39 protein-coding genes and 1 tRNA gene (1 of these 40 running past the window's edge) are annotated in these 45348 nt (G+C 50.7%); 17 read left to right on the top strand and 23 right to left on the bottom strand.

Annotation, left to right across the window (positions count from 1 at the left end; translation table 11 throughout):
• Positions 1 to 850, top strand: partial view of an aminotransferase class V-fold PLP-dependent enzyme gene (locus tag NEV57_RS08990; RefSeq protein ID WP_307876412.1) — the 3' portion only. The gene continues 395 nt to the left of window position 1, outside the view; 850 of the gene's 1245 nt are visible here — the last part of the coding sequence; the start codon falls outside the window, past its left edge; it ends in the stop codon at positions 848 to 850.
• 71 nt (positions 851 to 921) lie between these two features.
• A complete protein-coding gene (locus tag NEV57_RS08995) occupies positions 922 to 1344 on the top strand; it encodes a SufE family protein (RefSeq protein WP_257657981.1) in 423 nt (140 codons plus the stop codon).
• A 20-nt stretch (positions 1345 to 1364) separates the two neighbouring features.
• On the opposite strand, the gene lysS is transcribed toward NEV57_RS08995, so the two are convergent.
• Positions 1365 to 3083, bottom strand: coding sequence for a lysine--tRNA ligase (lysS, locus tag NEV57_RS09000; RefSeq protein WP_257657982.1), 1719 nt, complete (start codon positions 3081 to 3083; stop codon positions 1365 to 1367).
• A gap of 305 nt (positions 3084 to 3388) precedes the next feature.
• Here lysS and NEV57_RS09005 point away from each other — a divergent pair, with 305 nt between their 5' ends.
• A complete protein-coding gene (locus NEV57_RS09005; RefSeq protein ID WP_257657983.1) occupies positions 3389 to 3994 on the top strand; it encodes an RNA polymerase sigma factor in 606 nt (201 codons plus the stop codon).
• Positions 3994 to 5316 carry a hypothetical protein gene (locus NEV57_RS09010; protein WP_257657984.1) on the top strand — a complete coding sequence of 441 codons (1323 nt, stop codon included), beginning with the start codon at positions 3994 to 3996 and terminating at the stop codon, positions 5314 to 5316. Before NEV57_RS09005 ends, NEV57_RS09010 begins: the two co-directional genes overlap by 1 nt.
• 5 nt (positions 5317 to 5321) lie before the next feature.
• Here NEV57_RS09010 and NEV57_RS09015 read toward each other — a convergent pair whose 3' ends face one another.
• Positions 5322 to 5933 (bottom strand): HAD family hydrolase, encoded by a 612-nt coding sequence (locus tag NEV57_RS09015; protein WP_257657985.1) that lies wholly within the window; start codon positions 5931 to 5933, stop codon positions 5322 to 5324.
• A 17-nt stretch (positions 5934 to 5950) separates the two neighbouring features.
• On the bottom strand, positions 5951 to 7141 hold the full coding sequence (locus tag NEV57_RS09020) for a proline dehydrogenase family protein (RefSeq protein ID WP_257657986.1): 1191 nt from the start codon (positions 7139 to 7141) through the stop codon (positions 5951 to 5953).
• Between the two features lie 205 nt (positions 7142 to 7346).
• On the opposite strand from NEV57_RS09020, the gene NEV57_RS09025 reads away from it, so the two are divergent.
• The gene (locus tag NEV57_RS09025; protein WP_257657987.1) at positions 7347 to 7802 is read left to right on the top strand and encodes a PepSY-like domain-containing protein; all 456 of its coding nucleotides are present in this window, start codon (positions 7347 to 7349) and stop codon (positions 7800 to 7802) included.
• A gap of 33 nt (positions 7803 to 7835) precedes the next feature.
• On the opposite strand, the gene trpA is transcribed toward NEV57_RS09025, so the two are convergent.
• From trpA to NEV57_RS09065, 8 genes are all read right to left on the bottom strand, one after another.
• On the bottom strand, positions 7836 to 8609 hold the full coding sequence (trpA, locus tag NEV57_RS09030) for a tryptophan synthase subunit alpha (protein ID WP_257657988.1): 774 nt from the start codon (positions 8607 to 8609) through the stop codon (positions 7836 to 7838).
• 2 nt (positions 8610 to 8611) lie between these two features.
• Positions 8612 to 9796 (bottom strand): tryptophan synthase subunit beta, encoded by a 1185-nt coding sequence (trpB, locus tag NEV57_RS09035; RefSeq protein WP_257657989.1) that lies wholly within the window; start codon positions 9794 to 9796, stop codon positions 8612 to 8614.
• Positions 9793 to 10416 carry a phosphoribosylanthranilate isomerase gene (locus tag NEV57_RS09040; RefSeq protein WP_257657990.1) on the bottom strand — a complete coding sequence of 208 codons (624 nt, stop codon included), beginning with the start codon at positions 10414 to 10416 and terminating at the stop codon, positions 9793 to 9795. The genes trpB and NEV57_RS09040 overlap by 4 nt, the downstream gene beginning before the upstream one ends.
• A gap of 116 nt (positions 10417 to 10532) precedes the next feature.
• Positions 10533 to 11525, bottom strand: a complete 993-nt coding sequence (gene trpD / locus NEV57_RS09045; RefSeq protein ID WP_257657991.1) for an anthranilate phosphoribosyltransferase — start codon at positions 11523 to 11525, stop codon at positions 10533 to 10535.
• 260 nt (positions 11526 to 11785) lie between these two features.
• Entirely contained in the window at positions 11786 to 12007 is a 222-nt protein-coding gene (locus NEV57_RS09050; RefSeq protein ID WP_002996718.1) for a DUF2795 domain-containing protein, read from the bottom strand.
• A gap of 150 nt (positions 12008 to 12157) precedes the next feature.
• Positions 12158 to 12916 carry an ABC transporter ATP-binding protein gene (locus NEV57_RS09055; protein WP_257657992.1) on the bottom strand — a complete coding sequence of 253 codons (759 nt, stop codon included), beginning with the start codon at positions 12914 to 12916 and terminating at the stop codon, positions 12158 to 12160.
• A gap of 42 nt (positions 12917 to 12958) precedes the next feature.
• Positions 12959 to 13702, bottom strand: a complete 744-nt coding sequence (locus tag NEV57_RS09060; RefSeq protein ID WP_257657993.1) for a lysophospholipid acyltransferase family protein — start codon at positions 13700 to 13702, stop codon at positions 12959 to 12961.
• An 18-nt stretch (positions 13703 to 13720) separates the two neighbouring features.
• Positions 13721 to 15088 (bottom strand): dipeptidase, encoded by a 1368-nt coding sequence (locus tag NEV57_RS09065; protein ID WP_257657994.1) that lies wholly within the window; start codon positions 15086 to 15088, stop codon positions 13721 to 13723.
• 196 nt (positions 15089 to 15284) lie between these two features.
• On the opposite strand from NEV57_RS09065, the gene NEV57_RS09070 reads away from it, so the two are divergent.
• Both NEV57_RS09070 and NEV57_RS09075 read left to right on the top strand, forming a co-directional pair.
• Positions 15285 to 18080 (top strand): outer membrane beta-barrel family protein, encoded by a 2796-nt coding sequence (locus tag NEV57_RS09070; protein ID WP_257657995.1) that lies wholly within the window; start codon positions 15285 to 15287, stop codon positions 18078 to 18080.
• Between the two features lie 5 nt (positions 18081 to 18085).
• Positions 18086 to 18868, top strand: a complete 783-nt coding sequence (locus tag NEV57_RS09075) for a GLPGLI family protein (RefSeq protein ID WP_257657996.1) — start codon at positions 18086 to 18088, stop codon at positions 18866 to 18868.
• A 3-nt stretch (positions 18869 to 18871) separates the two neighbouring features.
• Here the strand turns inward: NEV57_RS09075 and NEV57_RS09080 are convergent, their stop codons facing one another.
• From NEV57_RS09080 to NEV57_RS09110, 7 genes are all read right to left on the bottom strand, one after another.
• On the bottom strand, positions 18872 to 20371 hold the full coding sequence (locus NEV57_RS09080) for an NADH-quinone oxidoreductase subunit N (protein ID WP_257657997.1): 1500 nt from the start codon (positions 20369 to 20371) through the stop codon (positions 18872 to 18874).
• A 6-nt stretch (positions 20372 to 20377) separates the two neighbouring features.
• On the bottom strand, positions 20378 to 21982 hold the full coding sequence (locus NEV57_RS09085; protein ID WP_257657998.1) for a complex I subunit 4 family protein: 1605 nt from the start codon (positions 21980 to 21982) through the stop codon (positions 20378 to 20380).
• A complete protein-coding gene (nuoL, locus tag NEV57_RS09090) occupies positions 21979 to 24000 on the bottom strand; it encodes an NADH-quinone oxidoreductase subunit L (protein ID WP_257657999.1) in 2022 nt (673 codons plus the stop codon). Before nuoL ends, NEV57_RS09085 begins: the two co-directional genes overlap by 4 nt.
• Before the next feature lie 19 nt (positions 24001 to 24019).
• Positions 24020 to 24328, bottom strand: a complete 309-nt coding sequence (gene nuoK / locus NEV57_RS09095) for an NADH-quinone oxidoreductase subunit NuoK (RefSeq protein ID WP_257658000.1) — start codon at positions 24326 to 24328, stop codon at positions 24020 to 24022.
• Complete coding sequence (locus tag NEV57_RS09100) at positions 24325 to 24870, bottom strand: NADH-quinone oxidoreductase subunit J family protein (RefSeq protein WP_257658001.1); 546 nt, start codon at positions 24868 to 24870, stop codon at positions 24325 to 24327. Before NEV57_RS09100 ends, nuoK begins: the two co-directional genes overlap by 4 nt.
• Positions 24867 to 25427, bottom strand: coding sequence for a 4Fe-4S binding protein (locus NEV57_RS09105; protein WP_257658002.1), 561 nt, complete (start codon positions 25425 to 25427; stop codon positions 24867 to 24869). The genes NEV57_RS09100 and NEV57_RS09105 overlap by 4 nt, the downstream gene beginning before the upstream one ends.
• 61 nt (positions 25428 to 25488) lie before the next feature.
• Positions 25489 to 26562, bottom strand: a complete 1074-nt coding sequence (locus NEV57_RS09110; RefSeq protein ID WP_257658003.1) for a complex I subunit 1/NuoH family protein — start codon at positions 26560 to 26562, stop codon at positions 25489 to 25491.
• 309 nt (positions 26563 to 26871) lie between these two features.
• Between NEV57_RS09110 and NEV57_RS09115 the strand changes: the two genes are divergently transcribed.
• Positions 26872 to 27888 carry a metallophosphoesterase family protein gene (locus NEV57_RS09115; RefSeq protein ID WP_257658004.1) on the top strand — a complete coding sequence of 339 codons (1017 nt, stop codon included), beginning with the start codon at positions 26872 to 26874 and terminating at the stop codon, positions 27886 to 27888.
• 128 nt (positions 27889 to 28016) lie between these two features.
• On the opposite strand, the gene NEV57_RS09120 is transcribed toward NEV57_RS09115, so the two are convergent.
• Complete coding sequence (locus NEV57_RS09120; protein WP_257658005.1) at positions 28017 to 29303, bottom strand: citrate synthase; 1287 nt, start codon at positions 29301 to 29303, stop codon at positions 28017 to 28019.
• A 234-nt stretch (positions 29304 to 29537) separates the two neighbouring features.
• Here NEV57_RS09120 and NEV57_RS09125 point away from each other — a divergent pair, with 234 nt between their 5' ends.
• Both NEV57_RS09125 and NEV57_RS09130 read left to right on the top strand, forming a co-directional pair.
• On the top strand, positions 29538 to 29903 hold the full coding sequence (locus tag NEV57_RS09125) for a BlaI/MecI/CopY family transcriptional regulator (protein ID WP_257658006.1): 366 nt from the start codon (positions 29538 to 29540) through the stop codon (positions 29901 to 29903).
• 2 nt (positions 29904 to 29905) lie between these two features.
• Positions 29906 to 31480 (top strand): M56 family metallopeptidase, encoded by a 1575-nt coding sequence (locus NEV57_RS09130; protein WP_257658007.1) that lies wholly within the window; start codon positions 29906 to 29908, stop codon positions 31478 to 31480.
• A 21-nt stretch (positions 31481 to 31501) separates the two neighbouring features.
• On the opposite strand, the gene pth is transcribed toward NEV57_RS09130, so the two are convergent.
• The 4 genes from pth to NEV57_RS09150 all read right to left on the bottom strand — a co-directional run bounded on the left by pth (position 31502) and on the right by NEV57_RS09150 (position 33945).
• Positions 31502 to 32068: an aminoacyl-tRNA hydrolase gene (pth, locus tag NEV57_RS09135; RefSeq protein ID WP_257658008.1), complete on the bottom strand. Its 567-nt coding sequence runs from the start codon at positions 32066 to 32068 to the stop codon at positions 31502 to 31504.
• Between the two features lie 102 nt (positions 32069 to 32170).
• Positions 32171 to 32755, bottom strand: a complete 585-nt coding sequence (locus NEV57_RS09140; protein ID WP_257658009.1) for a 50S ribosomal protein L25/general stress protein Ctc — start codon at positions 32753 to 32755, stop codon at positions 32171 to 32173.
• A gap of 61 nt (positions 32756 to 32816) precedes the next feature.
• The gene (locus NEV57_RS09145) at positions 32817 to 33761 is read right to left on the bottom strand and encodes a ribose-phosphate pyrophosphokinase (RefSeq protein ID WP_257658010.1); all 945 of its coding nucleotides are present in this window, start codon (positions 33759 to 33761) and stop codon (positions 32817 to 32819) included.
• Between the two features lie 113 nt (positions 33762 to 33874).
• Positions 33875 to 33945: transfer RNA gene (locus tag NEV57_RS09150), tRNA-Gln, on the bottom strand.
• Positions 33946 to 34271: 326 nt separating this feature from the next.
• Between NEV57_RS09150 and NEV57_RS09155 the strand changes: the two genes are divergently transcribed.
• The 7 genes from NEV57_RS09155 to NEV57_RS09185 form a co-directional block, all read left to right on the top strand.
• A complete protein-coding gene (locus NEV57_RS09155) occupies positions 34272 to 37292 on the top strand; it encodes a glycosyltransferase family 117 protein (protein ID WP_257658011.1) in 3021 nt (1006 codons plus the stop codon).
• 23 nt (positions 37293 to 37315) lie between these two features.
• Positions 37316 to 38008: a helix-turn-helix transcriptional regulator gene (locus NEV57_RS09160; protein WP_257658012.1), complete on the top strand. Its 693-nt coding sequence runs from the start codon at positions 37316 to 37318 to the stop codon at positions 38006 to 38008.
• 572 nt (positions 38009 to 38580) lie between these two features.
• Positions 38581 to 39132, top strand: coding sequence for a bifunctional pyr operon transcriptional regulator/uracil phosphoribosyltransferase PyrR (pyrR, locus tag NEV57_RS09165; protein ID WP_257658013.1), 552 nt, complete (start codon positions 38581 to 38583; stop codon positions 39130 to 39132).
• A gap of 36 nt (positions 39133 to 39168) precedes the next feature.
• Complete coding sequence (locus NEV57_RS09170) at positions 39169 to 40107, top strand: aspartate carbamoyltransferase catalytic subunit (protein WP_257658014.1); 939 nt, start codon at positions 39169 to 39171, stop codon at positions 40105 to 40107.
• A gap of 293 nt (positions 40108 to 40400) precedes the next feature.
• A complete protein-coding gene (locus NEV57_RS09175) occupies positions 40401 to 43433 on the top strand; it encodes a tetratricopeptide repeat protein (protein ID WP_257658015.1) in 3033 nt (1010 codons plus the stop codon).
• 1209 nt (positions 43434 to 44642) lie between these two features.
• Positions 44643 to 45071 carry a tetratricopeptide repeat protein gene (locus tag NEV57_RS15850; protein ID WP_443686084.1) on the top strand — a complete coding sequence of 143 codons (429 nt, stop codon included), beginning with the start codon at positions 44643 to 44645 and terminating at the stop codon, positions 45069 to 45071.
• The coding region (locus NEV57_RS09185) for a tetratricopeptide repeat protein (protein ID WP_257658017.1) at positions 45034 to 45348 on the top strand (315 nt) is incomplete at its 3' end. The genes NEV57_RS15850 and NEV57_RS09185, both read left to right, overlap by 38 nt.

A 45348-nucleotide genomic window follows, 5' to 3' on the forward strand; every position in this document is an offset into this window, starting at 1 on the left:
TTCCAATATTGTGCCCTGGCAGTTGCTGTGTGAGGACCGGGGCGCGGTGTTGCGGGTTGTTCCCATCAATGCGGCAGGTGAACTGGATATGGATGCTTACCGGGCATTGCTTACTGACCGGACAAAGCTGGTAGCGATTACGTATGTATCCAATTCATTGGGCACCGTTAATCCCGTACGGGAGATTATTGAAGCAGCGCATGCCAATGGTACGCCCGTACTCCTGGATGCGGCACAGGCTATACAGCACATTGCAATAGATGTGCAGGCATTGGATGTTGATTTTCTGGCGTTTTCAGGTCACAAAATGTACGGCCCGACGGGGGTAGGTGTACTGTATGGTAAGGAAAAATGGCTCGATGCAATGCCACCTTATCAGGGCGGCGGCGAAATGATCAAAGAGGTTACTTTTGAGAAAACCACTTACAACGAACTGCCCTTTAAGTTTGAAGCGGGAACCCCGAACATTGAAGCAGGCATCAGCCTGGCTGCGGCGATCGGTTACATACAGGACATTGGGATGGATCGCATCGCGGCATACGAGCATGGGTTACTGGAATATGCAACAGCGCGGCTGCTTGAAATACCCGGTATCCGACTCATCGGGACAGCAGCAAATAAGTCAAGCGTGCTTTCTTTTTTGGTGGATGGCGCACATCCCTACGATGTGGGGGTCATACTGGATAAATTAGGTGTGGCAGTACGTACGGGACATCACTGTACACAGCCATTAATGGACTGGTATGGCATCCCCGGCACGGTCCGGGCTTCCATCGCGATGTATAATACCAGGGAAGATATCGACACCCTGGCTGCCGGTGTACAAAAAGCGGCCTCCATGTTGGTTTAACATGGGCGACTGGTTTTTCAGGCATATCATTTAGGCACGACTACGGATCTCCGACCATAGACCAAACAAAAATGACCATAAACGAAATACAGGACGAACTTATAGCGGATTTTGCTTTTTTTGACGATTGGATGGCGAAATATGAATACATCATTCAATTGGGCAAGGAACTGCCGCTCATCGATGCGCAATACAAGAAGGATGAATACCTGATAAAGGGCTGCCAGTCCAAAGTATGGCTGCATGCCGATTACCGGGATGGACGGGTGATTTTTACGGCTGACAGCGATGCCATTATCACCAAGGGACTGGTTGGCCTGATGGTTCGCGTACTTTCGAACCATTCGCCGCAGGAAATTGCAAATAGCGAATTATACTTTGTCGATCAGATCGGTCTTAAGGAACACCTTTCTCCGACACGGGCGAACGGACTGCTGTCGATGATCAAGCAGATGAAACTGTATGCCATCACGCTCCAGGCAAAAACGACCTGATTCAACTCATTCCCGTTCCCTTATTCGAACCATTTCAGCACGTCTTCCTTTGCGGGCATAGCAACGTCCAGTTTCATTTTTTTCCGCAGTCCACCCATATCATTGAATACTTTGTTCGGGTTGGCTGCCTGGAGTGCTTCTATGGTGTTCAGTCCCATTTTCTGCAGTACCGGGACCCACACGGCCGGTATACCGCGTGCCTCGTAATCCGCTACGGACACCTGTTTAACGGTTTTTTCGGGACGCATCTGGGGGAAAAACAAGACATCCTGAATGCTTTGCTGGTTAGTCATCAGCATAGCCAGCCGGTCGATGCCAATGCCGATACCGGCAGTGGGAGGCATGCCGTATTCCAGGGCCCGCAGGAAATCATAGTCGATGAACATGGCCTCATCATCACCCCGTTCCATTAGTTTAAGCTGTTCCTCGAAGCGCGTACGCTGGTCGATCGGGTCATTCAGTTCGCTATAGGCATTTGCCAGTTCTTTGCCATTGACCATCAGTTCGAAGCGCTCCACCAGCCCGGCCTTGCTGCGGTGTTTCTTGGTAAGCGGGCTCATCTCCACGGGGTAATCAATGATGAAGGTGGGTTGTATATAGTGATGTTCGCATTTTTCGCCGAAAATCTCGTCGATGAGCTTGCCTTTGCCCATGCTGTCGTCGGTAGCAATACCCAATTGCCTGCATACATCGCGCAACCCCGATTCATCCATTTCGGAAACGTCAAATCCGGTATGTTCCCTGATTGCATCGTAGATACTCACACGCGGGTATGGTGCTTCAAAATTAATTTCATTGTTGCCGACCTGTAGCGTAGTGGTGCCGTTGGTGGCCATGGCGACCTGCTCAAAAAGCTGCTCGGTGGTTTCCATCATCCACAGGTAATCCTTATACGACACGTAAAATTCCAGTACCGTGAATTCGGGATTATGGGTACGGTCCATGCCCTCGTTCCGGAAATTCCGGCTGAATTCATAGACCCAGTCGTAACCGCCGACAATTAGGCGTTTGAGGTAAAGTTCGTTTGCAATACGAAGATAGAGCGGAATATCCAACGCGTTGTGATGCGTAATAAATGGACGTGCCGCCGCACCACCTGGAATGCTCTGTAATACAGGCGTATCCACTTCCAATGCGCCCCGCTCATTGAGGAAGTCCCTTATGGCGGTTTTTACTTTCGATACTTTTACAAACGTATCGCGCACCTGTGGGTTTACCACGAGGTCGACATACCGCTGGCGGTAGCGGAATTCCGGATCGGTAACCGCATCAAATGTCTTGCCGTCCGCAGATTTTACCACGGGAAGCGGCTTCAATGATTTGGCCAGCAGGGTAAATCGCTGTACGTGAATGGAAATCTCACCCGTTTGGGTCGTGAACACAAATCCCTCAATGCCAACAAAGTCACCGATATCCAGCAATTTCTTGAATACGGTATTGTACAAGGTCTTATCATCATCGGGGCAGAGGTCGTCGCGCTTAAGGTATACCTGTATTCTTCCCGTGGCGTCCTGAAGTTCGATAAATGAAACGCTGCCCATCACCCGCCGGCTCATCATGCGCCCCGCAATGCGGATGTTTTTATAGCTGGTTTTATCGCGTTCGTAATTCGCCAGGATATCTGCCGCATTTGCGTTGACTTCAAATGCTTCGGCCGGGTACGGATCGATACCCAATGCGATTAACGCCGTCAATGCCTGCCGGCGTTGCTGTTCCTGTTCGGATAATGCTGTATTCATGCGGGTGCTGATTTCTTTGGCGCAAAAATAGCATTTTATGCGAAATTAAATGAAACGCATGTAGCGTTGGCCGGTGCGGTTTCGTTTGTTTTAATAAAACAGGAATTGCTTATCGAAACATGGTGCATGGACTAATTTTTAACTAGGCAGGCTACATACGGTGGATGTTTGATCCACCGCCCGGTTTCGGACCGGGGAGGTGGACGGTGAATGAACCGGTGATATAATCATTTGAATATAAAGCCAGTTTATCTAAGTTTGTAACGTTTAAAGAGTGAGCCGATTAATCGTATTGTAGCTGCATAGTGAGTATTCACATTCGATATTTTAAGAGAAAGCATGCGCTGTCTTTGGAAAGTGCGGTGAAAGACTGTGCCCAGCATGGAGGGGAGGGGAGCCAGGCATTTATTTACAGGAGCTGCTACGGATATGTGCTTTCCATTACGTTACGCTATGTGAAAAATGAATTTGATGCCGAGGAGCTTACCAATGAAAGTTTTATGCGGGCATTTAATAAAATAGCCACATTCAGCAGCAAAGAGGAGGGGCCACGTTTTGAGAAGTCGTTCCGCTCCTGGCTGGCCCGGATTGCCGCTAATATTTCCATTGATTTTCTCCGGGCCAAAAAGCAGCTTGTTGCGCTGGATGACATTAGTGAACAGGAACTTGGTCCGAACCAGGTCAATGTATCCGGTGATCTTGAAGTTGCGGATATTCTGAAGCTGCTGGAACGGTTGCCGGAAATGCAGCGGGCGATATTCAATCTGTATGAAGTGGAAGGTTACTCGCACGAGGAGGTTGCTACCATGCTGGAGATTCCCGAAAGCACTTCGCGTACGTATTTAACACGGGCGAAGAAAAAATTAAGGAAACTGTACTTGGAGTCAATAGATATTACAGCGAAGTTTTAATGGACGAAACGGGAAAAAATAGAGAATTAATCGAGCATATCGCGGATAAGCTGCGTAATCATGCCGAACCGTATAGGGAAGGTGCCTGGGAGCGGTTTTCTGCGCGTTCCGCTGGCCGGCCGCGGAAGCAGGTTGCCTGGCTGGGCTGGGCTGCAGCTGCAGTGGTGCTGTTGGCTGCCGGCCTGTTTTGGTTTACCGGGCCGCAACGTGATATGCGTATCGCCCGGCAGGCCCCGGCAGCGTCACCGGTGGTTTCCGGCGTACAGGCCCCGGAAGTTAATACGCCCGAACCCCAGGCAATACCGCCGTCCGTGGTTGCTGAGCAAAACCGTACGGATGTGCGGGGAGATAGCGAGGCGGGTACGGTGCCACTTCCGTTGACCGCCCGGAAACGGCAGGCACCGGTTGAACCGGAGAGGGGAAATACATCGGCATTGCAGCCGGTACTTGCACGTGTTGCCGCGACAGCAGATACGCAACAGATGGCTGCTGTACCGGAGATGCAGCAACGCGTTGCAGAAACAGCAACGGATACATCCGCGGAGACCCTGGTGACAGCGCCCACGGAAACGAAGCCGGAACCACCAGCGGAATCGGAGCACCGTTCGTCCGTTGAACAGCTGCTGGCGCTGGAACCCGGACGATCCGACTATATCAGTACGGTACGTAACGACGATCGAGAAGCAGCTGATAAATGGGATCTCGGCATCGTCGTCGCTCCATCAATGACCAGTGAACGGTTGAATATGGGAGGCGGTTTCGCTGTGGCCTACCGGGTGTCCAATAAAATTTCGCTGGCCTCGGGAGTTTCCCTCAACGACCTGGGAGTTGCCCAGCAACAGGTCGGCCGGCCGCATGTTCCCCAGATGAGCCTGGATTCACCTATGCCAGGGCATGAACCGGGTATTCAGGAACCTTACAGGAGCAGGGAAGTCACCTCGGTAACCAGTACATTACTTGCCATTGATGTTCCGTTAAACCTGCGATATCATGTTACCGAAGGGTTTTATACGGCTGTAGGTGTGTCTTTTCTGGGTATCCTGAATGAAAGGAGAACCAATCATTTTGTCGACCACATGAATCAGCCGACGGATCAATCCGGAAACCTGAAGGCTGTCCATTCGGCCGAGCGGTCCAACGAACAACCGTTACAGGGCAAGGGGTACGCCGGATTTGTTAATTTTTCGATCGGCCGGAGCATTCCCATTTCATCGAAGCTCTCCATTTCCCTGGAACCTTACTTTAAACTTCCCGTTGGGCGGCTATCCCGTGAGGATATGGACCTGACCAACGGCGGGATCCGGATTGTAACCGGATTCTAATGCCATTATAACTGATCGATACGTACCCAGTCCATGCCGGCTGCAATGGCGCCCTGTACACCCGGATCACCGTCCTCGAATACCAGGCAATCCTGGGGATCGACACCCAGCTGTTCCGCAGCCAGTAAAAAGGGATCAGGATGAGGTTTTCCGTGTGCAGTGTCACCGGCGCAGACCAGTGTTTCAATCGTGTCCAGCAATCCGATTACCGTCAGTGTTTTCGTAACGGTATTGCGGCTGCCCCCGGATACTACGCCAACACGTACTTTGCCAACATGGCTTTTCAGGTGTTCCACTACAAATGCGATGGGTAACGTATCGGTAATGTATTTTTCGATAAATATAGCCGACTTTTCCGCGGCGAATTCCCGCGCAATTAACCGGCTTCCATACCGGCGGTTGATCTCTTCGACCACGAGTACCGTTGGCCATCCGGCCAATTCATCAATGATGACGGTATCCAGCGTTACACCATGCCGCGCCGCGGCTTCGGCATATGCTGCTTTATGTGCGTCCATGTTATCGGCAAGCGTGCCATCACAATCGTAAAGGAAAGCACGGTAGTTTTTCCGGTTGCTGATACGGGTTAATGCATCCAGTTGCTGTTGTATTGTCATATGTTGCTGTATCTCCATCATCTATGTTTCCTTCGCTTTATTTCTTTGGTGATGAGTGCAAGTTCCCGGCTTACCTGTCCGACAACGGCGGTATTCTCCGCCGCCCTGCGGAAGAGATAAGGCATGACGGCCTTTACCGGTCCGTACGGCATGTACTTAGCCACCCGGTAGCCCGCTTCCGCCAGGTTAAATGTCAGGTTGTCGCTCATGCCCAGGAGCTGGGCAAAATAAATATGCGGATGGTCACGCGGTAGGTTCCGGCGATCAATTTCGGTGGCCAGTAACAGGCTGCTGGCCTCGTTATGCGTGCCGGCCATCATACCCAGGCGATCGATGTGATCCAGGCAGAACCGTACTGCATTGTCGTAATCACGGTCGGTTGCAGCTTTGTCTGGCTGGATGGGATCGGGATAGCCGAGTTCAGCTGCCCGTTCGCGTTCCGTTTCCATATAAGCACCGCGCACCAGCTTGGCGCCGAGAAAGAAGCCGGCTGTTTCCGCCAGGTAATAATCGGCTTTAAGGGAAGCCAGCTTGTCGTTTCGGTAGAGCTGATAGGTATTGTATACGATCGGGGTCTGTTTATTGTATTGCTGCATCATTTCCCGAGCAATGTCGTCGATTGCCTGCTGGATCCACGAATGTTCGGCATCAATCAGCACACTTACGCCTGCATCATGACAGGCCCTGCAGATCCGGTCCACCCGGTGCTTTAGTCGGTCGTATGCCGCGGCCTCCTCCATATCCAGGGTTTCCCCGCGGTTTATTTTTTCCAGTACGCTGAATAGACCCAGTCCCGAAGGTTTAAATACCGAGAATGGAATATGTGTATGGGCCTGGGCATAAGCTACCGTCCGCAGAATCTCTTCACAGGTATGGTCAAAGTCTGTTTCCGAGTCTTCTCCTTCCACTGAATAGTCCAGGATGGTGCCTGTATGCTGGCCCGCCAGGTTTTGGATAGCTGCTTCACATCCCGAGATAGTTTCACCGCCACAGAAATGCCGGTAGATTGTCCGACGGATCAGCCCGGATACCGGCAGACCGATACGTAAGGCGAATCGGGTAAACGGAGTTCCTATTTTTACGAGCAGCTGACTGCCGAGCAGCTTGAATAGCCAATACGCCCGTTTAAGGTCATTGTCGCTTCTGCCGCGGAAGGCTATTTCCGTATTATCAAAGGAGAGGGGGTGATCCTGTGTTTCCTGCACCATTCAGTCAAAGAAGTTTAGCCGCAGCAAAAATAGGAATAAAAGGGCGCAGTTCAAATGACCGCACAAGGGGTGTGTTAGGGGACCTGCGGGCGGTCCTGCGTGAATCACTTTACAACCCTATTTGTAAAACGGATGTAATTTAAGCGGAATTCCAAAATTTTTCCTGTTTCCATATGTTACTTTGACAAAAAATAATAGAAAAGCAATGAAATTAAAACAGGTAACATTGGGATTGCTGGTTATGGGGTTAGCCACTTCCCCGGCTTTGGCACAACATATTGTTCAGCGGAATCTGCCCGCGGTGGTTTTGAATACCTTTCAGCAACAGTTTTCGAAAGCCCGGAATGTCGAGTGGGAGAAAACAGCCTCCGGCTCATTTGAGGCTGAATTTGAAATGGGATTGATGCAGCGCGATCACACGGTGTATATCAGTCCGGATGGTAAACTGGAACGGCATATTGAAGAAATTTCCACCGCATCTCTGCCTGATGCTGTTAAAAAACAGTTAGCCGCCGAATATGGCAATTACCGGGTGAACGACGCGAAAAAAATCGAGTCGGGTCAGCAGGTCACCTATCGCGTTGAACTGGAGAACCGTATGGAAGAACTGGAACTTACCTTTGATACTGCAGGAAAAGTGCTTCAGGAGCGGGCGGATTAGGCACTTGATGCCTATCCGCGTATCGCCGCATGATTACGGTTTCAGCTGCCGGATAAATTCCGGGATTTTTTCCAGGTAATCCACCTCACCCAACAACCGGACAAACGCGCTGCCTACGATGGCACCGTCGGCAAAGTCGGTGGCCCGGACAAAGGCCTGGCGATCGGAGATCCCGAATCCAATCACTACAGGGTTGGTAAGTTCCATGCGTTGGATCCGTGCAAAATAGGCATCCGTGCTTTCCGATACGGTCAGGTTTTTACCGGTAGTGGCCGAAGAAGAGAGCAGGTAGATAAAACCGGTCGATAGCTGATCGATCTTGCGGATCCGCACCTCGGTTGTTTGTGGGGTTACAAGGAAGATGTTGCTGAGTCCATTTTCCTGGAAAATGTCCCGGTAGTGTGTTTCATATTCATCCATAGGCAGATCAGGTACGATCACGCCATCCACCCCCGCAGCACGGCAGTCGCGGCAAAACCGTTCAATACCGTATTGCAGCACCGGGTTCACATAACCCATTAACAATACGGGTATAGTTACCCGCTGACGCAGGACCTTAAGCTGGTCAAACAGCAGCGCCAGCGTCATCCCGTTTTTCAGCGCGACTTCCGAACTGTGCTGGATAACGGGACCATCCGCCACCGGATCCGAGTATGGGAAGCCGATTTCCAGGAAATCAGCCCCGGATTGCTCAAGCGCCTCGGCAATATCCAGGGTGCTGTCCAATGTAGGGTACCCGGCGGTAAAGTAAATAGAAAGGATGCGTTTGTTGCCTTTAGCGGCAAATAAGCTGTTAATTCTGTTCATGGTTAAAACCCGAAATACTTCATGTAATTATCCAAATCCTTATCTCCCCGGCCTGAAAGGCAAACAACGACGTTGTCATCTTTGCGAAACGTCATTTTTTCCAATTGGGCCAGCGCATGTGCACTTTCAATGGCAGGTATGATTCCCTCCAACCGGGTAAGCAGCAGACCGGCCTTCATAGCTTCGTCGTCTGTAATGCTGCTATATTGTGCACGCCCCGATGTATAAAGCCATGCATGCTGTGGCCCGATACCCGGATAGTCAAGTCCAGCCGATATGGAATAAGGTTCTACCACCTGACCATCTGCCGTTTGCATTAAAATGGACCTACTGCCATGCAACACACCCTCCCGGCCCAATGCCGTAGTAGCTGCTGACTCTCCGGATTCCACACCCAATCCGGCGGCCTCTACAGCAACCAGCCGCACCGTAGGCTCATCAAGAAAATGGTAAAACATACCGATGGCATTGCTGCCGCCACCTACACAGGCAATGGCAAAGTCGGGGTTTTCGCGTCCCGTCTGTTCTAGCAATTGTCGCTTTGTTTCTTCGGAAATCACCGATTGGAAACGGGCTACCATATCCGGGTAAGGATGCGGACCCACCACCGACCCGATGATGTAGTGCGTATCCACCGGATTATTTATCCAGTCGCGCAGTGCTTCATTGGTTGCGTCTTTCAGGGTCTTGCTGCCGGAGTTAGCAGCTACTACTTCGGCGCCCATCATTTTCATCCGTGCCACATTGGGTGCCTGCCGTTCGATGTCGACTGCGCCCATGTAAACGACACATTCCAATCCTTTCAATGCACATACGGTTGCGGTAGCCACCCCATGCTGTCCGGCGCCGGTTTCGGCAATGATCCGTTTTTTCCCCAGGCGCTCGGCAAGCAGGATCTGTCCGATAGTGTTATTTATCTTATGTGCACCCGTGTGGTTCAGGTCTTCCCGCTTGAGGAAAACATTGGCCTTATACCGTTCGGATAGGCGCCTGGCCAGGTAAAGCGGCGAAGGCCTGCCAACGTAGTCTTTCAATAACTGGTTGAACTCGGCCCTGAAATCAGGGCGCTGCATGATTGTCAGGTACTGCTGGCGAAGTTCTTCCACATTGGGATAAAGCATCTCGGGAATATATGCACCTCCGAAATTGCCGTAATACCCTTTTTCGTTAACCTGGTATTTACTCATCGTGCTATCAGTTGAAATGTTTTCTTCAGTAATTCAATGTTCTTAACACCCGGGCTGGTCTCAAATTTAGAGTTTAAATCCAGGGCATAGCACCGGGAGTCATTCAGCCGAAGGGCTTCCTGGATGTTCTCGTAACGGAGCCCTCCGCTCAAAAAATACGATTTGGCAGACGGATAATCTTCCAGCAGTTTCCAGTCGAAAACCTTTCCCGTCCCACCATATTGGCTGCTTTGGGTATCGAACAGGTAATAGTCTGCCGCATCTTCATAGGGAATCAGACGGGACCAATCGTATGCGGCTCCGATACCGAATGCCTTGATGACCTTCACATGCTGCGCCCGCAGGGCCATGCAATAGGCAGGAGATTCATCACCATGCAGCTGTACGGCCTGGAAATCATACGCATTGATGGCCGCCTGTACTTCTTCAAGTGGGTGGTTTACGAAAACCCCCGTCTTTTTTACCCCCTGTAACGTTTTCACCCATGCGGGGTCCAGCTGGTCGACAAAACGACCGGAAGGTACATGGAAAATAAAACCGATATAATCCGGCTGTAACCCGATCACATCCAGGATGTTTTCCCGGTCCTTCAGTCCGCATATCTTTATTTTGGGTTTCATCTTCCTTGCCAGCTAACGGCTGTCAGCCGTTTTGTATTATTTTGCTTTTATTCTTATTCTGTGCCAATCTTTTGTCCATTGGTTCGATGCGCCATATCAAAGGCATTAGCCACAACTTATCGACTGCCCACCAGTTTCTTTAAGCAGCCCAGGGCATTCTTCCCGACCAGGGATATTTCTGCTTCATAATAACAATCGCCAAAGCTTTTCTCCGGATGGATAGTCTGGATGGCAATAGCCGCATTGGTCAATACCACCATGTTCTGGGTGTCAGTTCCGTCTCCGCTCAGTACACGCATAAAAATGTCTGCGGCTTCCTTTATTGTTTCCCCTCCGGTTATCAAGCTGGGGTCGATGGGTTCGAAACCCAATTGCTGAACGGTATGGTACTGTTCCCCGCGGCCGCTGATGGTTTTGAAGTCGCCCGTGAGTGAGATTTCATCGTAACCATCCAATGCATGCAATATCGTATACTGTTTGTCCGTATGCTGGTACAGATAACCATACAGACGGGCAATCTCCAGACTGAATACACCAACAGACTGATAGCGGGGATTAGTAGGATTAACCAACGGACCGATCATATTAAAAAAGGTCTTCACGCCTAATTCACGGCGTATGGGGGCGACGGTCTTCATCGCCGGATGGAAGAGCGGTGCATGAAGAAAACAGATGTTAGCCGTGTCCAGCTGTCGTTTAATTTCACCCTTATCATTCGTGAAAACATGACCGAGATATTCGATCACATTCGATGATCCGCAACTGGATGAAACACCATAATTACCATGTTTGGCTACGGTGTAGCCCGCCCCGGCCACAATAAACGACGCCAGGGTGGAAATGTTAAACGTATTTTTACCATCACCGCCCGTACCACATAGATCGATCAGGTCATACCCCGGAAAATCCATTTTGAGACACAGGTCATACATGGCATCACGAAAGCCGGCCAATTCTTCTACCCGTATGCTGCGCATACCGTATGCCGTCATAAATGCTGCAATCTGAGAAGCGTTGTACTTACCTGAGGCAATATTGGTCAAAATCTCATAGGCTTCATTTTTCGTGAAGGTTTTATATTCAAAAAGATGTGTTAGAATCTGTTTCATGCAGTGTAATAGGTAAAAAAAAAGCTCGCCTATATTGGCAAGCCGTTATGATATACTGTATAGTGATTACGATAATCAATAAGCGCTGCCCCAACAATTAACTGCCGGGCCACCACCACGTAATATATACTGTTAAAGAAGTCATTTGATTTCAGTGAGGCAAATATGGTTGTTTATTTTGAAAGATGCAATAGGCAATCAGGTTTTTTTCGGACGGGCAGTTAACAAAACTGCCCCGCAGTATGCGGGGCAGTTTTATATTAATATTCGTCTTCGTTGAAGAAGAAATCATCCTTGGTCGGATAATCTGGCCAAATCTCCTCAATGTTTTCATAGGGCTCCCCATCGTCCTCAAGAGCCTGCAGGTTTTCAATCACCTCGACAGGCGCTCCCGAACGTATGGCGTAGTCAATGAGTTCGTCTTTTGTTGCTGGCCATGGTGCATCTTCCAAATGCGAGGCTAACTCTAATGTCCAATACATAACTCAATACTTTAATTTAATTTTGCGCAAAAATATAATATTTATATTATGTTTTTTAAATTTTTTGATAACATTTTTAATAGATGGTTTAAGTAGTTATTTATTAAGGTGTTAGGTGTGTTATGTGTGTGCATTGTATACGTGCAAACACTAAATATGCTCAAAATCGCTCCCTTTCTCCCGCAGCGCTGCAAGCCGGGGTGAAACTTGCTTAATGTCGTTGTTCGGATAATCGTCCTCAATTAAACCATCGCGCATCCGCACGATGCGGTGGGCATGTTGGGCAATATCTTCTTCGTGGGTAACCAGGATAATGGTATTTCCTTTGGAATGTATTTCTTCAAGCAATCCCATGATTTCAACCGATGTTTTGGTGTCCAGGTTTCCGGTAGGCTCATCGGCGAGTATGATCGAGGGATCATTGATGAGTGCCCGGGCTACTGCCACGCGTTGGCGCTGTCCGCCGGATAACTCATTTGGCTTGTGGTCTACCCGGTTACCCAGTCCTACGCTTTCCAGCGCCGCCTGTGCTTTTTCTTCGCGGTTCTTCTTGCTTAATCCAGCATAAATCAGCGGGAGCGCCACGTTATCCAGTGAGGTAGAACGCGGAAGCAGGTTGAACGTCTGGAATACAAATCCAATTTCCTTGTTTCGGACTTCAGCGAGTTCATCGTCCGTCATGTCACTTACGTTAACTCCATTGAGGACATATTCTCCGCGTGTCGGTGTATCCAGGCAGCCCAGGATGTTCATCAGGGTGGATTTCCCTGATCCCGAAGGCCCCATAAGCGCCACGAATTCACCTTTATTGATTTGGAGGGTCACCGATTTTAATGCATGGATGGTTTCGGCCCCAATGACATATTTGCGCCCGATATCACTGATTTGAATAAGTGGCTGTTGTGACATAACTGTATTTTATTTTGATAAGACGAATGAAAAGAAAAAATGTTACAGTCCCCCGATCCTGTTCCATTGTTCCCGGATCCGGTTATATACTTCATCTCGCAATTGGTCGGCCCCAGCAGGACCGGAATCGTTAACGACAATGGGAGCCAGTACTTCCACGCGAACGACGCCGGGCCTGCTACCGAACTGACGGGCTTCATCCCAATGGAGCTTCCACGCATTTTGGATAACCACGGGGATGATAGGCACTTGTGCCTCAACGGCCAGTTTAAACGGCCCATTTTTGAAACTATAAAGTCGCGGGGGAAACTCTTCGCCTATATGGCCTTCCGGAAAGATAGCCATGCTTTTACCCCGCTGGATATGCCCAAGCGCACGCTGGAAAGCCCGAAATCCTGAAATTTTACTATCGCGTTTCAATGGAATATCAATTGTGCGGAAAAACATTCCCGTTACCGGATTATTGAGCAATTCCACTTTACCCACGAACGAAAACCCTGTCGGACAAAGCAGAACAAGCGCTGTGATGTCCAGATTGGAGGTGTGATTCGCACAGATAATGTGCGGTTTCGACCAATCAATGGCCGTTTCGTATCGAAAGCGGTAAAAAATACCTACCATGGCTGAACTCAGTACGCCAATGATGCGGCGGCATCGCGCTATGCCGTTAAAATGACGTTCCGGATCCCGGGCAAGTACCCACAGGACCGGATAAAATAGGGTAAAGAAAAACAGGACGGATGCCAGATATAGGTAGCGATGCAATTTTCTTAATAAATGTACCATCCTTACCCTATTATGCCATCAATCGAGCGCTGCAAAATATTTATGGAACAGCGGAATGGTTTCAATCCCTTTCAGGTAATTGGCAATGTCGTACTTTTCGTTAGGCGAGTGGAGGTTATCGCTATCGAGACCAAAGCCCATGAGTACCGTTTTCAGGCCAAGCACTTTTTCAAACAAAGAAACAATTGGAATGCTGCCGCCACCGCGTGTGGGGATTGGCTTTTTTCCGAAAGCGGTTTCGATTGCTTTTTCAGCTGCCCGGTAGGCCTTGCTGTCAGTAGGTGTAACCGCAGGTTCACCGCCGTGATGCGGTGTTACTTTCACCTTTACATAATCCGGTGCAATGCGTTCAAAATGTTTTACAAATAATTCGGTGATTGCGTGCGAATCCTGGGTGGGCACCAGCCGCATGGAGATTTTGGCATGCGCTTTTGAAGGTAACACCGTTTTAGCCCCTTCTCCGATATATCCGCCCCAGATGCCGTTCACTTCAAGGGTAGGCCGGATGCCGGTCCGTTCGATTGTTGTATATCCCTTTTCACCCCAAAGCGCGTCAATACCGAGGTCCTTTTTATATTCAGCTTCATCGAAAGGTGCTTCGTTGAGCGCCTTGCGTTCCGCATCAGTGAGTGCTACCACATCGTCATAGAAACCCGGAATAGTAATCCGGTTATCCGCGTCATGTAATGATGCGATCAACTTGGCCAGTACGGTAGCGGGATTGGCCACAGCACCGCCGTATACACCTGAATGCAGGTCCCGGTTCGGGCCGGTCACTTCCACTTCGAGGTATGACAGTCCACGGAGGCCGGTCTCCAGTGAAGGCGTATCAAGACTGATCATCGCCGTATCCGAGATCAGCACAATATCCGCGGCAAGCCGCTCTGTATTCGCTTTTACAAATTCACCCAGGTGATCGGACCCCACTTCTTCTTCCCCTTCAATCATAAACTTGATATTGCAGGCCAGTGTGCCGGTCGCTTCCATCAGCTCAAGTGCCTTAATATGCATATAAAATTGCCCTTTATCGTCGCATGCGCCACGGGCGAATATCTTGCCGTCACGTACGGTGGGCTCAAAAGGAGGAGTTTCCCAAAGTTCCAGCGGGTCAGGCGGCTGTACATCATAATGCCCGTACACCAGTACAGTAGGTCGATCCGGATCGATGATTTTTTCACCGTATACGATCGGATGGCCCGCAGTAGGGCATACTTCCACTTTATCGGCCCCTGCATCGCGCAGTTTTTGAGCCACGAATGCTGCGGTTCGGCTTACATCATCTTTATATTTCGGGTCCGCGCTTACCGAAGGATATCGGAGCAATTCAAATAATTCGTCAAGGAAACGCTGTTGATGGGTAGCTACGTACTCTTTTATTTTTTGCATAAGTCGTGCGATTAACGGTTCAGGACAAAACTACATAATGTATTGATGAATACCATACTGTTTTACCGATTCCTTCGGACGATGTGTTAAAAATAGTTAAATAAGTTATTGGTTATTTGATATATACTTTATATTCGTATTTTTACGATTAATTCGTAGTTACGAAAGAAAAGAACCATGACCATAAATCTAACCAATGAAACAATTATTCATCGCGCTGATTGTCATTAGTACCGGCTGGCTGTCGGCCGTCGCACAGGAGCAGGGATTTGCTGTTCAAGGCGTTGTAATCGATACGGTATCGGACGTCGGATTGGCACAGGCTTCCATTGTGTTGATGCAAGCACGTGATTCCATGCTTTACCGGTTTGCACGAACGGACCAGAGAGGAAATTTCCGAATCGACGGGTTAGCTGCCGGTGAATATTTGCTGATGGCCACATATCCGGAATATGCTGATTATGTGGAACAATTTACGCTGGACAGTGCCGTTGGGACGATCGATTTTGGCAGCCTGGGGTTGGTATTGCGGACGAAATTACTGGAGGAGGTACTGGTAAACCGCAGTCAGGCCATTACCATCCGCGGCGATACCACGGAATACGATGCAGCAAGTTTTGTGATCCAGCCCAATGCAAAGGTGGAGGACTTACTTAAGCAGCTGCCGGGTATTCAGGTCGACCAGGACGGCAAGATTACGGCGCAGGGACAGACCGTAAATAAGGTACTTGTGGATGGTGAAGAATTTTTTGGTGACGATCCCGTGCTGGTTACTCGCAACCTTCGGGGAGACATGGTTGACAAAGTCCAGCTGTACGACAAGCAAAGCGACCAGGCCGAATTTACGGGAGTCGATGATGGAGAACGCACCAGAACACTAAACATTCAGTTGAAAGACGACCAGAAAAAAGGGTATTTCGGTAAAGTGGATGCCGGTGCCGGTACCAACGACATGTACCAGGGACAGGTTATGTTTAACCGCTTTAACGACAAGCAGCGGTTTTCAACATTTGGTACCCTGGGCAATACCGGCCGTACAGGGTTGAACTGGCAGGATGCGCAACGGTACGCACCCTCCGGTTCAATGACGTTTATGGACGACGGAGGGATTATGTTCACATCGACCGGGGGCCAGGACGACATTGAATCGTGGAGTGGGCGCTACGACGGACAGGGAATTCCCTCCGCGCTCAACGGGGGCGTTTATTACAGCAACAAATGGAATGACGGCAGGCAGTCCATCAACGGGAATTACAAAATAGGAGAACTGAGCGTGAATGGATCGGGCGCTACGATAACCCAGAATGAATTGCCCGGCGGTGCGATCCACACAGTAGCTGATCAGACCTTTGACCGGCGGATATTCCGGCAGCGGGGCGGGGCAATTTTCGAAACACAGTTTGATTCGACGTCGACACTGAAAGTAACGGTGGATGGGACATTGAAAAACGGGGAAACCGCGGCGTTTAATCAGTCGATGGGTACGGATGCCTTCGGTGGGATGCTCAATGAATCGATGCGTCGTACCACCAACGATACGGAAGGGCAGGACGCCTATCTGACAGCGTTGTGGACAAAGAAGCTACGTAAGCAGGGGCGGACGCTTTCCTGGGAGGTCAATGAAACTATTAATCAAAGTAGGTCCAATGGTCGGCTGTATGCCGCAAACTCCTTTTACGCGGATGGCGTAATAGACAGCACCTCTCTCGTAGACCAAATGAAGGTAAATGACAGCAGAAACTCCGTGTTTAATTCAAATATCACCTATTCGGAGCCGTTTACCAAAACGCTTTCCATGGTGGTGAATTACAGGCTTTCAGCGAACAACGGGACCTCCCTCAGGCAATCTTTCAACGAAACCGGAACGGGAGGTTATACGGATCTGGACTCATTGTACAGCAATGATTTTAAATTAAACCAACTTGCCAATCAATTGGGGGCAATTCTTAATTTTCGGAAGGGGAAATCCACGCTTAATGTAGGCACCCGGATAAGCCGTGTGCAGTTTAACCAGACCGACCGGTATGCCGACAATCACTTTGGGCGTAGTTTTACCAACCACAATCCGCAATTGACATGGCAATATCGTTTTTCGCAGCAGAAATCGCTTCGTTTTTCCTACAATGGCAATAACACCCAGCCAACCATCAACCAGATACAGCCTGTGCGCGTAAACGATGATCCGTTAAATATTGTATTGGGAAACCCCAATCTGAAGCCTTCGTTTACTAACCGGATTAACCTGAGTTACAACTCATTCAGGGTGATCGGAAATCAGTATATATATTTCTCCGGTAGTTTTTCCAATACCGGAAACCCCATCGTCAGCAATGTGAACACCGATGCTGTCGGACGGAGTGTCCTTCAGTATGCCAATTTGAACGGGAAGTCGCCCATGAACTACAGCTTTTATTCCGGCTTCAGTAAGAACATCAAAAAGATCAATGTCGATGTTGGCGGTGGACTGGAGGCCAACGGCAATACCTATTACAATTTGACTAATGGGGAGCTGAACAAGACCCAAAATTCAACTTATTCGGGTAACCTGACGATCCGGCAGTACATTCAGAAAAAATACGGTTTCAATATCAATTTCGGTCCGTCCTATACGTATAGCAGGGCATCATTGCAACAGCAACGCAACAATGACGGATGGGGACTGAATGGACGCTTTGGTTTCAGCATCTTCCTGCCCTGGAAACTGGAAATCACATCCGAAGGCCGGTATACCTACACCGCACCTACGGCGCTGTTTGATGAAAATTTTGAGCAGTTTATTGTTGATGCTTCGGTCGGGAAGAAATTCCTTAAGGACGAGACACTCCGTTTTTCCATCGGGGTAAATGACCTGTTTAACCAGAACAGAGGTTTCAGCCGGTATGCCAATAACAACATGTTTACACAAAACAGTTACACCACGATTACCCGTTTCCTGTTATTTTCACTCACTTGGGATTTCAGTAAAATGGGAGGAGTATCCGTACAAAATTAACGATCATGAGAATCAAGATTTCCTTTCCGTTAGTCTGTTTGGTGGGTTTGATGCTTTCCTGCCAATTGCTACAAGCGCAATACGCACACTTTGTTAAACAGGGTGTAGTCGCGTTTGAGAAACGGGTGAATATGTATGCCAAGATCAAGAGCAGGGTGGGCAGCAATTCATTCATGGAGCAGGCTTTTGAACAATATCGGCGGAACAATCCGCAATTTAAGACATTCAAGTACCGTCTTGCCTTTGATGGCGACCGGACGCGCTTTTGGCCGCTGGATGATCAGGCTACGCCATCGGCCGGCTTTTTTGGTAACGACCCTTCCGTAGACCTGGGAAATACCATCGTAGCCGACCTGCTCGCGGGGCAGCGCATCAGCCAGAAAAGTGTGTATGAGCAGACGTACCTCGTTACCGATAGCATCCGCCGTATCCAATGGCGTATTACCAACGAAACACGGGAAATTGCCGGTTACCAATGCCGCCGGGCCAATGCGGTGGTACTTGATTCCGTATACGTAGTTGCTTTCTATACCGACCAGATTCCAGTATCGGGTGGCCCGGAATCATTTGCCGGGTTGCCGGGTATGATACTTGGTGTTGCGCTTCCCTACGAGAACACGACTTACTTTGCAACAAGTGTGGAAGACCGGCCTGTTACAGCTCAGGAACTGGAGGTGCCAAAAAGGGGTAAAGCGGTCAATTACGGTCAGCTGCGTGCCGAACTGGAAGCCAGCCTGAAAAACTGGGGCGATTACGCACAGGCGATACTTAAAGCGATGTTATTGTAGGGGCTACCCAAACCAGTTGGTTAGCCATTGCGGAAAAATGCCAAACACGAGGGTGGCACCGGATAAGATCACGATTAGCCACAGCAGTCCGCCAGACAACGGGGCGGTTTCCATGGTCTGGTCGGCATCCGGCTTTTTCAGAAAAGCATTTAATGGTACTTTAAAATAATAAAACAGCGAAATGACCGTAGTGAGTGCTCCCACGATTAGCAGACCGATCATACCCGGATTACCGGTTGCCTGCCACCGTTCAAATACAACTGAAAATATCAGTAGCTTACTTACAAATCCCGCAGTAGGGGGGATACCCGTCAGCGAGATCACGAGAATCACGAAACAGACCATGGCAAGCGGAACGCGTTTGCCCAAACCGTTGTATGCGGCAAGGTCGGTAGCGCCCGTCCGGGATTCAATATGATCAGCGAGCATGAATACCCCCATATTCATAATTGTATATACCGCAAGGTAAAACAGCAGGACCGTATAATCACCTGCGGAATAAGCCAGCGCCGCCATCATCAGGAAACCGGTGTGTCCGATGGATGAATACGCCATCATACGCTTCACATTTGCCTGACGCAGGGCAGCCAGGTTACCCAATAACATGGTGGCAATGGCAGCCACGAGCAGCATGGTATGCAGCGACTGCGCCGGGGCGCTGCTTTCCGGCCAGGCATACAGTATCCGCACCAGCATCGCCATCCCCGCAATTTTTGGAGCGGTCGAAAGAAATGCGGTCACGGGAGTGGGAGCCCCCTGGTAGACATCCGGACTCCAGAAATGGAAAGGTACAAAGGATAGTTTGAACCCGATACCCGTAAAGACCAGCAACAATGCCAGTGTGGTCAGCAGCGGAGGTGTGGCCGTCAACCCGTCGATAAAAGGTTGCGCCGTGAACTCCAGGCTGCCTGTGAAGCCGTATAGCAACGACAGTCCATATAACATGACCGCAGAGCACACCGCCCCGAATAACGCATATTTCATCGCAGCTTCCGTCTGCCGCGCTTCCTTGGCGAGGTAACCCACCATAATATAGGAGCCAATGGAGACCAGTTCGATGGCAACAAACAACATCAGCCAATGTGTAGCCATCACCATCAGGTTAAGCCCGATGTGAACCGCAATCAGCACGCTGTATAAATCAGCCGTTTTTTTCCGGTGTGCGGTAAAATCCGGGTTGGCAACAATCGATAGTGCAAACAAAATGCATGCGGCGGCGATGAATATCCGGATATATCCGGCAAAGGCGTCGGGCAGTACCGTGCCAAAGAGCAGATTTTCCGCAGCCGGTGTACGCAGTTCCAGTCCGCTGCATACGGCCGCTGCAATCATGCCGAGCAGCGCAACAGCCAACGTGCTGTGCCGCCACAGCCGGTCAACAAATACACCCGAAAAAATACTGAGAACGAATGCGGCGATCAGCACCAGTTCAGGCAGTAAGCCCGGTAATCCGGAAATGACCTGATCCAGTAATGATGTGATATGGAACTGTGTTGCCTGCATAGCCTGTTAGCCTCCGGTTACCAACGATACCAGCGCCAGCACCGAGGCGTTGATTTTTTCCAATGCAAATGCTGGATAAATCCCCAGTGTCAGTGCCAGCATCAGCATGGGCAGCATGATCAGGGTTTCCCGTGTACTGGTGTCCTTCAGCACCGCCAGCCATTCCTGGCCGCCTTTAAACCGGGGTTGGCCAAAAAACATCCGTTGCAGGGTCCACAGAAAATAAGCAGCACTGAGCAGAATACCCACCGAACCTGCAATAGCCATCCACCGGGGCAAAACACCATGGGCACTTTCCGAATTGAAGGTTCCGATGATAACAAAAGCTTCGCCGATAAAAGCAGAAAATCCCGGCAATCCCAATGAGGCAAAGAACGTCATCGCCACCAGCGCCGTATAACGGGGCATTGTTGATGCCAATCCCCGGAAATGGTAAATATCACGGTCGTGTACCCGGTCGTAAAGCACCCCGACTAGAAAAAACAGTGCTGCCGATAGAAAACCGTGGCTGATCATCTGGAAAATTCCGCCAGCCAGTCCTTCTGCCGTGAGCGATGCGGCGCCGAGCAGCACAAACCCCATGTGTGATACCGAAGAATAGGCGATCATGCGTTTCAGGTCGCGTTGCGCCAGGGCAACAAACGCTCCATACAGGATGGACACGACGCCGATCAGTCCGAGCCACCAGGCCGATTGAAGGGCCATATCGGGAAAAATACCAAAGCAGATGCGTAGAATGCCATATCCTCCTATTTTGAGCAATATCCCCGCCAGGATAATGGATATTGGTGTAGGGGCTTCCACGTGGGCATCGGGGAGCCAGGTATGCAACGGCACGATGGGCACTTTGATGGCGAACGCCACAAAAAGTACAATGAAAGCCAGTAGCCGTGCCGGCACACCAAACAACTGATTTTCGGCTAACCAGGAAAATAGGCTATTAGGTGCATAATTGCCCGGATCCATCATGTGCAGCATGTTGAATGTATGTGCACCGGTTTCCGGATTGGTCACGGAGAAATACAGTCCCACGATAACCAGGAGCATGAACACCGATCCGAATAACGTATAAAGGAAAAATTTAATGGCTGCATACTCCCGCCTGGCACCCCCCCATATCCCGATGAGGAAGTACAGTGGCAGCAGCATCAGTTCGTAAAACACATAAAACAGGAAGAAATCGAGTGCCGAAAAGACACCCATTACCGCCATATTGAGGATCATCAGCAGTACAAAATAGCCTTTCAGCTGTTTCTGCATGTTCCAGGAAGCGCCTATGGCGATGATCATAATCAGCGCTGTTAAAAAGAGGAACGGCATGGAAAGTCCGTCGACCCCGATAAAGTAGTCGATTTCCAACCTGCCCATACCTCCCATATCCAACCGGATCCACGGCAGATGCTCCTTAAACTGATAGAGGCGTTCCTCGGTAATGCCGGCTCCTTTCGGGTGAAACCGATAATACATATATCCGCTCAGCAGCAATTGCAAGCCTCCCGTGACCAGTGCAATATACTTGTATGCCGCTTTTTGGACAGTAGGGATAAGCAGCATCACCACGGCAGCCAGCAGCGGCAGAAAAATGAGTATGGATAACAAGTGCGGATTCATGCGTGAATGATCATTTGATAGAGCAAAACTATCAATACTATAAAAAACATGGTAAATAAATAATACTGTACCCTTCCCGTCTGTGTCCGTCGAAGCACATTACCCAGCCCATAGGCTATTTTACCGATCAGCCGCACCGTACCATCCACCACATATTGGTCCATCCACCCGGCCAATGCTGCCAGTAATCGGCCCAACCGGCCCAGTCCGTCAATCGTCCCATCTACCAAATACCGGTCAGCCTCCCTTAACACATGAGACAACCGCAATACAGGTGATATGACCGCTAGGTCATAAAGTTTATCCAGATATCCCTGATTGAGCGACAATTTGTATAACAGCCCCGTCGTCCGCAATGGATAAGCGCCTTTTACATACCATTTCCAGGCCAACCAGGCCATCAGCAGCGCAATGAGCGTAGCGGTAACCGGAACCAGCGTGTGCGCGGCAGGGAGGGTAGGCGGCAGGGTGTCCGGTACCATTCCCTGGGTCAGCCACGCCCGGCCTACATCGAAGGGGTGCAGCGAAAATACGAGGAACAGCGAGCAGGCGGCCAGGAATAGCATGGGCACCAGCATCCATTTACCCACTTCGTGAATCTGTGTTAACCGGTCGATAGCCGGCGGTGCCACGAATACTTTAAAAATCAGCCGGGCAATATAAAAGGCAGTCAGTCCAGCGGCTGCAAACAGGAAATAGGGCAGTAACCGGAGCAAGCCCGGCTGAATGGCACCCCATTCCAATGCGTGAACCAACAGGGCATCTTTGGAGAGAAATCCGCCCGTCAGCGGAAAACCGCCCAAGGCGAGGGCAGCAATTGCCATCACCGTAAAGGTAAGAGGCATCTGCCGTCTGAGTCCGCCCATACCACGGATATCCTGCGGGTCGATCTCCAGCCCGTATTGCTTATTCAGGTGCTGCATTTCGTGGATGACTGCACCGGCGGCCAGGAACAACAGGCATTTGAAGAATGCATGGGTAGCCAGGTGGAATAGGGCGGCATGATAAGCGCCCATGCCAATGCCGGCAACCATGAACCCAAGCTGTGAAATCGTTGAGAAAGCCAGTATCTTTTTAATGTCGTATTGGGTCAATGCAAAGTATGCCGCCATGCAGGCCGTGAAGACACCGATACAGGCCATCACCATAAGCGCGGTTCCGTTAAACAGCGGAAATATCCGCGCCAGCAGGAATACCCCCGCGGCCACCATGGTTGCGGCATGGATAAGTGACGACACTGCTGTGGGACCCTCCATGGCATCGGGCAACCATACATGGAGCGGAAACTGTGCCGATTTGGCGATTGCACCCAGCAAAAAGGCCAGTCCACTTAAGGTAAGCCAGATGGCCGGCATGGAACGGCCGGAGGCTATCCATTGGCCATCCGCCACTACAGATGCTGCAACAAGGCCATGCGGATCAAAGAGGGTGCGGATGTCCAGGGTGCCGAACTGCGCGTACAAAATGGCGATGCCGATCAATAACCCAATATCCCCGATGCGGTTGACAATAAACGCCTTTTTATTTGCCTGCACGGCCGTATCCCGCGTAAACCAGAACCCAATGAGCAGGTAAGAGGCGAATCCAACCAGTTCCCAGCAGACGTATAGGAGAAACAGGTTGTCGGCCACTACCAACGCCATCATCGCAAAGCAGAATAGCCCCAGGTACATCCAGTAGCGGTGAATACCCGGATCGCCTTTCATGTAGGCCACGGAATAGAGGTGTACCGGCAACGCGATCAGCGGTACAAGCAGCAGCATGAGTACCGACTGGTTATCAAGCAGCAATCCTACGTGAAACGGCGTTTCGCCGATAACAAACCACTGCCATTGCCCGTGCACCGGGGCATTACCCCACACCTGGGCGAATACGTAGGCTGCAGTCAACAGGCTGCCGGCAATTGCAGTAATGGCAATTGCACCGCTTTGGCTCCGCCTGCCCGCTATTGCCGATAACAGCGACCCTGCAAAAGGAAGCAAGACAGCTGCAAGAGCTACAAATGGGAGATATGTCACTGAGGGCTGCGGCAAGGTGTTATTTTTCTTTTAGATCGCGGATATCTTCCGGGTTAATGGTCTTATAGTGCTGGTATACGTTCAGGATGATGGCCAGTGCCACGGCAACCCCTGCGGCAGCCAGCACAATCGCAAACACCGCAAATACCTGCCCCCCATAATGCGTACTGTCGTATCGGCCAAAAGCAACGAGGTTCAGTATCGCGGCGTTGATGATCAGTTCGATTCCCACCAATACCATAATGGCGTTTCGCCGCGCCAGTACAGCATACATACCCGCCGCAAAAATGCAGGCGCTGACGACTAGGAAATGCGTAAGTGTAATCATGTCTGGCCTCCTTTCCTTGCCAGGTGGGCGGCCCCCATAAGGGCCATCATCAACAATACAGAAATCACTTCAAAGGGGAGGAGGTAGCGCGTCATCAGGTGGATACCCAGGTGCTGCACAGTACGGTCCGTTGGCGTGATTACAGTGCCTGCCTCGCGTGCGGCCGCAATCCATTGCGGTTCATGCCGGTCAAATTGCAGGGCGGCATACAATAACACACCCAGAAACAGCAGCGCAACGGTCAGCGCCTGCCATACCGGGAGCGCAAAAAAGTGCGAGGTACCGGCCTGGAGCTGGTTCAGCAGTTCCTTGTTGGATAACATGAAAGCAAACAGCAACAGCACCAATACACCACCCACGTAGATCAGAATTTGCGTGAGCGCCACGAAATCGGCCAGGGCAAACACATATAAACCCGCCATGGCAAACAACACCACAAAAAACAGGAATAATGCACGGGCTATATTGCGCATGCTTACCAGGATAAATGAGGTGCCCACCGCGACGGTTGCAAAGCAATAGAACAATATACTTTCCATCATTTATGCTTTGCTGCCTCCTTCTCAGCCTGAAACCGGGTCCATTCCTGCTTTCTGGCGTCCACCTCTTCGGGCGTCATGTCCGAAAAGGAATAAGTCAGCTCCGCAAGTTGGAACGTACTCCGGTCATATTGGTCGGTCATGGTAATACATTCGGTAGGGCATACCACCGTGCAAAGTCCGCAGTACATGCATTTGGCCATGTCAATATCAAACTTGGCAGCATACAGCCGTTTCACACTGCCGTCCGATGTCTTTCCGATCACGCCGGTGGCTTTCACCGCATCGATAGTGATGCAGTCGACGGGGCAGGCCTTGGCGCATAGGTCGCATACGATGCAGTCGTCGATTTCGACGTCCAGCTGATAACGGGCTACCTCGGGGATCGGCATTTTGGTTTTTGGAAACTGTACCGTGGTAACCCCTTCCTGCTGGTCGAAATAGGACGCTTTACGCACATCCACTTCCCTGCGCGACCGGCGTGCGCCAAAGAAGTGCCGCAGGGTTATTGTTAACCCTTTTACTGCGGTAACGAATGCCTGTAAAGCCGTCTTTAACATTTCTTTATAAGCTTGTATTCACGGATACTTTTGACTGCAAAAGTACCCAATCAGTCCTTGATCAAACCATCACCATCACCCGCCATATCCCCGAAATCGCCATGCACAGGAATCCCAGCGGTGTCAGCACTTTCCAGCAGAGTGTCATCAGCTGGTCGGCACGAAGCCGTGGAAGTGTCCATCGGATCCACATCTGCACCCCCACAAAAAACAAGGTTTTCGACAGGGTCCAGAAAAATCCCCATATTACCCCCGTCGTCCAGTCGGCCAGCTTAAGCGCACCGATATTGGGCAGGGGTGTATTCCAGCCGCCGAGGAATACCACTACACCGATCATCGCCACCAAAAACATCATGGCGTATTCGGCAAGGAAGAGAAAAGCGAACCGCAGGCCGCCGTATTCCGTATGGAACCCGCCCACCAGTTCCGATTCTGCCTCGGGGATATCAAAAGGTGCCCGGTTGCATTCCGCAAGCGAAGCGATGAAAAACAGCACATAAGCCACCAGCAGGTGGGGTGCCTGAAAAACATTCCACGCCAATATTCCTCCGATCTCCGTAACTTCCCACACACCCAGAAAGTGGAGCGGGACCGTGGCGCGGATCCCCTGGTTGGCTACCATTTCCTGCATGTTGAGTGTCTGGGCAACCATTACAGCCGCAATCAGTGCGAGGCCGGCGGGGATTTCATACGATACGATCTGCGCCACCGCCCGGAGTGACCCCAGCAATGAAAACTTATTATTGGAGCCCCATCCGGCCATCAGAATACCGATAGCATCAACCGAAACGACGGCCAGCACATAAAACAAGCCGATATTCAGTGCGGCAGGAACCCATCCCGGAGCCCAGGGCATGGCAATAAAGCCAAAGAACACCGCCATGAAAATGATGACCGGAGCGGCGATAAACAGCACCTTGTCGGCTGCTGCAGGTGTAATAAATTCCTTTTGAATCAGCTTGAGGATATCCGCAAGGGTCTGCAGGCTGCCATACCTGCCCGTTTCCATCGGGCCCAGGCGATCCTGGACAAAGCCGGCAATTTTACGTTCCGCATATACGGCCGCTAACGCAAACAATGCGATAAACCCAAATAGGGCTAAGCCGATACCGATATATGTGATGTAAAAAGCCAATTTATTTTACATGCGAATAATTCGTGCAAACATAAGGATTTGAACGGATAATATATAGTAGATTGATAGATTATTTTGAATCATTCTAAAACGGCGGGAACATGTTTTTTAGGCAGGAAATGCCGCATTAATTTCCAATTCCACCGGATGAATCCTAATTTAGGTGCTTTCTGCCGGACGGCGAAAAGATGAACCTGCGTGCCCGGCCGTTTTGGGACGGGTTTAGTAAGCGAAGGATAGGGATTCCGGATTACCGGGTATTTAGCCTTCCATAGCAGGTAAAAAGCAACGTTATATTACAAAATCCATATGAGATTCAAATTTGTGCTATTACTGCTATGCTGGCTGTTTACGGCCAGCGCATTTACAGCGGAACCCAGTTACGGACAGTCGGATGACCGATTATCCCTCAGGCAGCGTGATCAGGATAAGCCATTAAAGATCATGGTAATAAGTGATCTAAACGATAGCTATGGTTCCACAACATACAGCAACGAAGTAGCTGCCGTAATCGACAAGGTGAAGACAATTAAGCCTGACATAATATTGTGTGGCGGCGATATGGTGGCCGGTCAAAAGGCTTCCCTGACGGAAGCGCAGTTAACGGCCATGTGGGAAGGTTTCAACCAAGCCGTGCTGAATCCGATTGACAGCCTGAAGATTCCCTTCGGATTCACGGTAGGGAATCACGACGCTTCACCAAGCTACCAGAAGGACAGGGCCGCGGCCAGCCAATTCTGGAATCAGCACATCGGAGCCACCAACCTCACCTTTATCGACCGCACCCATTATCCCTTTTATTTCAGCTACAAACAAAACAATGTTTTTTTTATCAGCTGGGATGCATCTTCGGAGACCATCACGCCTGAAATGCTGGACTGGATGGAAGGCCAGCTGAAAAGCGGAACTGCAAAGCAAGCAAGGTTACGCATCCTGCTCGGACACTTGCCCCTTTACGCGATAGTAGCCGACAAAAACAAACCGGGTGAAGTTATCGCGGAAGCCGATCGAACGCTCGACTTTTTTAAGGAAAATGGAGTGGATATCTATATCAGCGGGCATCAGCATGCCTACTTTCCTGCACGTAAAAACGGCGTGGTTTTATTTAACTCCGGTTGCCTGGGCGGCGGTCCGCGCCCGATATTGGGGCACGATGAAGGGCCCACGAAAGCGTATGCGATTATTGACATACCGGCAACATCCGCCGCGCGGTTTGATTTTAATGCGTTTGTCCCCGGAACAGATTCATTGATCAACCTGCAAGACCTACCGGAATCAGTACTCGGATTCAATGGCCTGATTCACCGGATCGATATAACCGATTAATGGAACTGCAGCGGGTTTAGTCGCCCGCCGGGACATCACCGCGGCAAACCGTACCACTATAAACAACGCAGCCGGCCCATTTTGAGCCGGCTGTATATTTATTTATGCCGCTAACTGATTAACTTCAATTAACGCTTTTCAATCGATACGTAGTCCCGGATTACGCTGCCGGTGTACACCTGCCTCGGGCGGCCGATAGGCTCCTTGTTCGCCCGCATTTCCTTCCACTGTGCAATCCATCCCGGCAGGCGGCCCAAGGCGAACAGCACCGTGAACATATCGGTGGGGAAGCCCAGCGCCCGGTAAATGATTCCGGAGTAAAAATCCACATTCGGATAGAGCTTGCGGTCAACAAAATACTGGTCCTTCAATGCCGCTTCTTCCAGTTCCTTGGCAATATCCAGTACTGGATCGTTGATGCCGAGGCGCTCAAGTACGTCATCACATGCCTTTTTGATGATTTTGGCCCGTGGATCAAAGTTTTTGTATACGCGATGCCCAAATCCCATCAGGCGGAACGGATCGTTTTTATCTTTTGCCTTGGCCAGCCATTTGGCACTGTCGCCACCGTCGTTCTTGATATTCTCCAGCATTTCGATGACCGCCTGATTGGCCCCACCGTGCAGCGGGCCCCAAAGGGCGGAGATACCGGCAGATATGGAGGCGTACAGGTTGGCATTGGAAGAGCCCACGATACGTACCGTTGAGGTCGAGCAGTTTTGCTCGTGATCGGCATGCAGGATCAGCAGCTTGTGCATGGCACTTACCACTTCCGGCTCAATTTCCACATCTTCCGTAATCTGGCCAAAGGTCATGTTCAGGAAGTTATGCACGAAATTCAGTCCGTTACGCGGATACATCACCGGATGTCCGAGCGACTTTTTATAGATCCATGACACAATTGTCGGCATTTTAGCCAGCAGCTTAACGATGGTCAGGTCCTCTTCTTCTTCTGTAGGATTCGGGTCGAGTGATTCAGGGTAAAAAGCCGATAGCGCGCCAACCAGACAGGAGAGCTGGCCCATCGGATGCGATTTCGACGGAAACCCGTCAAAAAACTTTTTCATATCCTCGTGGATCAGCGTATGCCGGTCGATTTTCTTGCGGAATTCCTCCAGGACAGTTGCAGACGGCAATTCGCCATAGATCAGCAGGTAAGCCACTTCAAGAAATGTTGATTGCTCCGCCAATTGTTCAATCGGGTAACCGCGGTAACGCAAAATACCTTTTTCACCATCCAAAAAAGTGACTGCGCTCTGTGTTGCGCCGGTATTCTTAAATCCGGGATCCAATGTAATTGCTCCAGTCTGATCCCGTAATTTTGAAATGTCGATAGCCTTTTCATTTTCCGTTCCTGTGATCACAGGAAACTCATGTGTCTTACCGTCAATAGATATTGAAGCTGTCTCTGTCATAATTTTTTTTGGATGAGATGCAAATGTAATGAAATTGCACTAATAAAAAAGTTAACGACGTAATATTATTGCCATTTTTTGTAACTAAATAGCGATTTAAACGGCTCCCTTTAAATTTAGGAAACTACACCCCGCTTCACGCGATTGATATAAAATAGGTGCACCGAAAAAAAAGTTGTTCCCTTTTTTGGATATTACGATTTTTTCGTATATTTACGACAATAGCGTAATATTATGGAAAAGCTAACCATACAGGAAGAAGAAGCAATGCAGCTGATCTGGCGCTGCAATGGGGGGTTTGTCAAGGAACTGCTTGATGAAATGCCCGACGGAAAAGTGCCTTACACTACATTGGCGTCAACCATTAAAAACCTGCAGCGCAAAGGCTACGTAAAGGCAGTGAGGTATGCCAATGCGTACCGTTATGAGCCACTGTTGACGGAGGAGATCTACAAGAAAATGTTTATGAGCGGATTCGTGAGCGATTATTTCAGGAATTCCTATAAGGAACTGGTGAGCTTTTTTGCCCGGGATAAAAAAATCAGTACCGAAGAGCTAAAGGAAATCATCAACATGATTGATCAGGAAAAAAGCAAATAGCCATGCCCGATTTCGTCATTCATCTGCTCAAAGCCAACCTTTCGTTGGTATTCTTTTACCTGGGGTACCGGCTGTTGCTCCGCAGGCTCACGTTTTATCGCCTCAATCGGTTTTACCTGCTGTTTGGGTTGCTGTTTTCTGCTGTATACCCACTGGTAGATATCAGCGACTGGCTGGTAGCCCGGCAGGATACAGCCCCGCAGGTAATTTATCTTATCTCCGATTGGCAGCAAATGCCGGTCAGGGCCTTTAACTGGTGGCCGCTGCTTACTGCGCTGTTCTGGCTGGGTGTTATTTACTTTGGCTGGCGACTGCTTGTCCGTCTCCTCAGCCTGCGGAAACTCCATACCGCTTCACAACCTGCGGTCTGGCGGCTGTTCCGTTATCGGCAGGTATTTCATCCGGTGGCACCGTTTACGTTCTGGCGGAACATTTACCTTAACATTCACCAGCACGACGAGCCCGAACTGGCCGAGATTTTCAGTCACGAGCGGATTCATGCGAAAGAGCTGCATACCCTGGATGTATTGCTGGCCGAGCTGTGCCGTACCGTTTGCTGGTTCAATCCCGGTGCATGGCTCATCCGGCGCGCCATTCATGAAAACCTCGAATACATCACCGACAGTAACGTACTGCGGCAGGGGGTGGATAAAAAGACCTACCAGTACCACCTGTTAAAGGTGAGCCAATATACCGGCGACCAGCCGGAAATTGCCAATCATTTTAATTTTAAAAGCCTAAAAAGGAGAATTGCCATGATGAACAGAAAACGGTCATCCGCATTGCAGCTGGGGAATTATGTTTTTGCACTGCCGGTAATTGCGGTGCTTGTACTGGTGTTTAGCGTTTCGCGGGCGTATCAGCAGGAGCCTGTAGTCGAGGAGATCGGAAACCGGAATTCCGCATTACCCGGTCCGGTGGCGCCGCCCCGGTCCGATACGATCCACATTCGGGTCGATCAGCCGAAGGATGGGATGGAGGCCCACCATCAGCCTGACGAACACAATCAGGATCCATCAGCTGCCACCAAACCGCCGGGGGCCGTCAGCATAAGCTCTCCCGGCAGGGGTGGAAGCGGACCGGTTAAGGCTATTTTTTTTGATAAAGCCGATTCTGCCCGCGCACCGCTTATTATTGTAGATGGTATGCCCGTGAAGGATACCGACTCCCTTCAGAAAATGGCGGCTGATAACATCGCCAGCATCAGTGTTTGGAAAGATGAGCGGCTGGCCACTTCGTTGTATGGTAAGGCGGCAGAAAACGGATTGGTCGTTATTAAAATGAAACCCGATACGGCAGCCATTGGCATAACCGTCCGGGGAAACCGATTGGACACGGCCATAAATGCAGGAGCGACCGGGTTATCAGCAGAAAAATTTGCGGCGATTCACAGCGCGCAAAAACCGGACTTCAACGGCGCATTGATCATCATCGATGGCAAGGAAAGCACAGCTGCAGCATTCAGATCGCTCTCAACCGATAAAATCACGTCCATTAATGTATTAAAAGGCAATGCGGCTAAGGAAGCGTACGGCGATAGGGGGGCAAACGGTGTAATTGAGGTAGCCGTTCAGTAGTAAACGGTATAGTCAGTCGATTTACGTATTAAATACATTCATCGTCCGTTCCAGGCCGATGTCGATAAAACTGTTTGCTGCCTGTACAGAACGCTCGATCAATGCCGGCAATTCCAGCAATTCATCGGTGTCAAATCCGCTCAGCACATAATCCACCTGCCGTCCTTTCGGAAAATGATCGCCGATGCCGAACCGCAGGCGTGGATATCCCTGGCCACCACACATAGCCTCGATGCTCTTTAACCCGTTATGCCCTGCACTGCTGCCCTTGGCCCGCAGCCGGATCTTGCCGAAGGGGAGGGCCAGCTCGTCAACGATTACCAGCACATGCTCAAGGGGGATTTTCAATTCATGCATCCAATAGTTCACCGCCTTGCCACTTAGGTTCATGTAGGTCGTTGGCTTGATTACATACACCCCGTGCCCGCGCTGGCGGTATTCGGTATAGTAGGCATGCCGCAGCGTGGAAAACGTGACTTTCGCCTGCCTCGCCAGTTCATCGGCGACCATAAATCCAATGTTATGGCGGGTATCCGCATATTCAGGGCCAATGTTACCCAGCCCTACGATTAAATATTTTGTTGCCATGGGAACGCAAACATACTGAATTTGATGCATCACGAAAAAAAAACACCGGCATTACGTGCCGGTGCTTCTGTATTGTGCAGCGGGGTATTTCCCCGGACTGTATTATTTTTTATCCTTCGCTGCTTCCTGCTCTGCCTGGCGCAATGCACGCGACATGATTACCGATACGATGGTGTCATCGCTGTTGTTCAGTACTTTGGCATTTTCAAGCTGGATTTCTTCCACGCGTACGGATTTGCCTACCTCGAGTGCGCCAAGTGGAACCTCGATGTATTGCGGAAGGGCATTAGGTAACGCTTTTACGCGAAGATTACGCAGTTTCTGCACCAGTTTACCCCCCATCTTCACGCCCGGTGATGTACCGGTAAGTTTGATCGGGATGTTAACGGATACTTCCTTCTTGTCATTCAGTAAAAGAAAGTCAACATGGCGCAGTTGATCAGTTAATGGGTGAAACTGTGTTTCCTGGATGATAGCCCGGTGTTTGTCACCGTCGATATCCAGGTCGATGAAATGAACATCCGGCGTATAGATGGCCGGCTTCAAATCAGCTGCGGATACGGCAAAGTGGTACTGTTTTTCGCCACCATAAAGCACTGCGGGTACTTTTCCCTGGTAGCGCAGCTCTTTCGCATCTCTTTTCCCTACGTTCTCTCTTAGAGAACCGCTAATAGCAATTGATTTCATTTGTTATACGATATAAAATTAAATTGAGGCCGCAAAGGTATGAAAAAAGTTGGAATTTAATTTAATCAACTTTAAACAAATCACTGATTGAGCCGTGTTCATTTACGTTTTTAATGGCGTTGGCAAACAGCTCGGCGGTAGAGAGTACCTTGATTTTACTGCTTTGCTGCTTCAACGGGATGGTATCCGTAACGATCAGCTCGGTCAGCGCCGAGTTTTCGATGGTTTCATAAGCCTTGCCCGATAACACCGGATGTGTACAGACGGCCCGCACGCTTGTGGCTCCGTTTTCCATAATCAGGGAGGCAGCTTTTGACAGCGTGCCGGCTGTGTCGCAGATATCGTCGATCAATACAATATCCTGGCCGGTTACGTCACCGATAATCGACATGGATTCGATTTCATTGGCACGTTTGCGTTGTTTGTCGCAGATGACCACCTCGGCATTGAAATACTTGGCAAAAGTACGTGCACGATAAGAACCACCCATGTCCGGCGAGGCGATGGTCAGGTTGGGCAGGTTCAGCGATTTGATGTGGGGTACAAAAATTACCGAAGCATCCAGGTGATCCACCGGAATATCAAAGAAACCCTGGATCTGTGCCGCATGGAGGTCCATCGTCATGATCCGGTGGGCGCCGGCAGCGGTAATCAGGTTGGCAATCATTTTCGCGCCGATCGCAACCCGGGGCTTGTCTTTACGGTCCTGGCGTGCGAAACCGAAGTAAGGAACCACTGCAGTGATGTAATGCGCAGAAGCCCGTTTGGCCGCGTCAATCATCAGCAATAACTCAAAGAGGCGCTCAGAAGGCTGGTTGGTCGACTGAATCAGGAATACGTCGCATCCGCGTATGGATTCGTTGTAAAAAGGCTGGATTTCTCCGTCGCTGAAACGGGATAAGGTCATTTCACCGAGTTTTTTTCCGTAAGACTGCGCGATTTGCTCAGCCAGTTCCGTAGTACCTGAACCGGAGAAAAGTTTTACCTCATTGAATTGCAAAGGCATGGCAATAGTTGTTTTTTGTGGGTTAGCAGTGGGATTGGGATATTATTATTCCGATGTTAAAGTTACATTAAAAAATTACGGATTGCCAAACGGCAATCCGTAATTTTTTTTTGTTGCCCGACCAGGATTCGAACCTAGACAAACAGAACCAAAATCTGTCGTACTACCATTATACTATCGGGCAATCCGGATCTGTTTTACCGCCCTTGCGAACGGGACTGCAAATATAGGGTGATGGAATAATTATTGCAAAAATATTTTTCTTTTTGCTGGAAAGCGCTGATACCCTCGGAGATTGCCTGTTGTAAAGCCGGCAAACATACCCCCTTAAGCCCCGTTTTTTGTATTTGTACGGATTCAGTATCGGGAAAACCTGCCGGATCGGCTATCGTACCGGCCCGGCTGCGCCTATACCCGCCGAATGTGTTAAAATCCGAATAATATATTTGCATTACCATACTATTCCTTATTTTCGGGGCGTAATTTAATCAAGAACCATACGCGACATTTATGAGCTATACTCGGATTAACAATATTATCGGATGGGCATGCGGGCTGATCGCCACGCTCGTATACGTGCTGACGGTAGAGCGGACAACCAGCTTCTGGGATACGGGTGAGTTTATCGCCTCCGCCTATAAAATGCAAATTGTCCACCAGCCGGGTGCGCCGCTGTTCCTGATGTTGCAGAACGTATTTTCAAACCTGGCTTTCGGCAATCCCGAGCGCATTGCCTACTGGATGAACATCGGATCGGCCATTACCAGCGGCCTTACGATTGTTTTCCTCTTTTGGAGCATCACCGCCCTTGCGCGCAAAGCACTGTGGAAACCCGGGGCTGAACTCACGCAGGGTAGCCTGATCCAGATTATGGGCGCCGGTGCAGTGGGTGCACTCGCATATACATTTTCCGATACATTCTGGTTTTCGGCAGTAGAGTCGGAAGTGTATGCCATGTCGTCGCTGTGTACGGCGGTTGTATTCTGGGCCATCTTAAAATGGGAACGCCACGCCGATGAACCCGGCGCTGATAAGTGGCTGATTTTCATTGCCTATATTATGGGGCTTTCCATTGGTGTGCACTTGTTGAACCTGTTGGCCATTCCGGCCATTGCGGTAGTGATTTATTTCCGCCGCACAGCTAATGCCACCGGAAAGGGGGCCATCCGTGCGCTGCTCATTGGCTGTGTCGTGCTCGGCCTGATCCTGTGGGGCATTATCCAGTACCTCATTAAATTTGCTGCATATTTCGACCTGTTCTTCGTAAATACACTGGGACTGAGCTTCGGTTCCGGCGTCGTCGTATTTGCCGTATTGGTTGCCGGAGGACTCGCATATGGTATCTGGCATTCCATCCAGCGGGCCAAGCCATTGCTGAATGTGATCCTGTTGTCTGCTGCGTTTATTGTTTTCGGATACAGCTCTTTTACCATGATCCTCATCCGGGCGAAAGCCGACCCGACACTGAACAACAGCGATCCGGATAATGCATTTTCGTTCCTGGGTTACCTCAACCGCGAACAGTACGGTGACGAGCCGAAATTCAAGGGCCCTTATTTTGATTCGCGCCCCATTGATATTTCCTATGGCAGCAATACCTACCGTAAGGGTGCCGAACGCTATGAAGTGGCCGGCCAGAGCTTTGATTACGTATACGACCGGGAGACCATCTTCCCCCGGATATACAGCACACGCGATGGCCATCCGCAATACTACCGCAATTACCTGAACCTGGGCGAGAGTGAAAAGCCTTCATTTGGCGATAACCTCCGCTTTTTCTTCAATTACCAGGTGGGCCATATGTATGGCCGTTACTTCCTGTGGAACTTTGCGGGAAGGCAGAACGACCAGCAGGGACATGGCGATTTCACTACGGGCAACTGGATCAGCGGTATCAAGCCCATCGATCAGTGGCATGTCGGTGGCCAGGATGCGCTGCCTGAATCACTGAAGTCCGATCCGTCCAATAATAAATTTTACTTTTTACCCCTGATTCTGGGACTTATCGGTGCGTTCTGGCACTTCAAGCACCGGCAGAAAGATGCGGGCATCGTAGGCCTGCTGTTTTTCTTTACCGGGCTGGCCATTGTGCTGTACCTGAACCAGAGCCCGCTGCAGCCCCGTGAACGGGATTACGCCTATGCCGGATCGTACTACGCCTTCGCCATATGGATCGGCCTGGGGGTGGTGGGCATCAGTGGATGGCTCACGAAGAAACTAAATGCGCGCACGGCCGCTATTGCCGCCACGGCGGTCGCCCTGCTGGCCGGACCGGTGCTGCTGGCCAGGGACGGGTGGGACGATCACGACCGGTCGCAGAAATACCTCGCCCGCGACATCGCCAAAAATTACCTGGAATCCTGCGCCCCCAACGCCATCCTGTTTACCTATGGGGATAACGATACCTACCCGTTGTGGTATGTACAGGAGGTGGAAAATGTGCGCCCCGACGTGCGTGTAGTCAACCTGAGTTTACTCAGTGCCGACTGGTATGTGCGTCAGATGAAGGCGAAAGTCAATGAGGCGGAGGCACTGCCCATCACCATTCCGGATGAAAAATATGTAAAAGGCGTGCGCGATGTCATTTATTACCAGGACGCGAGTATACCGGGATACGTAGACGTGGCAAGCCTTGTGGCGCTGATGCTTTCGGACAATCCGAACGACAAAATCCAGCTCCAGAGCGGCGAACGCGAAAACTTCCTGCCCACGAAAAACCTGCAACTGACCATTAATCGGGATGATATCATCAAAAATAACGTGGTGCCCGAGCGGTGGCAGGATAGCATCGTGGATACCATGCAATGGACATACAACCGCAATTACGTATCGCGTGCGGAGCTGGCCATGATGGACATCCTGGCCAACAATAACTGGAAACGGCCCATTTATTTTGCCACCACGGTACCGGCTGATAATTTCATGGGACTTGATAAATACCTGGTGTCTGAGGGCTTTGCCCTGCGGCTGATGCCCATTGAGGTGGCCGACAACACGGCACAGCAGGGGCTGGTAAATGCGGAAGCACTGCATGACCATGTGCTGAATAAATACGTGTGGGGGAACATCGGGAACTCACCCTATATTGATCCGGAATCGTATCGGATGATCAGCCTGATCCTGAACAATATTTACTCGGCGCCGGCAGAGGTGCTTGTTGCCGAAGGCAAGCTCAATGAGGCAAAGGAACTGCTTAACAACGCCCTGGAACACATGCCTAAGCGCCTCTACCGCATCATGGACAGCTACGCCTATTCATTCTTCGTGCGCAGCCTGTATGCTGTCGGTGAAACCGAGAAAGCCAACGAACTGGTGACACGCAACGTGGATTACCTCGAAGAGCAGCTTCGGTATTATGCGGCCATTGCCGAAACCAAACCCAACCTCGAAATGCAGAACATCCAGTACAGCATGTTCACGTTGAACAGGTTTGCGGAAACCACACAGGAACATGGGCAGGCCGACCTGAACGCGCGCATCATGAAAATTTTCGGGCAGTATGAAACCCGGTTTTTTGGAGGCGCGGGATAGCCCGGAATCGCTAAGTTAAGCTCATGAACCGAATCGACCGTTTATTCGGCATCCTGACACTCCTGCAGTCAAAGAAATATTTGACGGGAGAGCGGATTGCCGAGCGGTTCGGCATCAGTATCCGTACGGTGTACCGCGATATCCGGGCACTCAACGAGCAGGGAATACCTGTCGGATTTGAGCCGAATAAGGGTTATTTTGTAGTAGACGGCTTTTTTCTGCGGCCGGTATCCTTTAGCCTGGAAGAGGCCAATGCCCTCCTCCTGATGGAGAACCTGGTGACAGGCTTTGCCGATAAATCCATTCAGAAACATTATTCAAGTGCCCTCAGCAAGGTGAAAGCCGTTATGCGCGATTCGCAGAAGGAAAAGCTGGAATACCTGACCATCAGTACCGGGTTCCAATTTCCCCAGCGGTTGCTCAATGAGGCCAATGAACACCTGGCCACGCTGCAGGAAGCCGTAACCGCCCGTACCATACTGGACGTCCGTTACTGCAAGGCAGATGGCTCGGAAAGCAACCGCCGGGTTGAACCGGTCGGACTTATTTTCTATGCCTTTAGCTGGCACCTGATTGGCTGGTGCCACCTCCGCGAAGATTACCGGGATTTTAAGGTGTCGCGCATGGTGCATGTGCAGAACAGCGGGATGCCCTTTACCAAAACCACCCATCCGCCGATTGCTGATTTTATGAACCAGCTGCCGGTGGATTATTGATGTTAAAAAATGTTAAAACCTCATTAACAGCCAAATAAAACGCCATTATTGGTTACTTTAGCGTAGCAATTAGGATCGCCTACCAAGGCCGTTGCGGTGGAGTTTGCCGCACGGATAGGGCGGGGGGCGGCGCCGGGCCCGTTAACCCTTCGGGAAAGGATGCAGGCCGTTCCGGGTCTTCCCCGGGACTGCTTCGGGGTTCCTTCGACCCTTATTCGGTATTCCTTCGGGGGTTGTTCGGGGCTCGCCGAAGGATGGTCGAACAGCGCCCGAAGCCGGGTCGAAGCCGGGTCGAAGCCAACTCGAAGCGGACTCGAACAGCAGTCGAAGCGGTCCCGAAGCCGGGTCGAACAAGGGTCGAAGGAACCCCGAAGCGGTGTCGAAGCGGACTCGAACACATGTCGGACAATAGGTGATGAAAGGCTTTTGGCCGGGAATGATGCCGGACCGGAAGCCGGGATCGAAGCAGGATGCCAATAAAGTTTAAAAAATAAAAAAAATATAGTAGGTTTGCGCCATATTCAGCGGTGTTTCCACATGCGATACAACAGGCCTTTTGAAGTCAATTCCAGATGAAACAATCCATTTTATTAGACGGCCCGAAATTCCAGATCACCATTCAACGGCTTTGCCATCAATTGATTGAAAATCATGGTGATTTTTCGGATACGGTAATTATTGGCATCCAGCCGCGGGGAATTTACCTGAGCCGCCGCATCGTGGAGGAGCTCCGCCAGGTGCCGGCATTGTCCGATGTGCCGTACGGAGAGCTGGATATCACGTTTTTCCGGGATGATTTCCGGCGGCCGGACAGCGGACCGCTGGTACCCAACAGCACACACATGGATTTTATCGTGGAGGGGAAAAAGGTGATCCTGATGGATGATGTGCTGTGGACCGGCCGTACCATCCGGGCGGCTATGGATGCCCTGCAGGCCTTCGGCCGTCCGGCGAAGATTGAACTGCTGGTACTGGTTGACAGGCGCTTTTCGCGGCAATTGCCCATCGAACCGGATTACATCGGTATACAGGTGGATTCCATCGATTCGCAGAAGGTCAGCGTAAGCTGGGCCGAAGTGGAAAAACGCGACCGGATCACACTGCTTACCGATATTAATAATTGATACATCTATTTTGAACCTGCTATTCAAACCGTATCCATGACAGCCTCAGCAAGACAAATCAGCACCCGGCATCTTTTGGGAATCAAGGACCTCAATGAAGCGGATATCCAGCTTATCTTTGAGACGGCCGAAAATTTTAAGCAGGTACTGAACCGCCCCATAAAGAAGGTGCCCTCGCTGCGCGATATTACCATTGCCAACGTTTTTTTTGAAAATTCCACACGCACTCGGCTGTCATTTGAACTCGCTGAAAAACGGCTGTCAGCCGATATCGTTAATTTTGCGGCCTCTTCATCTTCGGTCAGCAAAGGGGAAACGCTGATCGACACGGTCAACAACATCCTGGCCATGAAAGTGGATATGATCGTCATGCGCCACCCTTATGTGGGGGCAGGGGTATTCCTCAGCCGGCACGTAAAGGCGCAGATTGTAAATGCCGGTGACGGGGCCCATGAACACCCTACCCAGGCCCTGCTGGATGCTTTTTCGATCCGCGAGCGCTACGGCGACGTGGCCGGCAGGAAAGTAGCTATTATCGGAGATATTCTCCATTCGCGCGTGGCGCTGTCCAACATCCTTTGCCTGCAGAAGCTGGGCGCCGAAGTGATGGTATGCGGTCCGACCACGCTGATTCCGAAACATATTGCCGCACTGGGCGTGCGTGTTGAGCACGACCTTACCGCGGCGCTGAAGTGGTGCGATGTAGCCAACATGCTGCGTATTCAGCTGGAGCGACAGGATATTGCTTATTTCCCCTCGCTGCGTGAATATTCCATGTTGTATGGATTGAACAAACGGCTGCTCGACTCGCTTGATAAAGAAATCACCATCATGCACCCCGGACCCATTAACCGGGGAGTGGAATTGACCAGCGATGTGGCCGACAGCAAACACGCCATTATCCTGGACCAGGTAGAGAACGGGGTAGCCATCCGGATGGCTGTACTTTACCTGCTTGCCGGAAGGCAGGAGTAGTTTTTGGCAATCGGCGGTCGGCGGATTTGCCGATGACACGGGGCGGGGATGAACGGCTGAAAACGGAAACAAATAGTGAACAGCAATTGTATTTTTCTGCCTATTTTTTCGTTAGCATATTAATGTTATCAACATGTGTGAACAACTTTTGAGGAAAACTTTTCCGTTTCGCGTTAAATTAGCGAATTAGATTGGGCTACGTGTATTTTATGGCCCCAACTTTGTTTGTAAAGAGGGCAGCGGGGCTCCCGGGAAATGGAAATTGAGGATCAAGCTATAGATAATTGGATCGTATGTTTAATAAAGTTTACCAGGTAAGTGTAATACTCGGTTTGGCTGTTACACCTGCCCTGGCGCAGCAAAGTGCCTGGCAGGAAATCAACCAAGCCTATAAGTCGGGAATGGAATTGTACCAGCATGGGAAATATGCCTCGGCGGCCAAGCAATTCGATAAAGTGGAGGATATGCGGATTTATTCCACATTGCAGCAGGATGAGCATGTAGAACTTTCCCTCTTGAAGGAAAGCGCGCGTTTTTATCAGGCCATCTGCGCATTGGAACTGGGCGAGTCGGATGCGGAGACCCGTTTCCTGCAATACATCAAGGATTATCCGGAAAGTGCGAATGCGAAGGCAGCCTACTTTCAGATGGGCCGTTCTTATTTCGCACGGAAAGATTACGACAAGGCGATCGAATGGTTTGAAAAACTGGACAGCCGCAACCTCGCAGGCAGTGAAAATAAAGAATACCGGTATAAGCTGGGGTATGCCTTGTTCATGAAGGGTGATTATGCCGCCGCAAAACCGCTGTTCCGGCAGCTAAAGGACGAAGGCGGAACCTACAACGAGGCTTCCGTGTATTATTATGCCTACCTCGCTTACCTGGACGGGGAATATGCTATTGCGCTGGCCGAATTCGAACGGCTGAAAGGCACCAAATTCTATGAGAACAGTTATCCGTATTACCTGTCGGCGCTCTATTTTCTGGACGGGCGGTACGACGATGTACTGGAATACGCTGTCCCGATACTCGAAACCACCCAGCAGGAAAACGAAACCGACATGCTCCGCATTGTAGCAGCTACTTATTTTGTGACAGGCGACCTGAAAAGCGCCGAAGCTTACTACGATAAGTTCCAGGCCAGGGATCAGGGAAAAACACAGAACAACCAGGATAATTACCACATTGGCTACATCGCCTATGAAAACGGCGATTACAAGAAGGCTATCGCCGAATTGGAAAAAATGGAAGAGCCGGATGCATATTACCAGGCTGCCATGATTACCCTGGGCGACGCTTTTTTGAAAACAGGCGATAAACAGAGTGCACGAAATGCATTTTTTCGGGCGTCAAAGCTTGATTTTGATCCGAAACTGAAAGAAGAGGGATTGTTTAACTACGCGAAACTTTCCTATGAACTGGACTTTCACCAGGTTGCGCTGGATGCCGCCCAGGAATACCGGGATACGTATCCCAACTCGCGCCCGGAAGAGACCCGTACCCTGCTTGCAGAGACCCTGCTGGGTACCAGCAATTACCGGGCTGCCGTGGACCTGCTGGAATCCGTCGACCGGCGCGGACCGGAAGCCAATGCAGCCTATCAACGGGTAACGTATTACCGTGGACTGGAATTCTACAACGAACGGGCTTTTGAGAACAGTATTTCGATGTTCATGCGGTCGGAGAGTGTTCCCGTTGATCCGCGGATTGCCGCGTTGGCGACCTACTGGAAAGCGGAAGCCATGTACGAGGTACGGAAATACGGCGAGGCGGTACAGGCCTTTTCCCGTTTCCTGCGGATGCCGGCGGCCCCGGAAACCGACGTGTATGCCTACGCGAATTATGCATTGGCGTATGCAGCCTTCCGTAACAACAGTTTTAATACGTCGGCCAATTATTTTGAACGGTTTCTGTCGACCGGGGGTAACTCAATCGACCAAAACGTACGCAACGATGCCATTGCCCGTTTGGGGGATTCGTACTTTTCGATGCGCAATTACGGCCGGGCGATGCAGTATTACGACCGGCTGATCAATAGCAAGGCCCAGAGCCAGGACTATGCCCTGTTCCAACGGGGGATTATCCAGGGACTCCAGGGCGACAACAGCACGAAGCTGAGCACCCTTCGGTCGGTGATCCAGCAGTTCCCGAACTCGAACTATGCGGATGACGTTGCTTTTGAGATCCCGTATACCTATTTCACGATGGGCGACTACGATACGGCGATCGAGGGGCTGCAGCAGATGATCGAAAAATACCCGCGCAGCAGCTATGCCCCCCGGGCGCTGATGACAATCGGGCTGGTGCAGTACAACAAGGAGGACAACGAAGCGGCCATGGCGACGTTCAGAAGGGTAGTGGAGGAACACGCCACGACCGATGAGGCCCGCCAGGCACTGCGCTCCATCGAAAATATTTACCTCGACCGCGGCGACGCATCGGGCTATATTAACTATGCAACGAGCACAAGCCTGGGCGATCTGTCCAAATCGGAACAGGATAACCTGGCCTTCCAGGCGGCACACACACTGTTTGCCCGTGGACAGTACCAGGCGGCTGTGGAGGCCATCAATGCGTATTTTGATAAATTTCCGAAACCGGGCCAGGAGAAACATGCCCGTTACATCCGTGGGGTGAGCCTGTACCGTACCGGCCATCCGAAGGAGGCGCTGCACGACCTGAACATTATCCTGAACGACTGGACGAGCCAGTATACGGAGAACACGCTGCTCACGGCGGCGGAACTGTACCTCGGACTGAAGCAGTACAACGAGGCCATCGTACACCTGAAGAAGCTGGAGCTTACCTCGGAATACAAGGCCAATTACGGTTATGCGGTGAACAACCTGCTGGTGTGCTACTATGAAATCGGCGATATGGAGCAGGTGCTCAAGTATGCGAAACTGATCAAGGAATACGACCGCTCCTCGGAGGAGGATATCGCACGGGCCCACCTGTACACCGGCCATGCGCTGCTGAAGGAGGGGAATGCCAAGGAGGCAGCCAAGGAAATGAACCTGGCGGCCCTGAAGAGCCAGACGGTGGTGGGAGCAGAGGCGCAGTACTACGTTGCCCAGCTGCAATATGAGGCCAGGGACTACGATAAGGCGATTGAGAGTGCCTTTGATGTGATCAACAACAGGTCGTCATACGACTACTGGGTAGCCAGGAGTTTTATTGTGCTGGCCGACGGCTATGCGGGTAAAGGTGACGATTTCCAGGCGAAGAGTACCCTGGAAAGCATCATTGAAAACTATGGAAATGATGAAGACGGCATAATCGTTTCGGCTAAGGAACGGTTGAATAAGCTCAATAATAAGGAATAGGAATTTAAACGGACGATGATAACGCAAGAATCGATCGGCTTCAGATACCTGCTTACCGCAGCTTTTTCGGTCTTCCTCGCTATTGGTTACGCGCAGGAAGATGAAAAGCAGCCGATACCGGAGCAGCCGAGTGAGCAACAGGGGGAACGGGCACCCGTCACGATCGATTCGATCGATGTCGTGCGTGACTACCGGCCCATGCTGGCGGATGCCGTAAAGATTCGCCGGACCCCGGATATGGATATCAACCGCCAGGTACTTGAAACCGAGCTGCGCAGGATTGCGGCCACTACTTATTTTGAGAAGAATGCATTCAGAAAACCTTATTACGGCAGGTTGCAGGAACGGCATAAGGACGCAGCGCCGGACAATATAAACAACTACCGGATCGGTTACTTGGCTTACCAGAACCGCGAATTCGAAAGAGCGGGTACCATTTTGAAAAAACTGCCGAAGTCGGATGCCTTTTACCAGAGCGCGCTGATTGTGCTGGGCAATATTTCCATGGAAACCGGTGATAAGGAAGGGGCACGTGATGCGTTTGTCAAAGCATCCGAACTGGATTTCGACCAGGCATTGAAAGCGGACGGACTGTTTAACTATGCCAAAACCTTATATGAACTGGACTCCCCCAGCGTAGCCCTGAAAGTCGCTACGGAATTTGTTACCCAGGAACATGCGGATATTGCTCCAGGGGATGAGAAAACAGAAACTCCTGAAACCCTGCTGGCTGAAATTCTGCTGGGTACGAGCAATTTCGAGGCTGGCGTAAATATGCTGGAAGCGTTCACTAACCGGGACAGGGAAGCGGACATAACCTATCAAAAGGCGGCGTATTACCGCGGACTGGAATTCTATAACGAACGGGCCTTTGAGAACAGTATTTCGATGTTCATGCGGTCGGAGAAATTTCCCATTGATCCGCGGATTGCCGCGTTGGCGACCTACTGGAAAGCGGAAGCCATGTACGAGGTACGGAAATACAGCGAGGCCGTGCAGGCTTTTTCGGCTTTCCTGCAGAAGCCGGCCGCACGTAATACCGATGTATATAATTATGCAAACTATGGACTTGCGTATGCGGCTTTCCGTAGCGACAATTTCAGCACATCGGCCAATTATTTTGAACGTTTTTTGACTACTGATGAAGGTTCAAGGGAGGAAAATGTACGAAATGACGTGATCGCCCGGCTGGGTGATTCCTATTTATCCATGCGCAATTACGATCGGGCCAACCAGTACTACGACCGGCTGATCAACGAGCAGGCGCCTAATCAGGACTATGCCCTGTTCCAGCGGGGGATTATCCAGGGGCTTCAGGGCGATAGCAACACGAAGCTGAGCACCCTGCGTTCGGTGATCCAGCAGTTCCCGAACTCGAACTATGCAGACGACGTTGCCTTTGAGATCCCGTATACCTATTTCACGATGGGCGACTACGATACGGCGATCGAGGGGCTGCAGCAGATGATCGAAAAATACCCGCGCAGCAGCTATGCGCCCCGGGCGCTGATGACAATCGGGCTGGTGCAGTACAACAAGGAAGATAACGAAGCGGCCATGGCGACGTTCAGAAGGGTAGTGGAAGANGCCCCGGGCGCTGATGACAATCGGGCTGGTGCAGTACAACAAGGAAGATAACGAAGCGGCCATGGCGACGTTCAGAAGGGTAGTGGAAGAATATGCCACGACCGATGAGGCCCGCCAGGCACTGCGCTCCATTGAAAATATTTACCTCGATAGCGGCGACGCATCGGGCTATATTAACTACGCAACGAGTACGAGCCTGGGCGACCTGTCCAAATCGGAACAGGATAACCTGGCCTTCCAGACGGCATACACACTGTTTGCCCGTGGACAGTACCAGGCGGCCGTGGAGGCCATCAATGCGTATTTTGATAAATTTCCGAAACCGGGC

This window comes from Parapedobacter lycopersici, assembly GCF_024643285.1.
Classification (GTDB): Bacteria; Bacteroidota; Bacteroidia; order Sphingobacteriales; family Sphingobacteriaceae; genus Parapedobacter; species Parapedobacter lycopersici.

Bases quoted from the DNA above. Each gene is read 5' to 3' on its own strand.
- NEV57_RS09015 (WP_257657985.1), bottom strand. From the start codon at position 5,933: ATGACAATACAACAGCAACTGGATGCATTAACCCGTATCAGCAACCGG.
- NEV57_RS09060 (WP_257657993.1), bottom strand. From the start codon at position 13,702: ATGGTACATTTATTAAGAAAATTGCATCGCTACCTATATCTGGCATCC.
- NEV57_RS09100 (WP_257658001.1), bottom strand. From the start codon at position 24,870: ATGATGGAAAGTATATTGTTCTATTGCTTTGCAACCGTCGCGGTGGGC.
- NEV57_RS09055 (WP_257657992.1), bottom strand. From the start codon at position 12,916: ATGTCACAACAGCCACTTATTCAAATCAGTGATATCGGGCGCAAATAT.
- NEV57_RS09130 (WP_257658007.1), top strand. From the start codon at position 29,906: ATGCCCGATTTCGTCATTCATCTGCTCAAAGCCAACCTTTCGTTGGTA.
- NEV57_RS09065 (WP_257657994.1), bottom strand. From the start codon at position 15,088: ATGCAAAAAATAAAAGAGTACGTAGCTACCCATCAACAGCGTTTCCTT.
- NEV57_RS09160 (WP_257658012.1), top strand. From the start codon at position 37,316: ATGAACCGAATCGACCGTTTATTCGGCATCCTGACACTCCTGCAGTCA.
- NEV57_RS09085 (WP_257657998.1), bottom strand. From the start codon at position 21,982: ATGAATCCGCACTTGTTATCCATACTCATTTTTCTGCCGCTGCTGGCT.
- NEV57_RS09120 (WP_257658005.1), bottom strand. From the start codon at position 29,303: ATGACAGAGACAGCTTCAATATCTATTGACGGTAAGACACATGAGTTT.
- pyrR (WP_257658013.1), top strand. From the start codon at position 38,581: ATGAAACAATCCATTTTATTAGACGGCCCGAAATTCCAGATCACCATT.
- nuoK (WP_257658000.1), bottom strand. From the start codon at position 24,328: ATGATTACACTTACGCATTTCCTAGTCGTCAGCGCCTGCATTTTTGCG.
- NEV57_RS09050 (WP_002996718.1), bottom strand. From the start codon at position 12,007: ATGTATTGGACATTAGAGTTAGCCTCGCATTTGGAAGATGCACCATGG.
- NEV57_RS09125 (WP_257658006.1), top strand. From the start codon at position 29,538: ATGGAAAAGCTAACCATACAGGAAGAAGAAGCAATGCAGCTGATCTGG.
- NEV57_RS09105 (WP_257658002.1), bottom strand. From the start codon at position 25,427: ATGTTAAAGACGGCTTTACAGGCATTCGTTACCGCAGTAAAAGGGTTA.
- NEV57_RS09140 (WP_257658009.1), bottom strand. From the start codon at position 32,755: ATGAAATCAATTGCTATTAGCGGTTCTCTAAGAGAGAACGTAGGGAAA.
- NEV57_RS09025 (WP_257657987.1), top strand. From the start codon at position 7,347: ATGAAATTAAAACAGGTAACATTGGGATTGCTGGTTATGGGGTTAGCC.
- NEV57_RS09080 (WP_257657997.1), bottom strand. From the start codon at position 20,371: ATGCAGGCAACACAGTTCCATATCACATCATTACTGGATCAGGTCATT.
- NEV57_RS09070 (WP_257657995.1), top strand. From the start codon at position 15,285: ATGAAACAATTATTCATCGCGCTGATTGTCATTAGTACCGGCTGGCTG.
- NEV57_RS09155 (WP_257658011.1), top strand. From the start codon at position 34,272: ATGAGCTATACTCGGATTAACAATATTATCGGATGGGCATGCGGGCTG.
- trpA (WP_257657988.1), bottom strand. From the start codon at position 8,609: ATGAACAGAATTAACAGCTTATTTGCCGCTAAAGGCAACAAACGCATC.
- NEV57_RS09170 (WP_257658014.1), top strand. From the start codon at position 39,169: ATGACAGCCTCAGCAAGACAAATCAGCACCCGGCATCTTTTGGGAATC.
- pth (WP_257658008.1), bottom strand. From the start codon at position 32,068: ATGGCAACAAAATATTTAATCGTAGGGCTGGGTAACATTGGCCCTGAA.
- NEV57_RS09115 (WP_257658004.1), top strand. From the start codon at position 26,872: ATGAGATTCAAATTTGTGCTATTACTGCTATGCTGGCTGTTTACGGCC.
- NEV57_RS09040 (WP_257657990.1), bottom strand. From the start codon at position 10,416: ATGAAACCCAAAATAAAGATATGCGGACTGAAGGACCGGGAAAACATC.
- NEV57_RS09175 (WP_257658015.1), top strand. From the start codon at position 40,401: ATGTTTAATAAAGTTTACCAGGTAAGTGTAATACTCGGTTTGGCTGTT.
- trpB (WP_257657989.1), bottom strand. From the start codon at position 9,796: ATGAGTAAATACCAGGTTAACGAAAAAGGGTATTACGGCAATTTCGGA.
- lysS (WP_257657982.1), bottom strand. From the start codon at position 3,083: ATGAATACAGCATTATCCGAACAGGAACAGCAACGCCGGCAGGCATTG.
- NEV57_RS08995 (WP_257657981.1), top strand. From the start codon at position 922: ATGACCATAAACGAAATACAGGACGAACTTATAGCGGATTTTGCTTTT.
- NEV57_RS09145 (WP_257658010.1), bottom strand. From the start codon at position 33,761: ATGCCTTTGCAATTCAATGAGGTAAAACTTTTCTCCGGTTCAGGTACT.
- NEV57_RS09075 (WP_257657996.1), top strand. From the start codon at position 18,086: ATGAGAATCAAGATTTCCTTTCCGTTAGTCTGTTTGGTGGGTTTGATG.
- NEV57_RS09010 (WP_257657984.1), top strand. From the start codon at position 3,994: ATGGACGAAACGGGAAAAAATAGAGAATTAATCGAGCATATCGCGGAT.
- trpD (WP_257657991.1), bottom strand. From the start codon at position 11,525: ATGAAACAGATTCTAACACATCTTTTTGAATATAAAACCTTCACGAAA.
- NEV57_RS09020 (WP_257657986.1), bottom strand. From the start codon at position 7,141: ATGGTGCAGGAAACACAGGATCACCCCCTCTCCTTTGATAATACGGAA.